This is a genomic window from Solwaraspora sp. WMMD937, from assembly GCF_029581175.1.
Taxonomy (GTDB): Bacteria; Actinomycetota; Actinomycetes; order Mycobacteriales; family Micromonosporaceae; genus Micromonospora_E.
In genome coordinates this window covers 5,870,323-5,927,993 of record NZ_CP120738.1, presented here as the reverse complement: position 1 = coordinate 5,927,993, position 57,671 = coordinate 5,870,323, and the positions used below count along the sequence as shown (strand labels likewise).

The 57,671-nt window shown below is 71.3% G+C and carries 53 protein-coding genes and 1 tRNA gene (2 of these 54 only partly in view); 40 read left to right on the top strand and 14 right to left on the bottom strand.

Annotated features, from left to right (window positions below; genetic code table 11):
* The 3 genes from O7621_RS26130 to O7621_RS26120 all read right to left on the bottom strand — a co-directional run.
* On the bottom strand, window positions 1–663 hold the 5' portion of the coding sequence (locus O7621_RS26130) for a beta-ketoacyl-ACP synthase III (protein ID WP_282231671.1). The gene continues 282 nt to the left of window position 1, outside the view; 663 of the gene's 945 nt are visible here — the first part of the coding sequence; the start codon lies at window positions 661–663; the stop codon falls past the left edge of the window.
* A gap of 38 nt (window positions 664–701) precedes the next feature.
* The gene (locus O7621_RS26125) at window positions 702–1,907 is read right to left on the bottom strand and encodes an acyltransferase domain-containing protein (RefSeq protein WP_282231670.1); all 1,206 of its coding nucleotides are present in this window, start codon (window positions 1,905–1,907) and stop codon (window positions 702–704) included.
* A gap of 137 nt (window positions 1,908–2,044) precedes the next feature.
* Window positions 2,045–3,247: a helix-turn-helix domain-containing protein gene (locus tag O7621_RS26120; RefSeq protein WP_282231669.1), complete on the bottom strand. Its 1,203-nt coding sequence runs from the start codon at window positions 3,245–3,247 to the stop codon at window positions 2,045–2,047.
* A gap of 58 nt (window positions 3,248–3,305) precedes the next feature.
* Between O7621_RS26120 and O7621_RS26115 the strand changes: the two genes are divergently transcribed.
* Together O7621_RS26115 and O7621_RS26110 are read left to right on the top strand one after the other, a co-directional pair.
* Entirely contained in the window at window positions 3,306–3,998 is a 693-nt protein-coding gene (locus O7621_RS26115; protein WP_282231668.1) for a phosphatase PAP2 family protein, read from the top strand.
* Window positions 3,998–4,261 carry a hypothetical protein gene (locus O7621_RS26110; protein WP_282231667.1) on the top strand — a complete coding sequence of 88 codons (264 nt, stop codon included), beginning with the start codon at window positions 3,998–4,000 and terminating at the stop codon, window positions 4,259–4,261. The genes O7621_RS26115 and O7621_RS26110 overlap by 1 nt, the downstream gene beginning before the upstream one ends.
* 35 nt (window positions 4,262–4,296) lie before the next feature.
* Here O7621_RS26110 and O7621_RS26105 read toward each other — a convergent pair whose 3' ends face one another.
* Window positions 4,297–4,944, bottom strand: a complete 648-nt coding sequence (locus O7621_RS26105) for a hypothetical protein (protein ID WP_282231666.1) — start codon at window positions 4,942–4,944, stop codon at window positions 4,297–4,299.
* Between the two features lie 267 nt (window positions 4,945–5,211).
* Here O7621_RS26105 and O7621_RS26100 point away from each other — a divergent pair, with 267 nt between their 5' ends.
* Window positions 5,212–5,784, top strand: a complete 573-nt coding sequence (locus O7621_RS26100) for a copper resistance CopC family protein (protein ID WP_282231665.1) — start codon at window positions 5,212–5,214, stop codon at window positions 5,782–5,784.
* 69 nt (window positions 5,785–5,853) lie between these two features.
* Here the strand turns inward: O7621_RS26100 and gltX are convergent, their stop codons facing one another.
* Window positions 5,854–7,287: a glutamate--tRNA ligase gene (gltX, locus tag O7621_RS26095; protein WP_282231664.1), complete on the bottom strand. Its 1,434-nt coding sequence runs from the start codon at window positions 7,285–7,287 to the stop codon at window positions 5,854–5,856.
* A gap of 197 nt (window positions 7,288–7,484) precedes the next feature.
* On the opposite strand from gltX, the gene O7621_RS26090 reads away from it, so the two are divergent.
* On the top strand, window positions 7,485–7,955 hold the full coding sequence (locus O7621_RS26090) for an SRPBCC domain-containing protein (protein ID WP_282231663.1): 471 nt from the start codon (window positions 7,485–7,487) through the stop codon (window positions 7,953–7,955).
* A 166-nt stretch (window positions 7,956–8,121) separates the two neighbouring features.
* Here O7621_RS26090 and aceE read toward each other — a convergent pair whose 3' ends face one another.
* The 4 genes from aceE to O7621_RS26070 form a co-directional block, all read right to left on the bottom strand.
* Window positions 8,122–10,884, bottom strand: coding sequence for a pyruvate dehydrogenase (acetyl-transferring), homodimeric type (aceE, locus tag O7621_RS26085; RefSeq protein WP_348775265.1), 2,763 nt, complete (start codon window positions 10,882–10,884; stop codon window positions 8,122–8,124).
* A gap of 187 nt (window positions 10,885–11,071) precedes the next feature.
* On the bottom strand, window positions 11,072–11,476 hold the full coding sequence (locus tag O7621_RS26080; RefSeq protein WP_199757666.1) for a YjbQ family protein: 405 nt from the start codon (window positions 11,474–11,476) through the stop codon (window positions 11,072–11,074).
* A 35-nt stretch (window positions 11,477–11,511) separates the two neighbouring features.
* Window positions 11,512–12,309: an ABC transporter permease subunit gene (locus O7621_RS26075; protein WP_282231662.1), complete on the bottom strand. Its 798-nt coding sequence runs from the start codon at window positions 12,307–12,309 to the stop codon at window positions 11,512–11,514.
* The gene (locus tag O7621_RS26070) at window positions 12,296–13,207 is read right to left on the bottom strand and encodes an ABC transporter ATP-binding protein (RefSeq protein ID WP_282231661.1); all 912 of its coding nucleotides are present in this window, start codon (window positions 13,205–13,207) and stop codon (window positions 12,296–12,298) included. Before O7621_RS26070 ends, O7621_RS26075 begins: the two co-directional genes overlap by 14 nt.
* Before the next feature lie 383 nt (window positions 13,208–13,590).
* On the opposite strand from O7621_RS26070, the gene O7621_RS26065 reads away from it, so the two are divergent.
* The 27 genes from O7621_RS26065 to O7621_RS25935 all read left to right on the top strand — a co-directional run bounded on the left by O7621_RS26065 (window position 13,591) and on the right by O7621_RS25935 (window position 41,938).
* Entirely contained in the window at window positions 13,591–16,029 is a 2,439-nt protein-coding gene (locus tag O7621_RS26065) for a transketolase C-terminal domain-containing protein (protein WP_282231660.1), read from the top strand.
* Between the two features lie 109 nt (window positions 16,030–16,138).
* Window positions 16,139–16,576: a DUF3052 domain-containing protein gene (locus O7621_RS26060; protein WP_123602854.1), complete on the top strand. Its 438-nt coding sequence runs from the start codon at window positions 16,139–16,141 to the stop codon at window positions 16,574–16,576.
* Between the two features lie 14 nt (window positions 16,577–16,590).
* On the top strand, window positions 16,591–17,055 hold the full coding sequence (locus tag O7621_RS26055; protein WP_282231659.1) for a peroxiredoxin: 465 nt from the start codon (window positions 16,591–16,593) through the stop codon (window positions 17,053–17,055).
* Between the two features lie 206 nt (window positions 17,056–17,261).
* Window positions 17,262–17,333: transfer RNA gene (locus tag O7621_RS26050), tRNA-Val, on the top strand.
* Window positions 17,334–17,573: 240 nt separating this feature from the next.
* On the top strand, window positions 17,574–18,356 hold the full coding sequence (locus O7621_RS26045) for a GntR family transcriptional regulator (RefSeq protein ID WP_282231658.1): 783 nt from the start codon (window positions 17,574–17,576) through the stop codon (window positions 18,354–18,356).
* Window positions 18,357–18,368: 12 nt separating this feature from the next.
* A complete protein-coding gene (locus O7621_RS26040) occupies window positions 18,369–19,295 on the top strand; it encodes a DMT family transporter (protein ID WP_282231657.1) in 927 nt (308 codons plus the stop codon).
* Window positions 19,282–19,950: a helix-turn-helix transcriptional regulator gene (locus tag O7621_RS26035; RefSeq protein WP_282231656.1), complete on the top strand. Its 669-nt coding sequence runs from the start codon at window positions 19,282–19,284 to the stop codon at window positions 19,948–19,950. The genes O7621_RS26040 and O7621_RS26035 overlap by 14 nt, the downstream gene beginning before the upstream one ends.
* Before the next feature lie 358 nt (window positions 19,951–20,308).
* Window positions 20,309–23,371 (top strand): AAA family ATPase, encoded by a 3,063-nt coding sequence (locus O7621_RS26030; protein ID WP_282231655.1) that lies wholly within the window; start codon window positions 20,309–20,311, stop codon window positions 23,369–23,371.
* 161 nt (window positions 23,372–23,532) lie between these two features.
* Window positions 23,533–25,248 carry a DUF4157 domain-containing protein gene (locus O7621_RS26025; RefSeq protein WP_282231654.1) on the top strand — a complete coding sequence of 572 codons (1,716 nt, stop codon included), beginning with the start codon at window positions 23,533–23,535 and terminating at the stop codon, window positions 25,246–25,248.
* 200 nt (window positions 25,249–25,448) lie between these two features.
* The gene (locus O7621_RS26020) at window positions 25,449–26,042 is read left to right on the top strand and encodes a DUF4255 domain-containing protein (protein WP_282231653.1); all 594 of its coding nucleotides are present in this window, start codon (window positions 25,449–25,451) and stop codon (window positions 26,040–26,042) included.
* A gap of 19 nt (window positions 26,043–26,061) precedes the next feature.
* Window positions 26,062–27,270 carry a phage tail sheath subtilisin-like domain-containing protein gene (locus tag O7621_RS26015; RefSeq protein ID WP_282231652.1) on the top strand — a complete coding sequence of 403 codons (1,209 nt, stop codon included), beginning with the start codon at window positions 26,062–26,064 and terminating at the stop codon, window positions 27,268–27,270.
* Window positions 27,271–27,289: 19 nt separating this feature from the next.
* The gene (locus O7621_RS26010) at window positions 27,290–28,450 is read left to right on the top strand and encodes a phage tail sheath subtilisin-like domain-containing protein (protein ID WP_282231651.1); all 1,161 of its coding nucleotides are present in this window, start codon (window positions 27,290–27,292) and stop codon (window positions 28,448–28,450) included.
* Window positions 28,451–28,495: 45 nt separating this feature from the next.
* Complete coding sequence (locus O7621_RS26005) at window positions 28,496–28,933, top strand: phage tail protein (RefSeq protein ID WP_281550863.1); 438 nt, start codon at window positions 28,496–28,498, stop codon at window positions 28,931–28,933.
* Complete coding sequence (locus tag O7621_RS26000; RefSeq protein ID WP_281550862.1) at window positions 28,924–29,310, top strand: hypothetical protein; 387 nt, start codon at window positions 28,924–28,926, stop codon at window positions 29,308–29,310. The genes O7621_RS26005 and O7621_RS26000 overlap by 10 nt, the downstream gene beginning before the upstream one ends.
* Window positions 29,307–29,480, top strand: coding sequence for a DUF6760 family protein (locus O7621_RS25995; protein ID WP_199757663.1), 174 nt, complete (start codon window positions 29,307–29,309; stop codon window positions 29,478–29,480). The genes O7621_RS26000 and O7621_RS25995 overlap by 4 nt, the downstream gene beginning before the upstream one ends.
* Complete coding sequence (locus tag O7621_RS25990; RefSeq protein WP_282231650.1) at window positions 29,477–30,019, top strand: phage tail protein; 543 nt, start codon at window positions 29,477–29,479, stop codon at window positions 30,017–30,019. The genes O7621_RS25995 and O7621_RS25990 overlap by 4 nt, the downstream gene beginning before the upstream one ends.
* A gap of 13 nt (window positions 30,020–30,032) precedes the next feature.
* On the top strand, window positions 30,033–31,334 hold the full coding sequence (locus O7621_RS25985) for a hypothetical protein (protein WP_282231649.1): 1,302 nt from the start codon (window positions 30,033–30,035) through the stop codon (window positions 31,332–31,334).
* The gene (locus O7621_RS25980; RefSeq protein WP_281550859.1) at window positions 31,331–32,113 is read left to right on the top strand and encodes a LysM peptidoglycan-binding domain-containing protein; all 783 of its coding nucleotides are present in this window, start codon (window positions 31,331–31,333) and stop codon (window positions 32,111–32,113) included. The genes O7621_RS25985 and O7621_RS25980 overlap by 4 nt, the downstream gene beginning before the upstream one ends.
* A 15-nt stretch (window positions 32,114–32,128) precedes the next feature.
* Window positions 32,129–33,184, top strand: coding sequence for a contractile injection system protein, VgrG/Pvc8 family (locus tag O7621_RS25975; RefSeq protein WP_282234735.1), 1,056 nt, complete (start codon window positions 32,129–32,131; stop codon window positions 33,182–33,184).
* Window positions 33,181–33,825: a phage baseplate assembly protein V gene (locus O7621_RS25970; protein WP_281550858.1), complete on the top strand. Its 645-nt coding sequence runs from the start codon at window positions 33,181–33,183 to the stop codon at window positions 33,823–33,825. Before O7621_RS25975 ends, O7621_RS25970 begins: the two co-directional genes overlap by 4 nt.
* A gap of 17 nt (window positions 33,826–33,842) precedes the next feature.
* Window positions 33,843–34,241, top strand: a complete 399-nt coding sequence (locus tag O7621_RS25965; RefSeq protein ID WP_282231648.1) for a PAAR domain-containing protein — start codon at window positions 33,843–33,845, stop codon at window positions 34,239–34,241.
* Complete coding sequence (locus O7621_RS25960) at window positions 34,238–34,639, top strand: GPW/gp25 family protein (protein ID WP_281550856.1); 402 nt, start codon at window positions 34,238–34,240, stop codon at window positions 34,637–34,639. The genes O7621_RS25965 and O7621_RS25960 overlap by 4 nt, the downstream gene beginning before the upstream one ends.
* A complete protein-coding gene (locus O7621_RS25955; protein WP_282231647.1) occupies window positions 34,636–38,181 on the top strand; it encodes a putative baseplate assembly protein in 3,546 nt (1,181 codons plus the stop codon). The genes O7621_RS25960 and O7621_RS25955 overlap by 4 nt, the downstream gene beginning before the upstream one ends.
* Window positions 38,178–39,164, top strand: a complete 987-nt coding sequence (locus tag O7621_RS25950; RefSeq protein ID WP_281550854.1) for a hypothetical protein — start codon at window positions 38,178–38,180, stop codon at window positions 39,162–39,164. Before O7621_RS25955 ends, O7621_RS25950 begins: the two co-directional genes overlap by 4 nt.
* Window positions 39,161–39,787: a phage tail protein gene (locus tag O7621_RS25945; protein ID WP_281550853.1), complete on the top strand. Its 627-nt coding sequence runs from the start codon at window positions 39,161–39,163 to the stop codon at window positions 39,785–39,787. The genes O7621_RS25950 and O7621_RS25945 overlap by 4 nt, the downstream gene beginning before the upstream one ends.
* 16 nt (window positions 39,788–39,803) lie before the next feature.
* Entirely contained in the window at window positions 39,804–41,624 is a 1,821-nt protein-coding gene (locus O7621_RS25940) for a hypothetical protein (RefSeq protein WP_282231646.1), read from the top strand.
* A gap of 29 nt (window positions 41,625–41,653) precedes the next feature.
* Window positions 41,654–41,938, top strand: a complete 285-nt coding sequence (locus O7621_RS25935; RefSeq protein ID WP_282231645.1) for a hypothetical protein — start codon at window positions 41,654–41,656, stop codon at window positions 41,936–41,938.
* Here O7621_RS25935 and O7621_RS25930 read toward each other — a convergent pair whose 3' ends face one another.
* The 3 genes from O7621_RS25930 to O7621_RS25920 form a co-directional block, all read right to left on the bottom strand.
* On the bottom strand, window positions 41,939–43,036 hold the full coding sequence (locus tag O7621_RS25930; RefSeq protein ID WP_282231644.1) for a prenyltransferase: 1,098 nt from the start codon (window positions 43,034–43,036) through the stop codon (window positions 41,939–41,941).
* 176 nt (window positions 43,037–43,212) lie between these two features.
* Window positions 43,213–43,863: an acVLRF1 family peptidyl-tRNA hydrolase gene (locus O7621_RS25925; protein WP_281550849.1), complete on the bottom strand. Its 651-nt coding sequence runs from the start codon at window positions 43,861–43,863 to the stop codon at window positions 43,213–43,215.
* A 4-nt stretch (window positions 43,864–43,867) separates the two neighbouring features.
* Window positions 43,868–44,323 (bottom strand): DUF6403 family protein, encoded by a 456-nt coding sequence (locus O7621_RS25920; RefSeq protein ID WP_282231643.1) that lies wholly within the window; start codon window positions 44,321–44,323, stop codon window positions 43,868–43,870.
* A 153-nt stretch (window positions 44,324–44,476) separates the two neighbouring features.
* On the opposite strand from O7621_RS25920, the gene O7621_RS25915 reads away from it, so the two are divergent.
* The 4 genes from O7621_RS25915 to O7621_RS25900 all read left to right on the top strand — a co-directional run bounded on the left by O7621_RS25915 (window position 44,477) and on the right by O7621_RS25900 (window position 52,088).
* Window positions 44,477–46,177 carry an ABC transporter ATP-binding protein gene (locus tag O7621_RS25915; RefSeq protein WP_282234734.1) on the top strand — a complete coding sequence of 567 codons (1,701 nt, stop codon included), beginning with the start codon at window positions 44,477–44,479 and terminating at the stop codon, window positions 46,175–46,177.
* The gene (locus O7621_RS25910) at window positions 46,174–47,913 is read left to right on the top strand and encodes an ABC transporter ATP-binding protein (protein ID WP_282231642.1); all 1,740 of its coding nucleotides are present in this window, start codon (window positions 46,174–46,176) and stop codon (window positions 47,911–47,913) included. Before O7621_RS25915 ends, O7621_RS25910 begins: the two co-directional genes overlap by 4 nt.
* Before the next feature lie 78 nt (window positions 47,914–47,991).
* Window positions 47,992–51,177, top strand: coding sequence for a DEAD/DEAH box helicase (locus O7621_RS25905; RefSeq protein ID WP_282231641.1), 3,186 nt, complete (start codon window positions 47,992–47,994; stop codon window positions 51,175–51,177).
* Complete coding sequence (locus O7621_RS25900; RefSeq protein WP_282231640.1) at window positions 51,174–52,088, top strand: SWIM zinc finger family protein; 915 nt, start codon at window positions 51,174–51,176, stop codon at window positions 52,086–52,088. The genes O7621_RS25905 and O7621_RS25900 overlap by 4 nt, the downstream gene beginning before the upstream one ends.
* 25 nt (window positions 52,089–52,113) lie before the next feature.
* Here the strand turns inward: O7621_RS25900 and O7621_RS25895 are convergent, their stop codons facing one another.
* Complete coding sequence (locus O7621_RS25895) at window positions 52,114–52,365, bottom strand: DUF3040 domain-containing protein (protein WP_278170454.1); 252 nt, start codon at window positions 52,363–52,365, stop codon at window positions 52,114–52,116.
* Between the two features lie 292 nt (window positions 52,366–52,657).
* Complete coding sequence (locus O7621_RS25890) at window positions 52,658–53,404, bottom strand: bifunctional DNA primase/polymerase (RefSeq protein WP_282231639.1); 747 nt, start codon at window positions 53,402–53,404, stop codon at window positions 52,658–52,660.
* 300 nt (window positions 53,405–53,704) lie between these two features.
* On the opposite strand from O7621_RS25890, the gene O7621_RS25885 reads away from it, so the two are divergent.
* From O7621_RS25885 to O7621_RS25865, 5 genes are all read left to right on the top strand, one after another.
* Window positions 53,705–54,940: a helix-turn-helix domain-containing protein gene (locus O7621_RS25885; protein ID WP_282231638.1), complete on the top strand. Its 1,236-nt coding sequence runs from the start codon at window positions 53,705–53,707 to the stop codon at window positions 54,938–54,940.
* Between the two features lie 48 nt (window positions 54,941–54,988).
* Window positions 54,989–55,555, top strand: coding sequence for a flavoprotein (locus O7621_RS25880; protein WP_282231637.1), 567 nt, complete (start codon window positions 54,989–54,991; stop codon window positions 55,553–55,555).
* Window positions 55,556–55,675: 120 nt separating this feature from the next.
* Window positions 55,676–56,638 (top strand): Nif3-like dinuclear metal center hexameric protein, encoded by a 963-nt coding sequence (locus O7621_RS25875; RefSeq protein WP_282231636.1) that lies wholly within the window; start codon window positions 55,676–55,678, stop codon window positions 56,636–56,638.
* Window positions 56,635–57,375, top strand: a complete 741-nt coding sequence (locus O7621_RS25870) for a C4-type zinc ribbon domain-containing protein (RefSeq protein ID WP_282231635.1) — start codon at window positions 56,635–56,637, stop codon at window positions 57,373–57,375. The genes O7621_RS25875 and O7621_RS25870 overlap by 4 nt, the downstream gene beginning before the upstream one ends.
* Before the next feature lie 8 nt (window positions 57,376–57,383).
* A protein-coding gene (locus tag O7621_RS25865) for a bifunctional RNase H/acid phosphatase (protein ID WP_282234733.1) crosses the window boundary here: on the top strand, window positions 57,384–57,671 show its 5' portion. The gene runs 942 nt beyond the window's last position; only the first 288 of its 1,230 coding nucleotides appear in the window; the start codon lies at window positions 57,384–57,386; its stop codon lies beyond the right edge, outside the window.

The following is a 57,671-nucleotide window of genomic DNA, read 5'->3' as shown; positions in this document are numbered from 1 at the left end:
CAGGGCCAACGGGGCGAGCGCGGTGGTCGCCCACCGGAACACCGACTGGCCCTCCTGCTCGACGTACGGCCGCCAGCCCTCGATGCGTACCGCGTCGCTCTTGTCCGGAACCGAGCCCCAGACCACCGGTCCGATCCCGGCCGGCTCGTTGCCGCCGGTGGCGGTGACCACGGCGGCACCGGCGCCGTCACCGAAGATGATGCAGGTGGAGCGGTCGGTCCAGTTGGTGAAGTCGGAGAGCTTCTCCGCGCCGATGACGAGGGCGTTGCGTGCGGCACCGGCCCGTACGGCGTGGTCGACGGTGCCGAGCGCGTAGCTGAAGCCCGAGCAGGCGGTGTTGATGTCGTACGCACCCGGGGCGGTGATGCCGAGCCGGGCCGCGACCCGGCAGGCGACGTTCGGGCTGCGGTCGATGGCGGTGCAGGTCGCTACCACCACCAGGTCGATGTCGGCCGCAGTGAGGCCGGCGTTGGCCAGCGCCTTCTCGGCCGCCGCCGAGGCCATGTCGGCGACGGTCTCCGAGTCGGCGATCCGGCGGGTGACGATACCGACACGGTCCCGGATCCAGGCGTCGTTGGTTTCCACCAGTTGGGCGAGTTCGTCGTTGGTGACCACCCGGGAGGGTTGGTAGTGCCCGAGTGCCACGATCTGCGATCCGGTCATGGTTGCTGCCTTTCCCGGCGCGCTGTCGGGGTGCGCGCTCACAGTGCGGAACCGCTGATCCGGGCCAGCGGCTGGCCCGGTGCGACCGGGTCGTCGTGATGGGCGAGCCATTCGGTGAGCAGGCCGGCGTCGTGCGCGGCGACCTCGACCGGGCCCTGCCGGGTGGTGACGTGTCCGATGACCTGACCGGCGGTCAGCGGGTCGCCCTCGGCGAGTCCGGCAGCTGGTTCGAAGGTGCCGGCGCTGGCCGACACGACGACCCGGAACTGCCTGGTCGGCTCGTGGCTGGGAGCCATTCCGTGCCGGGCGATCAGGGCCCGCGCCGCAGGCAGGTCGTCCGGGGTCTTCAGGGTGACGATCTCCGGCACGCCGCGGTCCTTGAACTCCCGCTTGACCAGACCGGCGAGGGTGCCGGCCGGTGGCAGCTCCAGTATTCCGGTGACACCGAGGTCCGCCAGGGCGTGCATGCACAGATCCCAGCGCACCGGTGCGGTCACCTGCCGGACGAGGCGTTGCAGCAGCTCCCGGCCGTGGTCCACGGCGGCGCCATCCATGTTGGACAGCAGGATTCGGGTGGGGTCGGCCGGAATGATCCCGGCGGCGACGCTCGCGAGCGCCTGCTCGGCCGGGGCCATGTACGGGGTGTGGAACGCCCCGGCTACCTGCAGCACCGCCACCCGGGCCCGGGCCGGCGGCTCGGCGACGAGCTTCTCCAGTTGGCCGGTGGCTCCGGCCACCACGATCTGGCCGGCTCCGTTGTGGTTCGCCGGGTGCAGTCCGTGACGGTCGATCGCGGCCAGCACCTCGTCCCGGTCGCCGCCGAGCACGGCGGCCATCCCGGAGGGTTCCAGCGCACAGGCGGCGGCCATCTCCCGGCCCCGGACCGCGGCCAGCGTGATGGCCGACTCGGCGGGCAGAACCCCGGCCAGCGACGCGGCGGCGAGTTCGCCGACGCTGTGACCGGCGACGACAGCGACGTCGTAGAGCCCGCCCCGGCGGTGCCCGGCCGGTGATCCGCCAGGCAGGTGCTCGGCGGCGAGCAGGGCCGCGGCGACCAGCAGCGGCTGGGTGCGAGCGGTGTCCTTGATCTCGTCGGCGTCGGCGGTGGTGCCGAGGTGCACCAGGTCGACCCCGGCGAGCGCGGACCACCACCGCAGGCGGCCCTCGGCGCCGGGCAGGTCGAGCCACGGGGTGAGGAAGCCGGGCTTTTGGGACCCCTGGCCGGGGGAGAGTACGGCGAGCACGGCTATGACTCTTCCTGATACCCACGGGTCACTTGGGTGCGCTGAGATACCAATCCGCACTACCGTCGTTGGAGGATTCCTACAAAGATCGTCGGATGTGCACGTCTTTTGCCCGCAAATGTTGCTCGGAAGTGCGTTCAGTCAGGGGAGGTGCGCAGCAGCGGCGGGGGATCCAGCCGGCCGATCGCCAGGGCCATCTGCAGCGCGTACGCATCGCGGGCGGCGAACGGCGACAGCCCGGTCACCTCACCGATGCGTCGCAGTCGGTAACGCACCGTGTTCGGATGTACGAATAGCACCCGCGCTGTCGCCTCCAGCACGGCCCCGGTGGCGAAGAAGGCGTCCAGGGTCTCCAGCAGTTCCCCGCCGGCCCGGACCAGGGTTCCGTACACGTCGCGGCGCAGCCGACGGCGGGCCTCCGGATCACCGGCGAGGGCCCGCTCCGGCAGCAGATCGGTCGCCGCGACCGGGCGGGGCGCCGCCGGCCAGGCCGGTGCCGCCCGGTATCCGGCCAGCGCCGCCCGAGCCGACTCGGTCGCCTCGTCCAGGCTGGCCACCATCGGTCCGACCACCACCGGGCCGGCGCCGAACGCGTCCAGCAGCTTGCCGGTCGCCGCCGCCGGATCGGCCGCCCCGCCCAGCACCACCACCAGCCGGTCGTTGTGTACCCCGCCGATCGTCTCCACCCCGATCCGCCGGGCGGCCCGGTAGACGATCTGCAGGACGGCGGTGACCTCGCCGCCCGGTGACCGCCCGACCACCACCGACACCGGCGAGGCATCGGTCCAGCCCAGTGCGGCGGCCCGGCTGGCCAGCACGTCCGACGAGTCGCCGCGCAGCAGCGCGTCGACCAGCAGCGCCTGCAGCCGGGCGTCCCACGCGCCGCGCGACTCCGCCGCCCGCGCGTACACCCGGGCGGCGGCGAAGGCGATCTCCCGGGAGAACCGCAGCACCGCCTCGCGCAGCAGCGACTCCTCGCCGGTCGCGGCCAGATGCGGCACCTGCGCCTCGACCACGTCGATGGTGACTTTGATCAGGGCGACAGTGTGCTGCAGGCTGATCGACCGGGCCAGCGCCCGCGGCGCCGCGGCGAAGACCTCGTCGGAGACCTCCTGCGGGCTGCCGTTCGCGCCGCCACCGTCGCGCAGCCACTCCACCAGGGACCGCACCCCGGCCTGGGCGATCACCATCACCCAGGAACGCTGGTCGGCGGGCAGCTCCCGGAACCAGGGCAGGGTCTCGTCCATCCGGGCCACGCTCGCGGTCGCCAGTGCCCCGGCCGACCGTTCGATACGACGCAGGGTCGCGGTGAGCCCGGCGTCGTTGCGTTTGGTCGCCACCCCGTCAGGGTGTCACGGCCAGCGGGCACGACCGCGCCGACCGTGCCAACATGTGCTGATGATCGCCCGTCCGCCGCTGGTCGTACCGCTGCTGGCGCTGCTCACCCTCGCGGCGCTGACCACCGCTCTGGTGGTGGACCCCGCGTTGGTCGCCCGACTGGACGCTCCGGTGACCGACGGGCTGCGGGCCTACGCCGCCGACCGGCCGACGCTGGTGGCGACGCTGCGGACCGCCACCGATCTGGCGGCGACGCTGCCGTTCCTGGCCGTCGGAGCCGCCGCGACCATCCTGTTCGCCCTGCGCCGGGACCGGCCCCGGGCCTGGTTCTGCGCGACGGTGACCGTCGCGGCCCCGGTCAGCTGGCAACTGGGGCAGTGGCTGCTGCACCGGCCCCGCCCGGTGGACGGCTTCGTGGCCATCGCCGCCAACGGCTTCCCCAGCGGGCACACCACCAACGCCGCCGCTGCGGCGTTCGCGGTCGTCCTGCTGGTCTGGCCCGGGGTACGGCGTACCTGGCGGTTGCTGGTGGCGGTGCTCGCCGGAGTCGGCGCAATCTTCATCGCGGCGACCCGGCTGGTGCTGCTCGCCCACTGGCCGGTCGACGTGATCGGCGGCGTCCTGGTGGCGGTGACGGTGGTGGCGCTGGCCGCCCGCCTCTGGTCACCACGGGCGGGGGGGCCGGCGGCGGCCGGCCCGGTACCTGGCAAGGTGTCGTCTCGGGACGGCTCGTGCGAGGTGAGGAGTTCGTGATGGCGTACCTGGGGGCTGGCCACAGCGGCGGCGTCGGGCGGGACCATGGCGTCGGGCGGGACCATCCGGGGGAGCGGGACCAGCTGTCACCCGGCCGGACGTTGACCGGGCAGGGAACCGGCCGGGGCGGCCCGGCCGACCTGCGGCCGCCGTCGACCTGCTGCGCGGGGCAACGGGGATGGGCCGGCGCGCACCGTCACCTCGGGGTCCGGCCGAGTTCCCGGGTGGTACGTCGGGAACGCCCGCCGCACCGCTGGTGCTGACACGGCCCGGCCGGTCACCTGCACGGCCCGGCCGGTCACCTGGTCCGGCGGCGCACCAGCAGGGCGATCACCGCGATACCCAGGGTGATGCCGACCACCACGACGGCGTTGAGCATCATGACCTGTCGCAGGTCGGTGAGCATCTTGTCGATGTCCTCACCCGGGTTGAGCGCGTCCTCCGGGATCACCCGTTCACCGCCGCCGATGCCACCGCTGATGCTGTCCGGGCGGGCCGGCAGCGGTGCGCCGGCCGCGCGCAGCGTCTCGGACATCGTCAGCCGGCCGAAGAACCAGCCGGCCGTGGTCTTGCCGTCACCGGGCTGCTCCGCTGGTCGGAACGCGCGCGGGCCACCCTCGGCCAGTGGATACAGCTCGTAGGTGCGATGTGGCTCGTCCGCCACCATGACGACGACCAGGTACTTCGGGCCGAGGTCGCCCGGCTCCGGGGAACTGGTCTGACCCGGTCCGGTAAGCCAGCTGACCTGGCTCAGCACGGCCGCGAACAACTCGGCGTCGGCATCGGCGTGCACGGCGAGCGGCTCCGGCAGGTCGTCACCTTCGATGGTGACGGTCGTTGGTGCAGGTGGTGCCGCGTACACCCGGTTCGCCGACAAAATGGACGTGCCGAATGCCAGGAGCAGCGCACCGGCCGCTAAGAGACGGCTGGCTGCCCGCTGTCCCATGGTCAACTCCCTCGCCCCGCGGAGGTCAGGTCCCTAGTCGATGTGCTCACTACCCGATGGCTGCCCGACGTAATCAGCGGCGGGCGGGGTCGCGGACCCTCACTGTGAGAGACTCCGCATGACCCTGGACGGTTGCACCCGCTGGACGGATTTTTCGGGAACCATCGACGACCGGTGACCGACCAACCAGGGAGGTCGGCCGATGGCGGCCCGGTACGTTGTCTGGCGACCGATCGTATCCGGCGATCGCAACAGGTGGGGGACAGGGTGGTACGCGTACCAGGGACGTTGCTCGCGGTGTTCGTCGGGATGCTCGCGGTGCTGTTCGGAGCATCACCGGCCCAGGCGCACAACGTGCTGACTGGGAGCGATCCGGCTGACGGCGCGGAGCTTGCGCAGGCACCCGAGACGGTCCGCCTCACCTTTCTGGCCAGTCTCAACCAGGAGCAGACCGAACTGAGTGTGACCGGTCCGGACGGCGCTGCGGCGTCCACCGGGGCGCCCGTAGTGGACGGCAAGGCGGTGAGCGTGCCGTTCCGTCCCGGACCCGCCGGCGAATACACAGTGGACTACAATGTGTTGTCCACTGATGGGCACTGGGTCAAGGGCACACTTGCCTTTACTTTGACGGTCGGTGTCGAGCCGACCGCTGATTCGTCACCGACCGGGGCGCCCAGCCCCACCGCGGCCGAACCGACACCGGAGGTGACCCGGGCGCCGACGCCGCAGGCGACCAGCTCCACCGAGTCGACGCCCTGGTGGCCGTGGCTGGTCGGTGCCGTCGTCCTGCTGGTCGCGGTGGCGGCCGGAGCGTTCTTCGTCCGCCGCCGCAGCACCTGACCTGACCGTCGCGGCGTCCCAGATCTGCCGGACCGTCGCGGTGTCCAGCCGGGCGCGGGCGTCGCGGCGTCAGCCGAGCCGGGCGCGGGCGTCGCGCAGCCGACGCAACGTGCGCTCCGGCCCGAGGACTTCCAGCGACTCGAACAACGGCAGCCCGACGGTCCGGCCGGTCACCGCGACCCGTACCGGTGCCTGGGCCTTGCCGAGCTTGAGGCCACGCTCGGCGCCGACCTGCTCCAGCGCCGCCTTCAACGGCTCGGCGGACCAGTCCGGCAGCGCCGCGAACGCGGCGAGCGTCGCGTCCAGCAAGTCGGCTGAGCCGTCCTTCATCGCCTTGGCCCACGCGGCGTCGTCGATCACCGGGACGTCGAGGAAGAGGAAGTCGACGTTGGCGACGATCTCGCTGAGCACGGCGATCCTGGTCTGGGCGAGCGGGGCGACCGCCGCGAACGTCGTCGGGTCGTAGTCGGCCGCCCGCCACGGCGGCGGCGCGATACCGCTGCCGGTCGGTGCCGGCGTCGACGGCGTCCCGGTCAGCCAGGGCCCGCAGGCGGCGATGAAGTCCTCGACCCGTAGCGCCCGGATGTACTCACCGTTGAAGGCGCGCAGTTTGCGCTCGTCGAAGAAGGCCGGTGACGGGTTCACCGCCTCCAGTCGGAACTCCTCCTCGATCACCGACCAGGGCACGATCTCCCGGTCGTTGCTCGGCGCCCAGCCGAGCAGCATCAGATAGTTGCGCATCGCGTCGGCGAGGTACCCCTCGTCGCGGTACGCCTCCAGCGCCACCTTGTCGCGGCGCTTGGACAGCTTCTGACGTTTCTCGTTGACGACCACCGGTACGTGTGCCCAGACCGGTGGCTTGACCCCGAGCGCTGCCCACAGCAGCTGCTGTTTCGGGGTGTTCGGCAGGTGCTCCTCGGCGCGGATCACGTGGGTGATCCCCTGGGAGATGTCGTCGACCACGTTGGCCAGCAGGAAGACCGGTGAGCCGTCGCCCCGGGCGATGACGAAGTCCTCGATCAACTGGTTCTCGAACGTCGGCTCGCCGCGGATCAGGTCGACGACCGTGGTGCTGCCGGTGTCCGGAGTGCGGAACCGCAGGGCCCGTCCGGCACCGGCGTCGAGACCCCGGTCGCGGCAGAACCCGTCGTACCCGCGGTACTCGCTGCCGGTGCGGGCCTGCACGTCGGCGCGGGCGCAGTCGCAGTAGTAGGCACGCCCGGACTGGTGCAGTCGGTCGGCCGCCGCGCGGTGCTCGCCGGCGTTGGTCGACTGGAAGTACGGCCCCTCGTACGAACCTCGACGGATGCCGATCCAGTCCAGCGCACTGAGGATCCCCTCGATCCACTCGGGGCGGTTGCGGGCCGCGTCGGTGTCCTCCACCCGCAGTACGAACACGCCCCCGTGCTGCTTGGCGTAGATCCAGTTCTGCAGTGCTGACCGGGCACCGCCGACGTGGAACATACCGGTGGGGGATGGGGCGAAGCGTACGCGTACCGTCACGGCCCCAGCCTACGGGCGACCGATCCCCGCCCGACGGCCAGGTCCAGTCACCGTCGTCGGTTCCGGGGCGACCGACCGGACCGGTCGGCGTGCGGCGGTCGCGGTGGCGTAGGGCGAACAGCGAAGTCTGCACCTTTTGTGGAAAATGTGATTTAGGCTGCGCCTGTCAGGACGAGCAGGCAGAGACAGGCGGGCAGATGATTCTCATCGAACGCAGCGGACGGGCGGAGGCCCCGATCGACACCGTCTGGGAGGTGGTCGGGCAGGCCGCGTTGCTGCCCGACTGGCTCGCCGGTGTCCGCCAGGCCGAGGTGATCGGCGGCGACATCCGCCGGATGCGGGTGCACACGGCGGACGGCGCGGCTGCGGACGCCGAGGTCATCGAGTTCCAGCCGCCCAAGCTGATCGCCTGGCGGGAGCGGGCCGCAGGTCCCGGCCTGCGGGCCGAGGCCCGGACCGAGGTGCAGGTCGAACTCACCCCGGAGGGGGACGGCACAGCCGTGCGGTTGACTGTCGTACGGTGGCCGGCCGGCCAGGTCAGCGCGACCCTGCTGCGACTCGGCAAGCACCGGGTCGGTGCCGACCTGGAGACCTCCCTGGGCCGGCTGTCCGACCTGGCCGCCGCCCGGCACGCCGCCAACGCCGGCGACCGGACCAACGTCTGCTGACCGCAGCCGGACCGGACCAACGTCTGGTTGACGGCAGCCGGACCGGACCAACGCCTGCTGACCGGAGCCGACCGCAGCTACGGCGAGGTCCGCAGCCGGTGCGGCCCCGGACGCGGCAGGCCCCGGCGGGTGACCGCCGGGGCCCGTCGACTGCGGTCGCTGCGGATCAGGAGTCGCCGCCGGTCTCCCCGACCGGAGCGGCGTTGACGTCATCGATCGCGTACTTCTTGGCGGCCCCCGCCGGCACCTCGGCCGGCACCTCGCCGCGCAACGCCAACTGCCGCAGCGTTGCGACGGCCACCGACTCGGCGTCGACATGGAAGTGCCGCCGCAACGCGTGCCGGGTGTCCGACAGCCCGAACCCGTCGGTGCCCAGCGAGGTGTAGTCGCCCGGAACCCACCGGGCGATCAGGTCCGGCACCGCCCGCATCCAGTCGCTGACCGCGACCACCGACTGCGGCGCGTCGGCCAGCGCCGTGCGCACGTACGGCACCCGTGCCTCACCGCCCAGGTTGAGCAGGTTGTGCTCCTCGCAGGCCACCGCGTCCCGACGCAGCTCCGTCCAGGAGGTCACCGACCACACGTCGGCGGCCACCCCCCAGTCCTCGGCGAGCAGCTGCTGCGCCTTGAGTGCCCACTGCATACCGGTGCCGGAGGCGAGGATCGTCGCCCGCGGCGCCTCGCCGCCGTCGGCCCGACTCACCTGCGGTGCCGCGGCGTACCGGTAGAGGCCCTTGAGTAGCCCTTCGACGTCGAGCCCGTCCGGCTGCGCCGGCTGCACGATCGGCTCGTTGTACACCGTCAGGTAGTAGAAGATGTTCTCCGGCGAGTCGCCGTACATCCGGTGCAGGCCGTTCTCCACGATGTGCGCGATCTCGAACGCGAACGCCGGGTCGTAGGCGACCACCGCCGGGTTGCTCGCGGCGAGCAGTTGCGAATGCCCGTCCTCGTGCTGCAGACCCTCGCCGTTGAGCGTGGTCCGTCCGGCGGTGGCGCCGAGGACGAAGCCGCGGGCCATCTGGTCGGCCGCCGCCCAGAACGCGTCGCCGGTGCGCTGGAAGCCGAACATCGAGTAGAAGATGTACAGCGGGATCATCGGCTCGTCGTGGGTGGCGTACGACGTGCCGGCGGCGGTGAACGACGCCACCGACCCGGCCTCGTTGATCCCCTCGTGCAGGATCTGCCCGGCGGTCGACTCCTTGTACGACAGGAACAGCTCCCGGTCCACCGCGGTGTACTTCTGCCCGTGCGGTGAGTAGATCTTCTGCGTCGGGAACAGCGAGTCCATGCCGAAGGTCCGCGCCTCGTCGGGGATGATCGGCACCCACCGCTTGCCGAACTCGCGGTCCTTCATGATGTCCTTGAGCAGTCGGACGAAGGCCATCGTGGTGGCGACCTTCTGCTTGCCGGAGCCGCGTTTGACGTCACCGAACCGCTCGCTGCCCGGCACCGCCAGCGGGCGGGCGGCGGTCCGCCGGGTCGGCACGTACCCGCCGAGGGCCTTGCGGCGCTCCTGCAGGTAGGTCATCTCCGGGGAGTCGTCGGCCGGGCGCAGGTACGGCGGGAGGTACGGGTTGGCCTCCAGCTGCTCGTCCGGCACGTCCAGGTAGAGCCGGTCCCGGAAGGTCTTCAGGTCGTCCAGGGTCAGCTTCTTCATCTGGTGGGTGGCGTTGCGGCCCTCGAAGTGCTCCCCGAGCGTCCAGCCCTTGATCGTCTTGGCCAGGATCACCGTCGGCTGGCCGGTGTGCTCGGTGGCCGCCTTGTACGCCGCGTACAGCTTGCGGTAGTCGTGCCCGCCGCGCTTGAGGTTCCAGATCTCGTCGTCGGACAGCCCTTCGACCATCTTGCGGGTACGCGGATCGCGACCGAAGAAGTGCTCCCGCACGTACGCGCCGGACTCGGCCTTGTAGGTCTGGTAGTCGCCGTCCGGCGTGGTGTTCATCAGGTTGACCAGCGCGCCGTCGGTGTCCGCGGCGAGCAGCGGATCCCACTCCCGGCCCCAGACGACCTTGATCACGTTCCAGCCGGCACCCCGGAAGAACGCCTCCAGCTCCTGCATGACCTTGCCGTTGCCGCGCACCGGGCCGTCCAGCCGCTGCAGGTTGCAGTTGATCACGAAGGTGAGGTTGTCCAGCTCCTCGCGGGCAGCCACCCCGATCGCGCCGAGCGACTCCGGCTCGTCCATCTCACCGTCGCCGAGGAACGCCCACACGTGCTGGTCGGAGGTGTCCTTGATGCCCCGGTGCTGCAGGTACCGGTTGAACCGGGCCTGGTAGATCGCGTTGATCGCGCCGAGGCCCATCGAGACGGTGGGGAACTCCCAGAAGTCCGGCATCAGCCGCGGGTGCGGGTACGACGGCAGGCCGCCGCCGAGCCCGGCGTGCGACAGCTCCTGCCGGAAGCCGTCGAGGCGCTGCTCCGACAGCCGGCCCTCGACGAAGGCGCGGGCGTACATGCCGGGGGAGGCGTGCCCCTGGAAGAAGATGTGGTCACCGCCGCCGGGGTGCTGCTTGCCACGGAAGAAGTGATTCATCCCCACTTCGTAGAGGGACGCGGCGCTGGCGTAGGTGGAGATGTGGCCACCGACGCCGATCTCCGGCCGCTGCGCGCGGTGCACCAGCACCGCGGCGTTCCACCGGATGTACGCGCGGATCCGCCGCTCGATCATCTCGTCGCCCGGGAACCAGGGTTCGCGTTCCGGCGGAATCGTGTTGATGTAGTCGGTGGTGGTCAGTGGCGGCACCCCGACCTGACGCTCCCGAGCCCGTTCGAGCAGGCGCAGCATGACGTAGCGGGCGCGTTTGGCGCCGCGTTCGTCGATCACTCCGTCGAGTGACTCGACCCATTCGCTGGTTTCTTCAGGGTCGATGTCCGGAAGCTGGCTCGGCAGGCCGTCGCTGATCACCGGGCGCTTGCGTTCCGTGGCCACAGGCGTTCCCTCAGTTGTGTGTGGGATAGGTCTCTACTGACCATCCTGCCCCCTGGAGGCCGGTTGCGTCACGCGCGGTCGCCATAGAGGCGATCTGGGACACAGGTACCAGACGGTAACTTGCTGCCGGCTCCAGCCCCGGCTCCGACCGCCCGGCCGGCCGACTCGACCAGCGAGTCGGCCGCCGTCAACCGGCGAGGAAGGAGAACCGGACCTTGCGGTCGGCGTTGTCCCCGTTCGGATCGACCAGGCAGACCGACTGCCAGGTGCCGAGGGCGAGCCGGCCGTCGAGCACGGGCAGGGTGGCGTACGGGGCGACGAACGCCGGCAGCACATGGTCCCGGCCGTGCCCGGGGGAGCCGTGCCGGTGCTGCCAGCGGTCGTCGGTGGGCAGCAGTTGGTCCAGGGCGGTGAGCAGATCGTCGTCGGAGCCGGCACCGGTCTCGATGATCGCGATACCGGCGGTGGCGTGCGGTACGAACACGTGCAGCAGCCCGTCGCCACGTCCGGCCACGAACCGCCCCGCCTCGGCGGTGATGTCGCGCACCACGGGCCGGGAGCCGGTCCGGATGGAGATCACGTCGGAGTCCATGCCTGCCAGTGTGGCAGCCGGGCCCGCCGGATTCCTCACACGGCGATGTCGCGACGGGTGAAGCGCCAGGTGCCGGCGGCGACGCAGACCGCGGCGAAGCCGGCAAGCAGCAGTACGCCGCCGACCTGCACCCCGTTCACCAACGGATCGCCGTCGAGGTACCAGTGGAACGGGGAGACGTCGCGGGCCCACGCCAACGCGTCGACCTGGGGCAGGACGGCATTGGCGAGGTAGCCGAGCACGGCGACCGCCGCGCCGACGCCGAGCGCCGTCGCGCGGCTGCCGGTGGCGGCCCCCACCCCGTACGCCAGGGCGGCGAACGCGGTGCCGAACAGCACCAGATGCAGGGTCATCGCGGCCAGCGCACCGACCCCGACTGCGGTGAACTCGGCCGGACCACGGATCGCCACCAGGGCCAGCCAGAGCAGCGCCCCGGTGACCACCAGCCCGACCACCAGCGCGGCGAACCGCTGCAGCGCGGCCCGGGCCCGGCCGACCGGGTGGGCGAGCAGCAGGTCCAGCGAACCGGCCTCCTCGTCACCGGCGATCGTCCGGGCCCCGGCGCCGATCCCGAACACCGCCACGAGCAGGGGGATGAGCAGTCCGTAGACGGCGCTGCCGAGATAGCCGGCGGGACTGGTGACGTCTTCGAAGTTGAGCGCCTCCAACATCCCTTCCGGATACGCCGCCAGCGCGTCCGCCATCTCCGGTGTCTGCATGGTCGGCCAGAACGCCGCGTACATGGTGCCGACGGCTGCGATCGACACCGCCCAGCCCAGCATGGACCGGCGGTTGTCGCGCAGCGCCTTGGTGAACGGGTTACGCAGTAACACCGTCGGTCTCCGTCCGCTCGTAGTAGGTGAAGAAGAGGTCCTCCAGGTCGGGCTCCTCGGCGAGGAAGCTGACGACGGTGTACCGGCTCGCCGCCTTGATCAGCGGATCGGCCCGCCCGTCGAGCCGGCAACTGAGCCGGTTGTCGCGCACCACGACGTCGCTGAGCCCGGGAACCGTCGCGAACTCGTCGGCCGGCACCGGGGCGTCGAAGACGATCTCGATCCGGCGTACCGCCCGTTCCCGCAGGTCCTCGACCCGTTCGACGGTGACCAGCCGGCCGTCGCGGATGATGCCGACCCGGTCGGCGGTCTGCTGCACCTCGCTCATCACGTGCGAGGACATGAAGACGGTCTGCCCGGCGGCCTTCGCCTCGCGGACCATCGCGACGAACTCCTGCTGCAGGAAGGGGTCCAGGCCGCTGGTCGGTTCGTCGAGGATGAGCAGCTCGGGGGAGTGCATGAAGGCCTGCACTACGCCGACCTTCTGCCGGTTGCCCTTGGACAGCCCTTTGATCCGCCGACCGAGGTCGAGGTCGAGCCGGTCGGCCAGCTCGGCGATCCGCGCCTTCGGCACGCCGCCGCGCAGGTTACCCAGGTAGGTGAGGAGTTCGTGGCCGGTCTGCCGGCCGTCCACGATGAAGTCGCCGGCCAGGTAACCGATCCGTCGGCGGAGCGGGATGCCGTCGGCGCGCGGGTCGAGCCCCAGCACCCGGACGGTGCCGCTGGTCGGGCGGATCAGGTCCAGCAGCAGCCGGATGGTGGTGGACTTGCCGGCCCCGTTGGGGCCGAGGAACCCGTACACCTCGGCGGTCTCGACCTGAAGGTCGAGGCCGGTGAGGCCGCGGTTGCGGCCGTACGTCTTAATCAACTGCTCGGTACGGATGGCCGGGTCAGCCATCGGACCTCGCCTCCTTGGTTCGAGTTTTGACGACGCTCCACCTCGAAGCGTTCGACGATCAACGTGTGTTGCGATCAACGTGTGTGGCGATCAACGTGTGTTGCGAACGTTCAGAACGTACTGAACCTTATGCTATCGGCCGCCCGCAAGTGACCCCGCTGGCGGCGCGGCTGCGCTGCCGTGTCCAAGCCGCGCCTGGCGGCGCGGCTGCGCTGCCGTGTCCAAGCCGCGCCTGGCGGCGCGGCTGCGCTGCCGTTTGCCGGGCTGCCGCGTAGCATCGCGACCATGACCTCCCCGGCCACCAGCGGCGCTGCAGTCTGCCCCGACCCGGCCCAGCGGCGGCCCGCTCGCCGCCCGGTGGCCGCGCCTGGCGGGCGTCGGTAATGCTGTCCGACGTGACCACCCCGCAGGACCTCGACGAACGGTTCCGCACCGCGGTCGCCGCGATGGACACCGCACCGGACCGACGGGCCCCCGAACAACCGGTACGCGACGGAACCCTGCTCACCGGGCAGTCCGCGCTGGCGCTGTTCGACGCCCAACTCACCAGCCGCCATCTCGACCTGGCCAAACGCTGGCTGCGCAGCTTCGGAGAAGGTTTCTACACGCTCGGCTCGTCCGGCCACGAGGGCAACGCGGCGCTGGCCGCCGCCGTCCGGGTGACCGACCCGGCGCTACTGCACTACCGGTCCGGTGGCTTCTACTGCGCCCGGCTCGCTCAGGCCGGCCTCGCCGCCGGCCACGAGCCCGGCGTCGAACCGGGCCTCCGCCCCGGCGCGGCCGCCCCCGCGGCCGCCCCCGCGGCCGGCACCGACGCTGGCGAAGCCGGCACCGACCCGGTCACCGACGCCGCCTGGGATGTGTTGCGCGGCGCCGTCGCCTCCGCGTCCGACCCGACCACCGGCGGCCGGGGCAAGGTGTTCGGCAACACCGCGATCAACATCGTGCCCACCTCCGGCGTCGTCGGCGGGCACCTGCCCCGAGCGGTCGGGACCGCGCTCGGCATCGACCGGATGCGCCGGCTGGCGCCGACCGTCCGGCAACGTCAACCAGGGCTGGCCCGGTCCGCCGCAGTCGGCCGGCCGTACCTGGAACCCCGGCTGCCCTGGCCGGACGACGCCATCGTGGTCTGCAGCTTCGGCGACGCGGCAGTCAACCACGCCGCTGCCACGTCGGCGTTCAACGCCGCCGGCTGGGCCGACCACGCGGGGCTGTCCACGCCGGTGCTGTTCGTCTGCGAGGACAACGGCCTGGGTGGCAGCGTACGATCGCCGGACGGCTGGGTCGCCGAGACGCTGCGCTCCCGACCAGGGCTGCGGTACTTCGCCGCCGACGGGTGCGACCTGGCGGCCACCTATGACGTCGCCGCCGAGGCTGCCGCCTGGGTCCGCGAGCACCGCCGGCCGGCGGTGCTGCACCTGTCCACCGTCCGGCTGATGGGGCACAGTGGCGCCGACGTCGAATCGGCGTACCGGTCGGCGGAGGAGATCGCCCGCGACGTCGCCCGCGATCCACTGGTCGGCACCGCGCGGCTGCTGGTCGCCGCCGGCCTGGCCAGCCCCGACGAGATCATTTCCCGGTACGACGAAGTCGGCTGGCAGGTGCGCAAGGTCGCCGAGGAGGTCATCGGGGAGGCCAAGCTCGACACCGCCGGACAGGTCGTGGCCACTCTCGCCCCGCGCCGGCCGATCCGGGTCGCCCGGGTGGTCGCCGACACCGGCGCCCGCGCGGCCGGAGCGGCGGCCACCACCCGCGCCACCACCCTCGGCACCCGGCTGCCGGAGGAACGTGGGCCGATGACCCTGGCCCAGACGATCACCGCGGCGCTCGCCGACGGTCTGCTGACGTACCCGGCGATGACCGTGTTCGGTGCCGATGTCGCCGCCAAAGGCGGGGTACACGGCGTCACCGCCGGGCTGCAGGACCGGTTCGGCGTCCACCGCGTCTTCGACACCACCGGCGACGGCACCACGGTCCTCGGCATCGGACTCGGTGCCGGACTGGCCGGTCAGCTGCCGGTACCGGAGATCCAGTACCTGAGCCACCTGCACAGCGCCGAGGACCAGCTGCGTGGTGAGGCCGCCGCGCTGCAGTTCCTCTCCCGGGGCGGCTACCGCAACCCGATGGTGCTGCGGGTGCCCGGTCTGGCCTACCAGGAGAGCCTCGGCGGACATCTCTACAACGACAACTCGCTGGCGGTGCTGCGGGACGTACCCGGCCTGGTGCTGGCCGTGCCGGCCCGGGCCGACGACGCCGCCGGGCTACTGCGGTCCTGTCTGGCCAGCGCGGCGGTCGACGGCAGTGTGTGCGTCTTCCTGGAGCCCGTCGCCCTCTACGACACCCGTGACCTGCACAGTCCGGATGACGGACTGTGGCTGGCGCCGTACACCCCGCCAGGGGAGTGGGGTGCCCGGCACATCCCGGTCGGCCGGGCCCGCAGCTACTCCGTCGGCAGCGGCGAGGACCTGACGGTGATCACCTTCGGCAACGGCGTACGGATGTCGTTGCGGGTCGCAGCCCGGCTGGCCGCCGAAGGGGCCGGCTGCCGGGTCGTCGACCTGCGCTGGCTCGCACCGCTGCCGGTGGCCGACATCATCCGCGAGGCGACGGCGACCGGTCGGGTGCTGGTGGTCGACGAGACCCGCCGCTCCGGCGGGGTCGGTGAGGGGGTGCTGGCAGCGCTGGTCGAAGCCGGGTACGTCGGAGCCGCTGCCCGGATCGCGGCATTGGACACCTACGTCCCCCTCGGCCCGGTCGCCAACCAGGTGCTGGTCGGCGAAGATGCCATCACCCAGGGTGCCCGAGCGCTGCTGGCACGGTAAATTCCGGTGAACTCGGTGCGCCACTTGCGCCGGGCGGCACAACTGTGTGAACTACCCGCTATCGGTGTCCGACGGATACCGGCAGCTCAAGACGAGGAGGCAAGTAACAGTGAGCGCGACCGCTGGTCAGGCCGCCGACGGCGTACGGAGCCTGGCGGACCGGTTCGGCATCGAGCCGGGCATGGTGGTCATGGAGATGGGTTACGACGACGACGTCGACCAGGATCTCCGCGACGCCCTGACCGACCGCTGCGGCGAGTTGGTCGACGAGGACACCGACGAGGTCGTCGACGCGGTGCTGCTGTGGTACCGCGACGGTGACGGAGATCTGTTCGAGTTGCTCGTCGACTCGCTCGGCCCGCTGGCCGACAACGGGGTGGTGTGGCTGCTGACGCCCAAGGCCGGGCGTGACGGCCACGTCGAGCCGAGTGACATCAGCGAGTCCGCGCCCAGCGCCGGACTGCAACAGACTTCCATGGTCAACGCCGGCAAGGACTGGAGTGCCGCCCGGCTGGTACTGCGCCGTGGGGCCAAGGCCAAGAAGTGAGTGAAGGAGCGCACATGCCCGTTGAGGTCGGCACGCCGGCACCGGAGTTCACCCTCAAGAACCAGAACAACCAGGAGGTGCGGCTGGCCGACTTCCGGGGTCGGCAGGCGGTCCTGCTGATCTTCTACCCGCTCGCGTTCACTGGCACCTGCCAGGGCGAGCTGCAGGAGGTCCGGGACAACATCGACGCCTACGTCAACGACGACGTGCAGACGCTCACCGTCAGCGTGGACTCCGTCTACACCCACAAGATCTGGGCGGAGCAGGAAGGTTTCCAGTTCCCGCTGCTCGCCGACTTCTGGCCGCACGGCGCGGTCGCCCAGGCGTACGGGGTGTTCAACGACTCCGCCGGGATCGCCAACCGGGGCACGTTCGTGATCGACAAGACCGGTGTGGTCCGCTTCGCCGAAATGAACGGGCCCGGCCAGGCCCGCGACCAGGCCGTGTGGCGCAAGGCGCTGGCCGACCTGGCCGACTGATCCGCGTCACGGACAACTGACCAGCCTCCGGGCCGTTTGACCAGCGTCCGACCCTGCGGGGCCCGCTACCGTCCAGCGGGCCCTGCGGGCCGGGGTGATCCGCTTGCCGGCCGTACGGGTCGCCGGCCGCCGGGAACTCGGTCGCGCCGCGCTGGAGAAGGCAGGGTAAACTGGCCGCCGCCGGGCCGGCGATTCTTGTGATGCCCGGGCGCGTAGCTCAGTGGGAGAGCACTCGCCTTACAAGCGAGGGGTCGCAGGTTCGAAACCTGCCGCGCCCACACTCTGACCAGCACGCGAACAAGGCACCGGATGACCGGTGCCCTGTGGCGTCTCAGTTCCTGGCCCGCGACGACGGTCGCCGGTGGGCGCCAGTACTCCTAAGCGGCCGAAGGAGATCGGCCGACTGCTCCTGGCCTGAGCCAGTTCCAAGCACATAGCGAACAGTCGCCAGCTGCTGGCTTGAGCCAGTCGAGGGTAACGTGGAGCGTGCAGTTGACCCCCAGAACAGGCGGGCAGACATGGACGAGCCGACCAGCGCAGACAAGCGACCACCAAGCCGACGGATAGCCGATGACCTGCGTCTGAGTATCCAGGCGGGGGAGTTGGCACCCGGAGGCAAGCTGCCATCCGAGCGGGACCTTGCCGCCCGGTACGGCACGGCACGCAACACCGCCAGGGAAGCGATCAGCATCCTGCAAGGGGAGGGCCTGGTCGTCGCGCAGCACGGGCGCGGCGTCTACGTTCGCCCCAGCCGGCCCCTGATGCGCCTCGGGGCCAACCGCTACTCACGCCAGCTGCGCAACGAAACGGGACTGTCGCCGTTCCGCATCGAGGTCACGAAACAGGGCCGCGATCCCCGGACCGAATGCCGGTCGGTCACCCGCGACACCCCGCCGCCGGACGTCGCCGAACGCCTCGGCCTCGACGCGAACATCGCAACCGTCATCCGGCGGGAGAACTGGTACTTCGCCGATGACGAGCCGGTACAGGTCGGCGTGACGTACATCCCCGTCGACGTCGCCGACGGATCGCCGCTGGCGACCGAGCGGACCCTCGGCAAGGGCAGCATCTACGCCAGGTTCGAAGAACTCGGTTACCAGGTCACTCGCATCCGCGAAGAGATTTCGGCCCGGATGCCGTACCACGACGAGTCGACCGGGTTGGGGATGCCGCCCGGCGTACCGGTCATCGAGGTGCTGCACACCAGCTTCGACGAGCAGCACACCCCGTTCGAGGTCACCAGGTTCGTGATGCGCGGTGACCTGAACGGCCTGGACTACGACATGCCCGTAGAGGACTGACAGGACCGTCTGATGAGTCGAGGCAGTCTCGTCCGGCTGGTGATGCTCGCGTTGCTGTGGGGGTCAGGGTTCCTCTGGATCAAGCTGGCGCTACGGGGCTTCACTCCGGTGCAGATCGTTCTTGTCCGTCTGGCTCTTGGTGCGCTGGTGCTCATCCCCGTGGCCCTGCACCGGGGGCTGCGGTTCCCGGCCGACCGGACAACGTGGGGGCATCTGTTCGTCGCGGCGCTGGTCGCCAACGCCATCCCGTACACCCTGTTCGGTATCGGTGAGCAGACCGTTGACTCCGGTGTCGCCGGGGTCCTGAACGCCACTACGCCCCTGTGGACGGCGCTGATCGCTCTCGTCGTCGGGACTGACCGCACGGCGACGTGGTCGCGAGGAGCGGGGTTGACCCTCGGCTTCGTCGGCGCGGTGGTCATCTTCACGCCGTGGGAGTCGGCGAGCGAGGTCGCCAGCTGGGGAGGGCTGGCGATCCTGGGGGCGTCCGCCAGCTACGGAGTCTCCTACGTGTACATGGGCAAGTTCCTCACCAACCGGGGAATCCCGCCGATCATGCTGTCTGCCGCGCAGCTCGCTGCCGGAACGATCCTGATGATCCTGGCCCTGCCCCTCGGCGGACTGACCGCTCCTGACTTCCGCTTGGACGCGGTGGTCAGCCTGCTGGTCCTGGGCGTCCTCGGCACCGGGGCCGCCTACGTGCTCAACTACCGGCTCATCACCGATGACGGACCTACCCTGGCGTCCACGGTCACGTATCTGTTGCCGGTCGTCGCGGTCGTGCTCGGCTTCCTGGTCGTCGATGAGCAGGTGACAGCGTTCATGGTCCTCGGCATGCTCCTGGTCCTGGCGGGCGTCGCACTTGTACAGCGCCGACCTCAACGGGGCAAGGTCTCTGATCCCCTGCCACTCGGAAGGAACCGGAATGGTCGTCGTTGACCCGGACTTCGTCCGACTGATGCGCAGACTTCGACAGGAACACGGGATGTCGTTCCGGGATCTGGCAAAGAAGGCGTACTTTTCGCGTTCGTACCTGTGTGAGGTGGAGAACGGCAAGAAACCGCCCAGCCTGCACCTCGCCAAAGCGCTGGACGCCTGCCTCAACGCCGAAGGTCAGCTCACGCGACTCGTGACCGCCCATCCCGATGGCCAGGAACGCGGATTCCCATTCCGATCCGCAGCGTCCGGGAACGGCCCGGACCGCGACGTCGAAGCGTGGCGAACGCGCTCGACGTGGCCAGCGCAGCTGGGCGGACCGGCGCCCGTCAGCGCGTCCCAATGGGCGCAGGTCGCGACGATGCTCTACGACGTCTTCGTCCGTAACCGGCCACCGCTCATGCGGCTCGGACCAGACCGGTATGCCAACCCCCTCCTGCGGGAACAGAACCTGACACCGTTCGCTGCCGAGGCAACCATGCAGGGACGCGCACCACTGGTCGAATGCCGGGCCGTATCCCGACAGCAAGCGCCGCGCGACGTAGCCGCAATGCTCTCCCTGGACCTGGGCGACGTCGTCGTTCTCCGAGAGAACAGCTGGGCTGGGTCTGTCGCGCGGTCAACGGACATGTGCCCCGCGACGACAAGCAGACCCTGACCCGGTTGCGGATGCTCCACGACGGCCGGCCATAATCCGGCCCTGTGGTCGCCGATCACAGAAGGTGACGGTTGTTCCAGGTCGCCGGTCTCGACGTCGATTTCCTTCCAGGACGGTCCGCAGACCGTGGCCGGGGCAGGACCTGCCGGCCCGGTTGTCGCCGTAGCCGAAGTGGCCGGTCGACGACAGTCGCGGTGACCGGTCGAAGCACCGTGGAGTAGCGTGGCCCCCGTATGTCCTGATTGGCACTGGAGCCGGGGACGACGTGCGGCGACGCGGCGGCGAGCGGCGCCCACGTCCGCGCCGCCGGTGGCCGGCCGGACGGGCCGTTGCGGTACGAAGGAGACACGTCGTGCAGGTGAGACTCTTCGATGAGGTCTCGATCCTCCGACGTGGCCAACCGCTCAGTGCGCCGCCGGGCAAGGCTCTCGAGCTGTTCGGCTACCTGCTCATTCATCGGAACCGGACGCACGCTCGCGAATCCATCTCGGAACTGCTGTGGCCGGACGCCGAGCCCGGCGTTGCCCGCAAGTACCTGCGCCAGGCACTCTGGCGGCTCAACACGAGCATGCAGGACCAGCCGAACGACCAGCGCCCGGCGAGCGAACTCGTCGTCATCGACCCAGGCTGGGTGCGGATCAACCCGGAGGCACCCTGCTGGCTTGACGTTGACGCGTTCGAGCAGAGCTACGCGGCGGTTCGCGACGTGCCCGGCGAAGCGCTCTCCGACAACCAGGCCCATGCGATCGAGCACGCGCTCGATCTCTACCGTGGAGACCTCCTCGCCACCTGGTACCACGACTGGTGCGGTGCCAAACGGGACCGGCTACGCGACACCTACCTGTCCATGCAGGAACAGCTCATGGGCTACTGCGAGGCCCGTGGTCTCTACGCCAAGGGCGTGGGCCTCGGTCAGACCGTGCTGCGCCACGACGCGGCGCGCGAGCGGACCCACCGCCAGCTGATGCGGCTGCACTACGCCGCCGGCGACCGGATCGCCGCGCTTCGCCAGTACGAACTGTGCACCTCGGTGGTGGACCAGGAGTTCGGGGTGCGCCCGTCGGTGGACACCACGGTCCTCTACGAGCAGATCCGGGCGGACCGGGCGGCGGACATCCGACCGGGCCGCGGCCGATCGGTGCTGACTGTCGGCGTATCCACGATCGCGCCGTCCGCTTCCGGCGGCAATGATGTACCGGTCGGGGACAACCGGGACGAGGTGCTGGGATCCATGGCCGCTTCGGGGTACGCCAACTCGACGGAACACCTGCTGGCCGAACTCGCCCGGCTCGATCTGGTGCTGAGCCGGCAGGTCAGGCGGGTCCGCCGGGCACAGCGTAGACCCGCTGGCGAGCTCTCCGCCTTCTACGTCTCCGATGCCGAGGTCGACGCGCTGCTGGACGGTGCGCCTGACTGGGTTCCGCCGGCCGACGACGACCCGGAGACCGGCACCGGGCTGGACGAGTTGTCCCGCGAGATCGGTGAGCGGGTGGCGCAGGGTATCCAAGACGGTGCGCATCTGCGCCTGGTGGCGCTGGCCGGGATGTTCGACCTCGCCCCGTTCGACGTCGAGGTGATCGTGGCCTGTCTGGCGCCCGAGGTCGACCGACGCTACGAGCGGCTGTACGGCTACCTGCACGACGACCTGACCCGCCGACTGCCGACAGTCGATCTCGTCCTCACGATGTTGTGCGGCGACCGTCGGTCCCGGATGGCCGCGCAAGCACGGTTCGCGCCGTCGGCACCGTTGCTCCGGCATCGGCTCGTCACGTCGACCGGGGACCCGACCGCACCGGCGCACTCACTGCAGGGCAACAACGTCCGGTTGGACCCGCGGGTCGTCGGGTTCCTGCTCGAGGACGACGAGGTCGCCGAGCGGCTGCGACCGTACGCCCGGATTGTCGCGCCGACCGGGACCCTCGACGACCTGCACTTCCCAGCGGAGTTCGGGGCGGCGCTGGCCCGGCTGAGCGAGCATGCCACCGACGACGTGGTGGTCTACTGCCGGGGGCCGTACGGCGTCGGCCGACGCAGCGTCGCGGCGGCGTGTGCGCGTCACTGGTACGCGCCGCTGCTGGTGGTGTCGGCCGATCTGCTGGCCGACCGACCGGCCGAGGAGTTCGCCACCCTGGTCGGCCTGGTCGAGCGGGAAGCCAGGCTGCAGGGCGCGGTCATGTGCTGGGCGAACGTCGACTCCCTGCTCGTCGAGCCGGCCCGATCACGGCTGTCGCTGCTGCTGTCCACCCTGGCGGCGTACCCGGCTCCGTCGTTCCTTTCCGGTGGCACCGCGTGGGAGCCGGTCGACCTGCCGGCGGGCCTGACCTTCGTCCGACTGGAGTTCCCCGCACCCGGCTACGCCGAGCGGCTGCGCATCTGGGACGGCGCGTTCGTCGGTGCGGACCGGGACGTGTTGGACCTGGCCGCCGTCGCCGGCAAGTTCCGGCTGACCGGTGGCCAGATCCGCGATGCTGCGGCGACCGCCCGCAACCTGGCGTACGCCCGCGACCCTGGCGCGCCCCGGGTCACCCCGGCCGACCTGTACGCGGCGTGCCGCCTGCAGTCCAACCACAAGCTGGCCGACCTTGCGCAGCGGATCACGCCGCACTACGACTGGTCGGACCTCGTGCTGCCCGCCGACCGGATGGAGCAGCTGCGGGAGATCGCCGACCAGCTCCGCTACCGGTCGGTGGTCTACGAGTCCTGGGAGTTCGAGCGCAAGTTGGCCAACGGGCGTGGCCTGGCGGTGCTGTTCGCCGGTCCCTCGGGCACCGGCAAGACGATGGCCGCTGACGTGTTGGCCCACGAACTCGGCCTGGATCTGTACAGAATCGATCTGTCGACGGTGGTGAGCAAGTACATCGGCGAGACCGAGAAGAACCTCTCCCAAATCTTCGCCGAGGCTGCCACCAGCAACGCGGTGCTCTTCTTCGATGAGGCCGACGCGATGTTCGGCAAGCGGTCCCAGGTCCGCGACGCGCACGACCGGTACGCCAACCTGGAGGTCAGCTACCTGCTGCAGCGGCTGGAGCAGCACGAAGGTGTGGTCATCCTGGCGACGAACCTGCGGAAGAACCTCGACGACGCGTTCACCCGTCGGCTGCATGCCACCATCGACTTCCCCGTTCCCGACGTGGCGGACCGCCGCCGCATCTGGGCGCAGGTCTGGCCGGAGCAGGCGCCGCTGGATCCGGCGGTCGACTTCGACCTGTTGGCCCGGCAGGTCGACCTGCCTGGCGGGAACATCCGCAACATCGCCCTGGCCGGCGCCTTCCTCGCCGCTGCCGACAGTGGCAAGGTGACGATGGCACATCTGTTCCACGCCACCAGGCGCGAGTATCAGAAGATGGGCAAGATCCTCTCGGCGGGGGAGTTCGGTTCCGATCCGCCGACCGGTAAGGCCACGGTAGACCGGCGCTTCTGACGAGATAGTGGAGGTTCGAGGTGCATTCAGCGCAGCAGGACAGCGGTGTGGCGCACCGGTCCATGGTGGTGGCATCCGGGTCCGCGCCGGCGCCATGTCGAGCCGCCCTGCCTCACGACTCGTTGCAGCGGCGGTACGGCAATCGAGGTGCGCGGGCGATCGTGCAGGCGAAACTGAATGTCGGGCCGGTGGACGACCCGTTCGAGCGGGAGGCGGACCGGATCTCCCAGCTGGCGTTCGGGCCGTCCGTGCAGCGTGCCCCGGAGGCGATCCGTCGGGTGCACGCGCCTACCGGTGGCACGGCGGATCCTGACCTCGCGCGGGCGGTGGACCGGGCGCGCGGCGGCGGTGGGCGTGCGGTGCCGGGCGGTGTGCGGGAGCGGATGGAGCGGGTGTCGGGGGCGGATTTCAGCGGGGTACGGGTGCACGTCGGTGCCGAGTCCGACCGGCTGAACGACACGCTCGGGTCGAGGGCCTTCACCGTCGGCGCCGACGTGTTCGTGCGCCGTAGTGAGTACCGGCCGGGTAGCGCGCGGGGTGATGCGCTGCTGGGGCACGAGCTGACGCACACCGTCCAGCAGGGAGCCGCTGGACCCTGTGCCGCCGGGCCGACGTCCCCGGTGGGACCTGCTGTCGCCCAGCGCAAGTTCGGGTTCGAGTTGGAGCTCCATCACGTGCCGTTGTTCAGCCGGCAGGCCGGGGTGGAGAGCACACCCGTGGTGAACGCCACAGCGGTTGCTCGCGGCAGACGTTTCGAGGCACATGTCGATCATTCTGCCGACCTGGACGTGAGCGTCGTTCCCGCGGCGCTTCGTGGCGCCGGCCAACCGGCCCCGATCCTTGAACTCGTCACCGGACCGATGGATGAGTTCAAGGATTCCGAGAGCACGGTGCGTGGCGTCATGAACAGGCTCGTTCGGGTGGCGACCCACATCGAGGACCAAGCGCTCACGCCGAACACGAACGTGCCGCTGGACGGTCTCCCCGGCATGACCGCGAACCCGGCCGGCATGAACTTCGTCGGATACCCGAACGGGTCCACCGCCCCGGCGGGAACACTGACGGGCGCGCACGGGCATGTGCAGGCGACCTACGGCCTGTCGATCACCCAGGTCGGCGACGAATTCGCCGACCGGAGCGCGCAGCCTACGGCCCCCGGGACGGCGCAGAGCAAGGTGACGCATTCCAAGTTTGCCCTGGGTCTGGCCAACACCCGGGCTGGTGATGTCGTTCAATGGATTCGAGACAACATCGATGAAGACTACAGCGACGCGGCGCTCGCCGAGGCGCGTGGACTGTTCGCCCTCATCATCAACTATTTATTCATCGGTAAAATACCCCATTGGACCAGGTTGCACAAGAACCATGCCGGCATCTTCTTCTACAAGACGAGACTTTCCACTGTCAGAGATCAGATTGTCCATTCGCATCCCGAGCTTGAAGGGCTCTTTGGCAACGACGAGCTCGTCGACGAACTACTGCGGCGTACCGGGCGTGAATATGTGCAACCGGTCTTTCCGAACATGCAGGAGCGGTTGGCCGGTGTCGCCCTGGACGTGATGTGCGGCATGTGGGTCCAGGAGGTCCTCTCGGGAGCGGGCGACAAAGTCTTCGACACCTCCGCCAACGGTGGTGCGAACGCCGCCGAGCTGGTCACTCCTCTCGTCGGCCGGGGTGCCAAGCGGGGGACCGGTGTGGTCGTCGAGAACCGGCGGTTCGCCCAGACCGAGGGGCACGCCTACTCGCACAGGTACCAGCCCAACGAGTGGGCGGACATGGCGGTCCGGGTTCGCAACAGCCTGCGCGCCAGACAGGGGTACACACCGGGGGAGGTCTCCAGGGTGGGAGAGTTCTTCAGGGGACTGTTGATCTCATGATCCTGCTGGCCGGGGTAGCCAGGATCCTGATGTGACGCACATCACATTGGCAGGTGATGTGCCAGTTCAACCACCCTCTGGGTCGTCGCCCAGGATCCGCCGAGGCGGTCCGGTAGACGCCGACGCAGACGCTCGTGGGACGCCAGTCCGGTAGACCTGTCGACCGGCGCGAAGGACGCAGTTGGGGGCGGGACAGGGCAGTGTTTCATGATCTGGACGCGTCGCTCGCCGCTCTCGTGCAGGGCGAGCTGGCGTTGCCCGGGATCACCGTCAGCTTCGCCACACCGGACGACCAGTTCCCGCCGTCGGGCGTCACCCTGCCCGCGATCGCGTTCTTCCTCTACGACGTCCGCGAGAACCACGAGCTGCGGACCAACCAGTGGGAGAACACCCGGCAGGAATCCGGCATGATCACCCGGCGGCGGGTGCCGGCCCGGGTCGACTGCTCCTATCTGGTCACCGCGTGGCCCAACGACAGCGCGCCCAACCCGGCGCAGGACGAGCACCGACTGCTCGGCGACGTACTGCGGGTGCTGCTGCGTCACCGGGAGATTCCCGCCGACTACCTGCGGGGCGACCTTGCCGGCCAGCAGCCACCGCTGCGCGCGATGGTCACCGCCGAGAGCCAGCTGCAGGGCATCGGCGAGTTCTGGCAGGCCATGGGCGGTCGGCCCAAGGCGGTCCTGCACTACAGCGTCACGCTCAGCGTCGACGTGTTCGAATCCGCGCCGGTCGGGCCCGAGGTGACCGGGACGGTCATTCGGGTCGGCCAGAGCGTGAGTCACGAGTCCTGACGAGGGGGAGTACCCACAGATGCCGCAGTATCTAGCGCCGGGCGTGTACGTCGAGGAGGTCCCCTCGGCCATCAAACCGATCGCCGGTGTGGGGACCAGCACCGCCGGCTTCATCGGTGCCGTCGCCGACGACGTCACGATGCCGCTGCTGCCCGGCCGCTCCGGAGTGACCGCGGCCGGTGAGGCCGAGCCAGCCGATTTCCACTCGGTGGCGCCTGCCGGCGAGGCCCAGCTCGTGGACGGCTGGGAGACGTTCAAGAACCTCTTCGGCGACATTCAGCAGGGCAACCACACCCTCGCCCACGCGGTGTACGGCTTCTTCAACAACGGCGGTGGCCGCTGCTGGATCACCCGGGTCGCTCCTGTCGACGCCGACGCCGAACCCTCGGACGAGGATCTGGCCGGCGCGTTGGAGACCTTCGCCGCGATCGACGAGATCGCTCTGGTCGCGATCCCCGGTGCGGTGAGCGACGCGGTGCAGACCGCGCTGCTCGACCACTGCGAGAACCAGTACCTGCAGGACCGGTTCGCGATCCTCGACGGCCGGCAGACCACCACGTTGACCAAGGAAGCGATCCAGGGCGACGTCCGGGACAGCAGCTACGGCGCGATCTACTACCCGTGGATCGACGTGGGTGCCACCGACGCCGACGGGAACAAGGTGTACCAGCCGCCGAGCGGGCACATCGCCGGGGTTTACGCCCGGGTGGACACCGAGCGGGGTGTGCACAAGGCACCGGCCAACGAGGTGATCCGGGGCGCGCTGGGCGTCGAGGCGCTGGTCAGCAAAGCGCAGCAGGCTGGGCTCAACCCGGAAGACATCAACGTGATCCGCAAGTTCGGCGGCAACATCACGATCTGGGGTGCCCGCACCCTCGCCGGCAAGGAACAGGCCGAGTGGCGGTACGTGCCCTCCCGGCGGCTGTTCAACTTCCTGCGCGAGTCGATCGACGAGGGCACCCAGTGGGTCGTCTTCGAGCCGAACGCGCCGGAGCTGTGGTCGAAGATCCGGCGCAACGTAAGTGCCTTCCTGACCACCGTGTGGGCGTCCGGAGCGTTGCTGGGCAACACCCCGGAGCAGGCGTTCTACGTACGCTGCGACGAGACCGTCAACCCGGCTGCGGTCCGCGACGCCGGCCAACTGGTGGTCGAGATCGGGGTGGCGATGGTGCGCCCGGCCGAGTTCGTGGTGTTCCGGATCAGCCAGTGGGCCGGCGGGATCCAGTAGCGGACGACCGGACGAGACCGTGACCCACCAGCTGACACCCGGGGTGCACCGGCAGGACGTGTTCCCGCCGCCGCCTCCGACCCAGCTCACCGGGGTACCCGCCTTCCTCGGCCGGGCCGCCGCCGGACCGTACGCCCCGCAGCGGCTGACCCTGTGGCCGCAGTTCGAGGCGATCTTCGGCAGTGCGTCCCCCGGCGACACCTCGGACGGGTTCCTGGCCGACGCGGTCCGGGGATTCTTCGACAACGGCGGGACGCTGTGTCACATCGTCCGGCTGCCCGGGACGCTGTCGCCCGTCGAGGCGGTGCGGGCCGGGCTGGTGACGTTGGACGACCTGGACGACGTCGACCTCGTCTGCGCCCCCGACATCGTCACCGTCGCACCGTGGCCGGTCGACCAGGACATCACCCCGGTCGTCGAGGCGCAGCAGGCGATGCTGCGACACTGCCGGCAGCGCGGTGACCGGTTCGCGCTGCTCGACGGCGTCCCGGCCATCGATCCGCAGATGATCGTCGAACAGTGTGCGGCGTTGACCGGGCCCGACGGTGCGTTCGGCGCGCTGTACTACCCGTGGCTGGGCGCGTCCGGCGCGGACGGTCGGTTGCGTCACCTGCCACCGTCCGGGCACGTCGCCGGCGTGTACTCCACCGCCGACCAGCGGGTCGGCGTCCACAAGGCGCCGGCCAACACGGTGGTCGAGGGCGTCGTCGACCTGCATGTGCAGCTCACCGATTCCGAGATCGGCACGTTGTACGAGCAGCGGGTCAACTGTCTGCGCGCGTTGCCCGGCCGGGGCGTACGGGTCTGGGGCGCACGTACCCTCGCCACCGACCCGGCCTGGCGGGACGTGACCACCCGCCGTCTGGTGAGCACCATCGGCCGCTGGATCGAGCGGTTCATGACCGGTCTGGTCCATGAGCCCAACGACGTACGGCTGTGGGTGCGGATCATGCGGGAGCTCACCGCGTACCTCGACGGGCTGTTCCAGCGTGGTGCCCTGCAGGGTCGTACGCCCGCCGAGGCGTTTTACGTCAAGTGCGACCACGAGACGAACCCACCTGCGGTCATCGAGGCCGGGGTGGTAGTGACACACATCGGAGTGGCGCCGACCGCGCCAGCCGAGTTCGTCACCGTTCGCGTCATCCACGGCGCGAGCGGGGTGACGGTCGGCGTGGCGTGACCGGTGCGGACAACAGTCGGTGCGGACAGACAGTGAGGTGCGGTTGTGGACAGACTCGATCCCTACTTCGGGTACAACTTCGCGGTGGAGTTGGACGGCATCACCCGGGCCGGCTTCCGGGAGGCTTCCGGGCTGGAGACCAGCCAGAACGCCGCCGAGTACCGGGAGGGTACGGACCGGAACCTGGCGCCGCGCAAGATCCCCGGGCTGAACAGCTACGGTGACATCACCCTCAGCCGTGGCCTGACCAGTGACAGCAAGTTGTGGGAGTGGCGGCAGAAGGTGATGAAGGGCACCGTGGAGCGGCACAACGTTTCGATCACCCTGCTCGACCAGCAGGGCAATCCGAAGGTGACCTGGAATCTGTTCGACTGCTGGCCCAAGTCGTGGAGCGGACCCAGCCTGAGCGCGACCAGCGACGAGATCGCGGTGGAGCAGCTCACCCTCGCCTGCGAGCGTATCGAGGTCGACCAGTGGAGTTGACCGGGGTCGCCGAGGCCCGCCGAACCGAGTTCCCGTTCACCCTGCCGCACGGTCTGGTCGCGCCGGACGGCACGGTGCACCGCGAGGGGACCATGCGGATGGCCACGGCGCTGGACGAGATCGAGCCGATCAAGGATCCCCGGGTACGGTCGAATCCGGGGTATCTGGTGATCATCCTGCTGGCCCGGGTGATCAACCGGCTGGGCGGCCTGGAGTACGTCAACACCAACGTGGTGGAGAACCTCTACTCCGCCGATCTCGCCTACCTGCAGGACTTCTACCAGCGCATCAACCTCAACGGACACGCCCGGCTGCAGGTCGACTGCCCGCACTGCAGCGGATCGTTCGAAGTGGAGCCGCCCAGCCTGGGGGGATGACGCGCTACTCCCCGGACCGGCTGCACGAGGAAGTAGCGTACCTGGCCTATCACTTTCACTGGCCATATCACGAGATCATGCAGCTGGACCACCGGGAACGGCAGCGCTGGGTCGCGGAGGTCGCCCGGATCAACGAGCGGCTCAATGAACAGGGAGGGGCACGGAGATGATGTCGACCGGGATTCCGCTCGGGCTCAGCTGGGCACCTGCCGCCGTGGGTAACTGGACCGGCCTGCGGCTGCCGGACCCGTTTCCGACCTTCAATTTCGCGGTGGAGATCGAAGGCCTGCTGCTGGCCGGGTTCAACGAGGTCAGTGGCCTGGAAAGTCAGATCGAGATGGAAACCTACCGGGAGGGCGGAGTCAACGGCTTCGTCCACCAGTTGCCCGGCGCGGCCACTCCCGCGCACCTGGTGCTGCGGCAGGGGCTGAGCCCGCTCAGCGGTCTGTGGGGCTGGTACGACAACACCGCCCGAGGCGTCATCCAACGCCGCAGCGGCACGATCGTGCTGCTCGACCGGCGGCAGATCCCGGTGATGTGGTGGAACTTCCGCAACGCGTTGCCGGTGCGCTGGACCGGCCCGACCTTCAGCGCGAGCGGCGACGACGTCGGCTTCGAGTCGCTGGAGCTGGTGCACGAGGGTCTGACCAAGCCGCTGCTGGGCCAGGCCGCCGCGCTGGCACACGGCGTGGCCGGCATGGTCGGCTGACCGGGAGCCTCGGATGAACGACGACGACACGACCTTCGACGCGGCGCTGGTCCACCGGCTGTCCCGGCCGGCCCGGCGGCCCGGACTGGTCGACCTGGGCCAGGCCCGGTCCGTGCTCACCCGCCACCACACCATGCCGGCGGGGCTGCCGCTGGCCGAGGTCGCCGGGCGCTACGTCGACGTGGCTGCGCAGCAGCACGCCGGGCCGGCGGCGCCCATCGTGTACGCGCGACCCGCGCCGCCGCCGTCCGTCGGGCCCGCCCCGGTCGGCGCCCGGACGGCCGGCCCGGCTGCTCGGGCCGCCACCCCCGCCGGTACGGCGACGGTGGCGGCCGGACCGGCACCGACGGAGACCGGGCCAACCGCCCCGGTGGACCCTGTACCGGTCGTGGTCGCCCGCCGCCCCTCCGTCGACGACCGCCCCTCCGTCGACGACCGCCCGTCCGGCCCGGCCGGCGGACCGCCCGTCGGCGCGTCCGGCCCGCTGGTACCGGCGCGTCCGGCCGCCGAGCCGAACCCGGTGTGGACCGCGGCCGGTTCCGCAGTCGCCGGCCGGGCCACGCCGCCGGTGACCTCCCTGCCCGCCGCCGGCCGGCCGCTGACGATCCAACGCAAGGCGGTCGCCGCGACCCTGTCCACCGGTGGTCCGGGGGCCGGCCCCGCAGGACGGCCGGCATCGACTGGCCTGGCTGCTGCGACCGGCGCCCCGGGCGTGACGGCCCGGCCGCGCCCGACCGCCGTGCCGGGGCCGGCGGTCACCGACCCGGCCGACTGGAGCGAGTTGACCGGTGCCCCGGGCCGAGCCGCCAGTGGACCTCATCTGACCTTCCGCGTCCCGGCAGCGCCGGACCGCCCCGCCCGGCCGGCAGCCGGAGTGCCGTCCGTCGCCCGACAGCGGCCGCCTGCCAGCGCCCCGGTCCAGGTGGTCACCGCGCGGCCGCCGGCGGCCCGACCGGTGCCACAGCTTCCGCTGTCCGCGGTGGCTGCTGTCGCGCCGGTCCACCCGGTCCCTGGCATCGTCGGCGTACCGTCGGTGGCCGGTAGGCCGTCCCACCCGTCGATGGTCGGCCCCGCGCGAGCGGCGACCGGGCATCGCGCTGTCGGTGCCGGCGGCCGCGGACCCGGTGCGCCTGACGTCGGCGGGCAGCGGCCGGGCGCTCCGGTGGTCGATCCGCCCCGTCCCGACCTTGGCGTGCCGCAGCTGCCTGTTCAGCCGGCCCCGCGGGTCGACGTCGGGCAGGTCACCGAACAGGTGCACGGCCGGATCATGCGCCTGTTGGCCGTCGAGGCGGAGCGTCGGGGGGTGCGGCGGTGAGCCTCAACAAGGCGGGTCTGGCCAACGCGCTGCTCGGGTTCGGCCCTGGTGGCGGAGGACTGCAGAAACTGACCATCGCCCACGACGGCGCGGATTTCGATCGCAACGGCCCGATCGAGGCGCTGTTCAATCCACACGAGATCACCCGGTCGCGGTCGGTCAGCTGGTACGCGCACGAGAGCGCCGGCAAGGGCAGCGCGTGGACGTGGAGCGGGCTGCAGCAGGAGTTCGCGGCCATGCAGCCCGCGACGCTGTCGCTCGAGCTGTTCTTCGACACCTACGAGTCGAGAGCGGAGTCGTCCATGTGGGCCCGGGCCACCTCGATGGTGACACCACCCAATCCGTTCCAGACCGGCGACGCGACCGACGTGACCGTGCTGACCGGCCGGGTGTCCCGGCTGGCCGAGTTCGACAAGGAGCTGCACCGGCCGCCGTTGTGCACCCTGTCCTGGGGTGCCTTCGCCGACATCTTCACCGGCGTGCTCACCCAGATCAGCGAACGGTTCACCATGTTCCTGCCCGACGGCACGCCGGTGCGGGCGACCGTTTCGTGCAGCTTCGTGGAGTCGCTCACCGACGCGCAGCTCAAGGAGCGTGAGCTGCACTCGTCCGACGTGCACAAGACGTGGGTGGTGCGGCGCAACGACACGTTGCACAGCATCGCCGCCGCCGAGTACCGGGATCCGCGCCTGTGGCGGCACATCGCCTCGGCCAACGGCATCGTCAACCCCCGTGACCTGCGTCCCGGCACGGTGCTGACCATCCCGCGGTTGAGCTGAGCGGAGAACCAGGTGATGCAGACTGCCGAGTCGGGGCCGGACTTCGAGATCCGGTGCGGTGGCCGGCGCCTGCCGCCGGAAGCCCACAAGGACGTGGAGTCGGTGACCGTGCTGGAGGACCTGAACGCGCTGAGCATGTTCACCGTGACGTTGAAGAACTGGGACGCGGACCGGCTCGCGGTGACCTGGTCGGACTCGACGCTGTTCGCGGTCGGCACCGAGGTGCGGATCGCACTCGGGTATGTGAAGGACCTGCACCTGGCGATCATCGGGGAGATCACCAGCCTGGAGCCGTCGTTTGTGGAGGGCCGTCCGCCGATGCTGACCGTCCGGGGCTACGACCTGCGTCACCGGTTGGCCCGCCGGCAGCGGACCAGGACCTTCACCCGGACCAGGGACAGCGGCATCGCCCGTCAGTTGGCCGAGGCGGCCGGCCTGCGTGCCGACGTGACCGACACCGGCACCGATCTCGACTACGTGCTGCAGAACAATGAGACCGATCTGGAGTTCCTGCAGCGGCGGGCGGGACTGATCGGGTACGAGATCCACGTACGGGACAAGGTGCTGACCTTCCGGCCGCCGCAGCACGGCCGGGCACCGGCGGCGAAGCTGCACGTCGGTGACGACATCTCCCAGTTCACCCCCCGGCTGCGCACGATGGGCCAGATGGCCGAGCATTCCGTGCGGGGCTGGGACGTGACCGGTAAGAAGGCCGTCGTCGCCGTGGCCGGCTCCGGTCCCGGGCCCACCACGACGGGCGCAGTGACCGGACCCCGGCAGGTTGGCCGGGTCTTCGGCAGGACCAGGTCGACCAGGGTGGACCTGTCGGCACCGAACCAGGCCCGTGCCGACCAGCTCGCCCGGGGGCAGTTCGACGACCTGGCGTTGAGCTACGTCACCGGCGAGGCCGAGTGCGGTGGACAACCTCGGCTGCACGCCGGTGAGGTGGTGCGGATCGAGGGGGCGGGCGCGACGTTCAGCGGCGACTACTACGTCGTCTCCGTCAGCCATTCGGTGACCGCCGCGCACGGCTACCGGTCCAGCCTCGAAGTACGGAGGAACGCGGCGTGACGGACGTCTACCACCAGTTGGTTGGTCGGGAGCCGGCCTACCCGGACGGGCGGTACCACGGGGTGGTGATCGGTATCGTCACCAACAACAGCGACCCGGACGGTCTGGCGCGGGTCAAGGTGGCGCTGCCCTGGCTGGCCGACGACGTCGAGACCGACTGGGCGCGGGTGGCCTCGCCGATGGCCGGCCCCGGCCGCGGCTGCTACTTCCTGCCCGAGGTCGGCGACGAGGTCCTGGTCGCCTTCGAACACGGCAACCCGGAGATCCCCTACGTCGTCGGAGGGTTGTGGAACGGCAGGGACGCCCCACCGGTCGACAACGGCGACGGCAACAACGACGTACGGGTGATGGTCTCCCGCAGCAAGCACGTGATCCGGCTGATCGACACCAAGCAGGACGAGCGGATCGAGATCGTCGACGGCAGCGGCAGGAACAGCATCGTCATCAGCACGAAGGACAACCAGATCACCGTCACCGCCGACGCGGACGTGGTGATCTCCGCCGGCGGCCGGTTGCGGCTGGCCGGCGCGGGCGTCGAGATCACCTCCACGGCCGATGTCAAGGTCGAGGCGAAGTCCGCGCTCGCGGTGAAGTCCAGCGGCCAGCTGGACATCAAGGGCAGCCAGGTCAACATCAACTGAATGGGGGGTGAGATCACATGGGACAGTTCGCGGCGAAGCAGGGTGACCGGGTCAACGCGACCGACATCCACGTCGTCATGGTGCCCGGGGCACCCGCGCCGACTCCTACACCGTTGCCGCATCCCTTCACCGGGATCATCAACGGCGGGCTGAGCGCCGATGTCAAGATCATGGGGAAGCCGGCGGCGGTGGCCGGCTCCACCGCCGAGAACACCCCGGCGCACGTACCCACCGCGCCCGGCACGTCGTTTCAGAAACAGCCGTCGAACACGGCCACCCTCGAAGGCGGCAGCGCGACCGTGAGGATCAACGGAAAGCCGGCGATCAGGTCCGGTGACCTCGCGTCGACCTGCAACGATCCGCAGGACCTGCCCAGCGGCGCGGTCCTTGCTGCGGGTACGGTGACGATCGGGTGACCAGCGCGGTGAACCACGGATTCCTCGGCACCGGCTGGGCGTTCCCACTCGGCTACGAGCCGGGGCAGGGCATCCGGCTCAGCGACGACGGCGCGGCCCTGATCCGCCAGTCGATCGGGCTCATCCTCGGCACCGCGCCCGGTGAGCGGGTGATGCGGCCGGACTTCGGCTGCGGCATCCACGACCTCGTGTTCGACGTCAACGACGTCGGCACCGCCGGGCGGATCAGCCGGTCGGTGCGGGAGGCACTGGCCCGCTGGGAACCACGGATCGACGTGCTGGACGTCTATGCCGCACCCGACCCCGACGACCGGCGCCGCCTGCTCATCGAAATCAACTACCAGGTGCGTTCGACCAACAGCCGGTTCAATCTCGTCTACCCCTTCTACCTGGCATGACCGGACAGCCCCCACCCATCGACCCCCGCGACCGCGAGGCGCTCGCCGCGCAGACCGCCGCGCTGGCGACCCGGTACAGCGGCTGGCGGCCGCCCACCGACGGGCGGCGGGACGCCGGTCAGGCGCTGATCGGCATCTTCGCCCGCTACGCCGAACTGGTGGTGCAGCGGCTGAACCAGGTGCCGGAACGTGACTACCTTGCGTTTCTCAACCTGATCGGGACCCGGCCGGCGCCGCCGCGTCCGGCCCGCGTGCCGCTCACCTTCGCTCTGGCCCAGGGCAGCCAGACCGAAGCGGTGGTCCCGGCCGGCACTCAGGTCGCGGCCACCCCGCGCGACGGCGAGGACGACGAGGTCGTCTTCGAGACCGTGACCGATCTGGTGGTCACCCCGGCCCAGTTGCGGACCGTACTGGTCGACGACGCACCGCAGGACGCCTACGCCGACCGCAGTGCCATGGCCACCGGCCAGCGGGACGAGCCGTTCGACGCCTTCAACGGCGATCAGCCGGTGCCGCACCGGTTCTTCGTGGCCTGCGACCCGGTTCTCGCCGCCGAGGGAACCAAGACGGTCACCCTGGCACTGACCGCCTCGCACGCCGCCCTGCTCGCCGAGTGGCCAATCTCCTGGGCCTACTGGGACGGCGCCCGGTGGCATCCGGTCGAGGCCGGGACGACGCTGTGGGACGGTGCCTGGACGGTGACGTTGGCCGATCTGCCGCCACTGCCTGCGTACGATGTGGACGGCACCACCGCCGGTTGGCTGCGCGCGCAGCTCGACATGCCGATGCCGCAGCCGGTCTCCGGGCTGGCGCTCGACGCCGTCGCGTCCGGCCGTCGGACCCCGCAGGCCGCCGTCGACGGGTTCTACCCGTTCGGCGAGAGCAGTCAGGTCCGGTGGTGCTACCTCAGCGTCGGTGTGGTGGTCCCCGGCACGGTGGCCCGGCTCGCGGTCACCCTGGCCCGGCCCGGCACGCCCGCCGACCCGGCGACCCCGGTGCGGCTGGTGTGGTCGTACAAGGTCGGCGACGAATGGCGGCGGCTGGGCGAGTCCGGCACGGCGACGGCGGAGTCCGACGGCGACGCCGCCGGGGAACTGGTCGACAGCACGCTCGCGTTCACCGCCGACGGCGAGGTCAGTTTCCGGGTGCCGGCCGACTGGCCGGCCGAGCTGTTCCAGGGACGGCCGGGCCACTGGCTGCGGGCCGAGATCGTCGACCACGGGGCGACGTACGCCATCCTGCCCCGGCTGGCGGCGTTGTCCGTCGGCTACGACTGGGAACTGCCCGTCGTCACCGGCATCGACGCGCGGGTGCAGACGCCACCGGATCCGGTGGCGTTGCCGCAGGCCTTCAGCAACACCAGCCCACTGGACGTGACCAGGGACTTCTATCCCTTCGGCGAACAGCCACGGTTCAACGACACCTGCTATCTGGCGTGCCCGGCGAGCCTGGTCTGGCCGGGTGCGGAACTCGTCGTCGACGTGACGCTGACCAACGGGCCGGCCGACCAGGCGGATCCCGTGGTGCCGCCGGTACGCACCGATGGCGACCCACGACTCGTCTGGGAGGCATGGGACGGCGCGGCGTGGCGGGGGGTGATGGTCGACGACCCGCAGTACGCCTTCACCGACAGCGCCACCGTGACGCTCACCCCACCGGACGGGTTCGCGCGCACCGAGGTGAACGGCGTCGAGGCGCACTGGGTGCGGGTCCGGCTGATCGGCGGCGACTACGGGGTCGCGGCCCACTACACCCGCAATGACGACGGAGGCTACGAACTGGTCGACGCCACCTTCGCTCCGCCGGTCGTCACCAGGTTGTCGTGGCGGTCCCGGGCCGGGCTGGCGGCTGCGGTCCCGGCCCAGGCCTGTGTGACCGAGAACGACTTCCGTCTCGTCACTCACCACCGCGACGGTGACGAGCGGTGGCAGATCACCCCCTTCACCCCCAATCCGCACCGGGACCGAGCTCTCTACCTCGGCTTCGACCAGCCGTTCGACAACCGGCCGGTCACGCTCTACCTGCAGGTCGAACCACCGGCACCCGAGGACGTGGTGGCCGACCGGCTGGCCGGCGCCGACCTGACCGACCGGGCCGACCTGGTGTGGGAGTACAGCGGTGCCGACGGTTGGCGGCCGTTGATCGCGGTCGACGAGACCGGGACGCTGGGCGACCGCGGCGTGGTCCGCTTCGTCGGTCCTCCGGACCTGACCGCCCGGGAGTCGTTCGGTCAGCACCGGTGCTGGTTGCGACTGCGACACCGGCGTGGCGGCTTCGCGATCCCACCACGGCTGCGTCGGGTCTCGCCGAACACGACGTGGGCTACGCAGACGACCACCATCACCGGGGAGATCCTCGGATCGGGCCTCGCCGAGGCCGGCCAGCGGCTGGCCACCGCGCAGACACCGGTGCTGGCCGACCAGCGACTCGTCGTCCGCGAGCCGCAGCGGCCGTCACCGGCGGAGGAGGCCGCGCTCGTCGAGGCCGACGGCGCGGGTGCCGTCACGGCCGCCGACGCTGCGGGGCAGGTCTGGGTACGCTGGCACGAGGTGACGGACTTCCACCGCTCCGGGCCAGGGGACCGCCACTACACGATAGACGCCGCCACCGGCGAGATCGGATTCGGTGACGGGCAGGCGGGGCAGGTGGTGCCGATCGGGCAGAACAACGTCCGGATCACCTACCGCACGGGCGGCGGCGAGCGGGGCAACCGACCTGCGGACACCATCGCCACGTTGAAATCCGCGGTTCCCTACCTGGACTCGGTGACCAACCTCGAGCCCGCTTCCGGCGGGTCCGGCTGGGAGCCGATGGAGCGGGTGCGGACACGGGGGCCCAAGGCGCTACGCCACCGTGACCGGGCGGTCACGGTCGACGACTTCGCGGACCTCGCGTTCGAGTCCTCGGCCGAGGTGGCCCGGGCGCAGGCGGTGTCGCCCAGCGGGTTCGATCCGTTCGACCTGTGGCTGGACCCGGACCAACAGCCGGGCGGTGAGCATCAGCAGGCTGACGCAGGTGGGGTCGGGGTCATCGTGGTCCCGTTCTCCACCGCCGCCCGACCGGTGCCCAGCCTGGGTCTGTTGCGTCAGGTGGACCGGCACCTGCGGGCGCGGTGCGCGCCGACCGTCGGCCTGTGGGTGGCCGGCCCGGAGTGGATCGAGGTGACCGTCACCGCCACCGTGGTGGCCGGCGACCCGACGGCCGCCGGGCTGATCCAGGCGCGGGTCGAGCAGGTCCTGGACCGTTTCCTGCATCCGCTGACCGGCGGACCGGACGGCACCGGCTGGGCGTTCGGCCGCAAGCCGCACCGTTCGGACATGTACGCGGCGGTCACAGCAGTCGACGGGGTCGACCATGTCCGCGAACTCGAGGTGGTGCAGGTGGCCCGGTCCGAGTCGCTCGGCGAGCGGTTGGCGGCGGTCCTCGGCCGTTCGCTGGCGCAGGGCGCGGCCGAGCCGGTTGCCGCGGACCTGACCCGGTGGCTGGCACGTGCGCTGGTCTATTCCGGGCGGCACCAGATCACCGTGACCCTTCCAGCGTGAGGACCGCCGTGCCGATTCCGTTGCCGAACCTCGACGACCGCGACTACGACGACCTCGTCGGCGAGGCACGGTCGCTCATCCCGGTCCTGCTGCCGGAGTGGACCGATCACAACCCCAGCGACCCCGGCGTCATCCTGGTCGAGATGCTGGCCTGGTTGACCGAGATGCAGCTGTACCAGGTCAACCAGATTCCGCAGAGCCACACCCGGAACTTCCTGCAGCTGCTCAACGGCCCGGAGTGGACACCTCCGACCACCGGTGGGCTCGACGCCGCCGTCCGGCAGAGCCTGGCCGACCTGCATGAGCGCTACCGGGCCGCGACCGCGGACGACTACGAGTACCTGGTCGGCACGGTATGGCCGGCGCAGCGACAGCCCGCCGGGCCGGACCGGGTGCGGCGGGTCCGGTGCGTGGCGGGTCGTGACCTCGCCGGTACGGATCCGGCCGCTGTCGCCCCGGCACACGTCAGCGTCGTCGTCGTCCCGGCGCCGGGTACGGAGACCGACACCCATCCGGTGCCGACCGAGGAGCTGACCACCGAACTGCACGACTTCCTGGCCCCGCGTCGGCTGCTGACCGTACGTCACCATGTCGTCGGCCCGCAGTACGTCGACATCGGGATCTCGGCCGATCTGGCATTGCGTGAGGATGCTCCGCCGACCGAGGCGCTCGCCGACGCTCGGGCCCGGCTGCACCGGTTCTACGACCCGTTCACCGGCGGTACCGGCGGCACCGGCTGGCCCTTCGGACAGGGAGTCCACCCGTCCGAGGTGTATGCGGTACTCGAGCAGTCACCCCTGCTCGACTACATCGAGAACGTCCAGCTCGCCCTGGTCGGCGCCGGTGGTGGCGTCGGTGCCGGTGACACGGGGGGCAGCGTCGCGCTGGACGTGCACCAACTGCCCCGGCTGGCCCGCCTGGACCTGGTCGGCTACGACGGCTACGGCCGGACCTACCCGCCCGGCGGGGAGGGCGCACGATGAGCCGGTACCTCGATCATCTCCCGGTGATGTTCCGGGAGGACCCGTTCGCCGGCCGGTTCCTGCTGGCCTTCGAGGCGATCCTGACCGGCCGCGACGACGTCGAGGGTCTGGAACAGACCATCGGACGTTCGGCCGACTACATCGATCCGGTGCACACCGGTGAGGACTTCCTGCCGTGGCTGGCCGGCTGGGTGGCGTTGAGCCTTCGCGCGGACTGGGACGTGGACACCAAACGCGGCTTCATCCGGGAGGTCGTGCCGTTGTACCGGCAGCGGGGGACCCTGGCCGGGCTGCGCCGGATGCTGGAGATCTACCTGCGCCCGTTGGCCGACCAGGTGACCCGGGAGGACGTGGTGATCCTGGACGGGTACGACACGCCCGCCCACTACTTCCAGGTACAGCTGACTCTCGGCGCCGCCGACGGTGACGAGTTGCGCAGGGTGCAGGAAACCGCACGGGCGATCATCGACCGGGAGAAGCCGGCCCACACGTTCTACGCGCTCAAGGTCGTGGTGCCCACGATGCGGCTGGTCTCCGAGGAGCTGAAGGAACGCGAAGGCGGCAAGCCGGAGCGGCTCGTCCTCAACCGCAACACGTTGCTCGGCACGCGCGACTCGACCTGAAACCGGAGGAGGTCCGATGGCGGACTACACCCAACCTGACGTCGTCTCGAAGCGTGTCCGCTTCTTCGACGGGCAGTTCCTGGAGGACCAGGACTTCATCGACGAGCAGAGGTTCCACCTGGACCGTGAGCGTCGGCAGAGCCGGCTGCTGCGGCTCACCGGCGTCAGCGAGGGCCTGGGCCTGGCCGCCGCGGACGAGCCGTTCCGGGTCACGGTGTCCGCGGGCATGGCGGTCGACGCCCTGGGCCGGCACCTCGTCCTGGCAGCCGCCGCCGAACTGCCGCTGGGTACGGGATTCGCCAACCAGCAGAACGTCGAGGTACGCCTGGCCTACCAGGAGTCCGCGACGGACGTGGGACAGACCGGGGACGGCGGTGTCGGCGCCCGGCGTTGGGAGGAACGTCCGAAGGTGGTGGTGGCCGCCCCGAACGGGACGACGGCGGTCGCTCCCGCCGAGGCGGAGCCCGATCTGGACGGGCCGACGGTGCTGCTCGGTCGAATCACGGTGGCCGACAACGGCGACGTCGCGGTGCACGGCACCACCGCCGAGCTGTCCAGTCTGTCGATGACGGGCGGCATCGGTGTCGGTGTCGCCGCCGGCACCGGTCTCGACGTGGGCGACTTCGATCACCAGGACCGGCATCTGACGTTCCGGGTCGCCGCCGACGACCAGCACCGCAGCGGGGTCCGGTTCTGGGCCGGCGCGACCAACCAGGGATTCTCCGTGGAGTACGACGGACGGTCAGCGGCCGGACGCGGCCTGCACGTGCGAACCCACGAATCGGACGCGGACGGAACGACCAGGCTCTTCATCGGCACCGACGGACATGTCGGCGTGGGCACCGCCGACCCGCGGGACACCGCCGGTTGGGGGCGGGTGGTCGATGTGGTCGGTACCGAGAGCACCAGGCTGTCGGTACGTACGGCGAACGTGGACGGTCGGGTGGCGGCGCACGACGGGGGGGTGTTCGGTGCGCCGCCGGGGATGGTCGTCGGCACCGCGACCGGCAGCCCGCTGACCCTCGTCACCGGTCAGGCCGCCCGGCTGAGTATCAACGCCGCCGGGCACGTCGGCATCGGTACCGCCGATCTGTCGGGCGCATTCGGTTGGGGGCGGGTGGTCGATGTGGTCGGTACCGGGAGCACCAAGCTGTCGGTACGTACGGCGAAGGTGGACGGTTGGGCGATGGCGCACGACGCGGGGATGTTCGGTGCGCCGGCGGGGATGATCGTGGGGACCGGCACGGCGAGCGCGTTGACGCTGGTCACCAACCAGGCTGCCCGGCTCAACATCGACACGGCCGGCCAGATCGGGGTCGGCACCGTCGCCGTCGCCGGGCATCAGCTGGCGGTCCGGGCCGAGCACCGGCATCTGCTGTTGCGCCGGGAGGCGGGCGAGGTCCAGCCGGGACGGAAGCTCGTCTTCCTGGAGTTGCAGCAGGCCGACACGACCCCGCCGACCGTGTCGCCCACGACGCTCGCCATCCGGTTCCACCACGGCGGCCGGTACGCGTACCAGCTCGAAGTGGACCCGGCCGGTTTTCACTTCCGGGCCGCTGACGGCGAGCCCCGTAGCATCCACGCCGGGCAGGTGACCGCGCAGGCGGTGCGTATCGGTGACGTCGTCGTCGGTGAGCGTGAGCTGAGGATCCTGAAGAAGCTGGCTGACAACGAGCTGGTCTGCAAGCTGCGCAACACCTACTACGACAGCTACATCTGGGACAGTGGCCAGAAGCGTGGCGACGGCCCGTACCGGTACGCCCTCACCTGGATCCCGGGGCAGCCGGTCGCCTCGCACACGAAGACCTTCTGGCAGTTCGAAATCTCCGACCAGTGACAGACGACCCACGACGGGACGGATCAGGTATGCGGGAGCAAGTGGAGCAGCGGGTCGCCGAGCTGGAGGCCGAGTTGCGGGCCGGTCAGCAGATGCTCGCCGAGGTGGAGGCCCGGCGGGCCGACATCCAGCAGACCCTGCTGCGGATCACCGGTGCCATCCAGGTGCTCAACGAGTTGCTGGCTGTCGGGCCGTCGGCCGGGCCGGTCGCCGCCGGCACCGCGAGGGACGCGGTCGGCACCCCGGCGGCCACCGCCGGCACCGGCACGGCCCCGGGGGCGGTGCCGGACCGGCTGGTGCCCCAGCCGCTGTGATCAGCGGCGGTCGGCCGGGGCGCTGGTCGGGCGGGTCCGCCCGGCCAGCCACAGCCGGTGGGCGAACAGGCCCACGTATCCGGCGAGGACCGCGCCGAGCAGGGTGAGCGCGCCGCCGTCGGCGCCGGTGCGGGCCGCGTCGAGCAGGACGCCGAGCATCGCCGCGCCGACGATCAGCGAGACGTGGTTGGAGGCCCAGAAGACCACCGGGGTCATCCGTCGCGGGTCGAGGTCGCGCATGTCGCCCCGGCACAGCCGCAGCACCAGCCAGCCGGAGATCGCCGCGGTCGCCGTCATCGGTGCCCAGACCAGCCAGGGTACCCAGCCGGCGAGGGCGGAGCCGGTCAGCGCGGCGTAGGCGACCGGTTGGGCGGTGACGATGACGCGTACCGCCCGGTCGTAGCCGATGATGACCGGAACAGTGCGCTTGCCGACCTGCTCGTCGGAGCGACGGTCGCCGAGGTTCATCACCATCATCCGGACGGTCTGCAGCAGCGCGGTCGGGGCGAGGACGGCCAGCAGCAGGACCGGCACGGTGCCGGTCTGCAGCAGCACCGCGACCATCGGCCACAGCCCGTTGAGGATCGCCGCGACGGTAACCTCGCCCAGGCCGCGGTAGTTGAACCGGCCGGGTGGCGCGGTGTAGAACCAGGCCAGCACGACGGCGGCGGTGGCGGCCAACCGGGTCGGCCAGTCCGGCATCGCGACGATCATCAACTGTGCCACGGCGGCCAGGACGAACGCGGTACCCAACGCCACCACCGGTGGCACCAGCCCGTCGACGAGTGCCCGGCTGCCGCCGGTCCACGGGGTGAAGTAGACGTTGGCCCGGTCGGCCGCCAGATCGAAGTACTCGTTGCAGTAGTGCGTCATCAGGTGGACCGTCCAGGCGAACAGTTGCGCCAGGACATACCATCCGAGGTGCAGCGGATAGCCCTGGTGCACCGAGACCGCCACCGCGAGCCCCACCGGGAGCAGGTTGTAGAGCAGGAAACGCAGCCGGGCCAGCCGGATGAACCCGCGCCAGTCGGTCCGGCCGGTCTGGTCGGCGCGTTCCCCGACCGGCGGGTCGGTGGTCGGTCGGCTCGTCACAGTCATCGTCGGGCACGCCTTCTGTAGTCGGGTCGTCACCCGATCCTGGTGGAGAAGTGTTACCGGACAGGACCAATGGACGTAGACCCTGGTAAATGTCCCAGGTTGCCGCCCGACGTGGCGGTCGGCGAGGTACGTTCGGCGCAACGGCCATTGTGGGCGACGAGCGGGCGGCGTCCGGCTTACGGCACCAGGTGGATGCGGACTCGGCGGGCGGCGACTGCGGCGTCCTGCAGTACGGCGAGCCGTGGCTCGGGGCAGTCCAGCAGGTGCGGGTGGCGCAGCGGCAGCAACGGTGCCAGCCGCCGGTCGGCGAGGACCGCGTCGACCATCAACCGGTCGCCGCCGCAGACCAGTGCGCCGATCGGCTCCTCGGCGTCGGCGGTGCCGTACGGCAGCAGCACCCGGGCCACGACGTCGGCGGCCCGGTTGGCCGCCGCCGTCGCCTGGTTGTCGCGCCGCCGGGCGTACCGCTGCTGTGACTGCCCGCCGGCGGCGGTGCGTCCCTGCACATAGTGCCGCTCCACCTTGGACACGACGACGGCGGTGCCGTCGACGACACCGGCCGCCACCGCACCCTTGCGGGCCAGCAGCAGGCCGATGCGCGGCGGCCGGATCAGTGCGGTGAGCAGACCGTCGACGTCGTTGATCCCGTCGAAGCCGGGCGGCGGGTGCAGGGTCGCCGTGTCGCCGTTGCTGGCCCCGGTCAGGGTCAGGCTGTCCTCGGCGGCGCCGTCGTGCCGGCCGTAGAAGCCGTCCAGCCAGCCCCGCAGACGCTCCGGGGAGATCTCCACCCACCGGCCGCCGCCGGCCGCCGGCCGCGCTCCGCGCATCCGCTCAGTTCCCCGGTACGGCGAGCGAGTCGGCCAGCTCGCGGCCACGTCCGATCAACTGCTCCAGCCGCTCGGTGAGCCGGTCGACGTCCGGCCGGTCGGCCCGGTCGGCGGCGACGATGTCGGCAAGCAGGTCGGTGTAGTCCATGGTGAGTCGACGGTACCGCCGGACGAAGTCACCTCGCTCCCCGGTGCCACCGACCGCGTCTTGGTTGCCGCCGGCCGCGCCTCGTTGCGCCCGCGCGCACCGGCGGTGCAGGTCGATGATCTGCTGGCCGAGCACGGCGGCGAGGTTCTGCGCCCGGGTGAGCAGCTGCTCCGCCTCGGCGACCGGCCGGGGCGCTGCGTTGCGGCTGACCGTGGCCGCGTCGATCGCGGATCTCGCCGTCGACCAGCAGACGCGCCGGGCGCGCTGGGCGCCCGACGTCGGGGCAGCGTCGCGGTGCCCGGTGACCGACACAGCCGGTGGATGGGAAAATGCGTCGGCGGCGTGAGTTGGGACGTTTAGCCTGGGCAGGTGCCGCCACTGATCCCGCACCCCGATCCGGGCAGTCCCGATGTCCGGGGGCCGGTGCGCTACCTGTGGTGGCTGGTGTGTCGCCAACCGTGGCGGGTGCTGCGCGGCGCGTTGCTCAGTACGGTGTGGATGGTCGGCCTGGCCGGTCGGCCGTACCTGGTGGCCCGGGCGATCGACGACGGACTGCGTCCTGGCCGGTGGGCCGTACTGGCGTGGTGGGTCGGTGCCGTCCTGGTCGCCGGGGTGCTGATCTCCGTGGTCGGTGTGTTTCGGCACCGCACGATGACCTACATCCGCGAGGACGCCACCGCCCGGTCCGCCGGGGTGCTGTCGCGGCAGCTGGCGCGCATCGGCGCGGTCCTGCCGAGCCGGCTCGCCACCGGCGAGGTGGCCACCGTCGGCGGCACCGACATCACCCACACCTCGCACGTGCTCACCCTGACCGGGCCGGGCGTCGGCGCGGTGCTGGCGTACCTGGTGGTCGCGGTCCTGCTCTGGACGGTCTCGCCGGTGCTCGCAGCGGTCATCCTGATCGGCGTGCCGGTGGTCGCGGCGCTGCTCGGCCCGCTGCTGCGCCGGTTGGACCGGGCCGAGCAGACCTATCGGCGGGAACAGGGCCAGCTCACCGCCCGTGCCGGCGACATCGTCGCCGGGCTGCGGGTGCTGGCCGGGGTCGGCGGTCGGTCCCTGTTCGCCGACCGCTACGTCGACCACTCCCAGCGGCTGCGTGGGCACGGCTACCGGGTCGCGGCGGTGAACAGCTGGATCGAGGCGCTCACCGTCACCGTCCCCGGCCTGTTCCTCGCCGCCGTGGTGTGGATCTCCGCCCGGATGGCGGTCGCCGACGAGATCAGCATCGGGGAGCTGGTCGCCGTCTACGGGTACGTGGCCGCGCTGACCGTCCCGGTCTGGTTCCTGCAGGAGGGCAGCTACCAGTTCATCCGGGGCCGGGTCGCGGCCCGCCGGATCGTGGCCCTGCTGCGGCTCACCCCCGACCCGGTGACGGACCTGGCGGCGCGGCCCACCGCGGCCGCCCCAAGGCAGCCGGCCGACCTGCACGACCCCGACAGCGGGTTGACCGTGCCGGCCGGACGGATGATCGGGGTGGCGACCGACGACCCGGGCGACGGGCAGGCCCTGGCCGACCGGCTGGGCCGGTTCCGCCGGTCCGGGGTGACCTGGGGCGCGGTGCCGCTGGGCGCGGTCGCACTCGACGAGGTGCGGGCCCGGATCCTGGTCGCTGACCACGACGCGTACCTGTTCGCCGGCACGCTGCGGCAGATTCTGCAGGGTGCGCGGGCGGACGAGCCGGACGCGGCCGGTGAGCGACGGGTGCGGGCGGTGGTCCGGGTCGCGTCCGCCGACGATGTGGTGACGTCGCTGCCGGACGGCCTGGCTACCCCGATCGGCAGTCGCGCCCGTACCCTCTCCGGTGGCCAGCGCCAGCGGGTCCGGCTGGCCCGGGCGCTGCTGGTGGAGCCGGAGGTGCTGATCCTGATCGAGCCGACCTCGGCGGTTGACGCGCATACCGAGGCCCGGGTCGCCGACCGGCTGCGCGTCGCGCGGGCCGACCGGACCACGGTGCTGGTCACCACGTCCCCGCTGCTGCTCGCGGCCACCGAGACGGTGGCGTACCTGCGCGGTGGTCGGGTCGTCGGGATCGGCGGCCACCCGGAGCTGCTGGCCGGCGACCCGGACTACCGAGCGCTGGTCGCCCGGGGCGGCGAGCTGACCGAGGCGGCCGGACCGACCGTGGGGCCGACTGCGAAGGCGACGCCCGGGACGGGGCGACCGTGACCGCCTCCGGTCGGTTGCCGGTGGCCGATCCGCGTACCGTCCGGCGGGCGACCGGGGAACTGCTCGGCCAGCAACGCTGGGTGGTCGCCGGCATCCTGGTGCTGCACGTCGGCGCGGCCCTGGCCGGCCTGGCCGGGCCGTGGCTGCTCGGCCGGATCGTCGACGTGGTCACCGCCGGCGCGTCGGTGGCCGCGGTCGATCGGCTGGCGGCGGCGCTGATCGGGTTCGTCCTGCTGCAAGGGCTGCTCACCCGCTTCGCCCGGTACGTCGGGCTGCGCTTTGGCGAACGGGCGGTTGCCCGGCTCCGCGAGGACTTCGTGCACCGCGTCCTCGGACTACCGGTGTCGGTGGTCGAACGAGCCGGCACCGGCGACCTCGCCACCCGCAGCTCCAGTGATGTCGCCACGGTCGGCACCATGGTTCGCGATGTGGTGCCGGTGGTGGTGATCGCCACCGCGCAGTTGGTCCTGCTGTTCGGCGTGGTGTTCTGGCTGCATCCGCTGCTGGGGCTGGCCGGCCTGATCGGCCTGCCGTCGATCGTGGCGGTGACCCGGTGGTACCTGCGTCGGGCGCGCCCGGCCTACCTGACCGAGGGCGCGGCGATGGCCGCGTTGACCGACACGTTGACCACCACCGCCGACGGTGCCCGTACGGTGGAGGCGCTGCGGCTGGGCGACGAACGGATCCGCGCAAGCCGGACCCGGATCGCTGACCTGTGGGCCGCCCGGCGGGCCACCCTCGCTCTGCGTTCGGTCTACTTCCCGGTGGCCGAGGCCAGTGTCGCGTTGCCGATCGGTGCCGCGTTGCTGGTCGGCGGGCTGCTGCTGCACCGGGAGACCGTCACCCTCGGCGCGGTGGTCGCCGCCGCGCTCTACCTGCAGCAGGCCGTCGAGCCGTTGGACACCATCCTGCAGTGGATCGAACAGGCCCAGCGTGGGCTGGCGTCGTACGCCCGGGTGCTCGGCGTCGGGCAGGTGCCGCCGGAGCCGCGCGGCCGGAACGCCACGTCGACCGGCCGGGAGGTGCGGGTGACCGGTCTGACCTTCGGCTACGGCGGCGGCGTCGACGTGCTACGCGGCATCGACCTGACGGTGACCGCCGGGCGACGGCTGGCGATCGTCGGCCCGTCCGGGGCGGGCAAGTCCACCCTGGCCCGGCTGATCGCCGGCATCGAGGCGCCCTGCGACGGCGCGGTGCTCCTCGGCGGCTGCCCGGTCACCGACCTCGACCCGGCGCAGCGGCGCCGCCGGATCGCCCTGGTCACCCAGGAACACCACGTTTTCATCGGTACGCTGCGCGACAACCTGCGGTTCGCCGCCCCCGAGGCGTCCGATCAGACGTTGCGGTCCGCGTTGATCACCGTCGGTGCCGACTGGTACGCCGACCTGCCCGCCGGCCTGGACACGTTGCTCGGCGACGGCGCGCTCGACCTGCCGGCCGCGCACGCCCAGCAGGTGGCGCTCGCCCGGCTGGTGCTCGCCGATCCGGACATCCTGATCCTGGACGAGGCGACCGCGGCACTGGACCCGACCACCGCCCGCCGGATCGAGCAGGCGGTGGCGGCGGTACTGGCCGGGCGGACCGTCATCGCCATCGCACACCGGTTGAACTCGGCCCACGACGCCGACCGGGTGGCGGTGCTGGACCAGGGTCGGATCACCGAGCAGGGCAGTCACGACGAGTTGATCGCCGCCGACGGCGCGTACGCCGCCTTGTGGCGCTCCTGGCACGGCTGACCGCCCCGGCGGTGGCGTCGGCCGTACCAGCCGGACCACCCGTACCATCGGCGCAGGTGCGACGGCGAAGGAGTGATTGTGCTGGTGGTGCAGGGGCTACTCGGCCCCGCCGGTCGGCTCGCCGTCTGGGCCGAGGACTCGACGTTGCCGTCGGCGCCGCCCCGGCGGCCGGGGCGGCCGCCGCGCCGCCGACCGCACCCGTTCGCCGCCGGACACGAGACCCTGGTCGCAGCGCTGAGCCCACTGCTCGGGCCGGTGGCGGTGAAGGCAGTCACCGGCAGTACGGCGGTCCGGCTGCCGACCGTCGCCGGTGCTCCGGTCGACTCACCGGAGCTGGTCCGTACCCAGTCCGACGCGCCGACCACCGGGCTGGCCCGCGACGGCGGCGACGCCGACTGGCTGGTGTCCACCCTGGAGTTCGACGCCGACGAGGCGTTGCCGGTGCTCTGCACTCTGCACGACGTCGATCCGTCAGCCGACATCGTGCCTGGCGACGGTCTGCCTGGCGACATCGCGCCGGGCGAAGGTCTGCCGGGCGGGTTGGTGATCGGCGCCGGGGTGCGCCACCTGGCGCTGTTCGCCGGGTTCGCCGCCGAACTGGTCGCCCGGGGCCGGGTGCTACCCGCCGTCCGGCCCGGTACGACACCTGGGTCGGCCACCGCCTGCTGGCTGCCGCTGCTGACCGGAGTCGACCAGCGGTGGGCCCGGTCGCTGGCGTTGGCCACTCCGGCGGCGCTGGCCGCCGGGGCGCCCGGCACCGGACATCGGCGTGTCGCCGAGGCACTGGACGCGCTGACCGACGCCGCAGCCCGCGCCGCGCTGCACGGTGTACGGCTGGCCGAGGGCGGGGCTCGCTCCGGGCCGTTGGCCGCCCGCGACGCCTGGCTGACCGCGTTGACCGGGCCCCGGCGGGATTTCACCGCCCCGGTCGCGGCACTCGACACGCTCGTCGTCGAGCTGGAGCACTGGCAGCGCGACGCGGCTGGCGGCCCGGTGCGGGCCCTGTTCCGGCTGCGCGAACCCGAACGCGACCCTGATCCCGTCACTGACGGTGACGCCCCTGACGGCGGCGGTGCCGTCGGATGGCGGTTGGAGTTCGCGTTGCAGGCCACCGCCGAGCCGAGCCTGCTGGTCGACGCCGCTGCGATCTGGCGCGGCGGCCGGCAGCTCCAACCGCTCACCCGGCACACCGCCGACCCGCAGGAGACGCTGCTGGCCGAGCTCGGCCGGGCCAGCCGGCTGTGGCCGGCGATCGACGACGCGCTGCGCACCGCCACCCCCGACGGGATGGACCTTGACGTCGCCGCCGCCCACCGGTTCCTGCGCGACGGCGCGCCGGCCCTGCACGCCGCCGGGTTCGGCGTCCTGCTGCCGTCGTGGTGGCGGCGGCCCACCGCCCGACTCGGTGCCCGGCTGCGGGCGAGCAGCCGTACCGCCCCGGGCACCGTCGCCGTCGACCGCGACTTCGGCACGTCCGCCCTGGTCGACTACCGCTGGGAGGTCGCCCTCGGCGACCAGCCGCTGACCGAACAGGAGCTGCGGGACCTGGCCCGGGCCAAGAGTCCGCTGGTACGGCTGCGCGGCGAATGGGTCGAGGTCGACCCCACCCGGCTCGCCGCCGGACTGAAACTGCTGCGCTCCGGCGGTGAGCTGACCGTCACCGACCTGCTGCGGGTCGCTCTCGACGGCGACGGCGAGGGTACCGCGCTGCCGCTGCCGGTGCTCGGCATCGACGCCGACGGGGCGCTCGGTGACCTGCTCAGCGGAGAGGTGGAGCGCAAGCTCACCCCGGTGACCGAGCCGGCCGGTTTCCGTGGCCGGCTGCGCCCGTACCAGCAGCGGGGTCTGGCCTGGCTGCGGTTCCTGGACTCGTTGGGACTCGGCGGGGTGCTCGCCGACGACATGGGACTCGGCAAGACCGTACAGCTGCTCGCCTTGCTTGCCGCCGACGAACCCGACGCCGGACCGACGCTGCTGATCTGTCCGATGTCGCTGGTCGGCAACTGGCAGCGGGAGGCCGCCCGGTTCGTGCCGGACCTGACGGTGCACGTGCACCACGGTGCCGACCGACCCCGTGGCCCGCAATTCGTCGCGGCGGTGACCGGCGCCCGGCTGGTGGTCACCACCTACGCGGTGGCCGCCCGGGACGCCGCCGACCTGGCCGGGGTCGGCTGGCACCGGGTCATGGTCGACGAGGCGCAGGCGATCAAGAACGCGGCGACCCGGCAGGCCGTCGCGGTCCGGTCACTGCCCGCCCGGCACCGGGTCGCGATCACCGGTACGCCGGTGGAGAACCGCCTCGCCGACCTGTGGTCGATCATGGAGTTCGCGAATCCGGGCCTGCTCGGCGGCGCGGCAAGTTTCCGCCGCCGCTACGCCGAACCGGTGGAACGCCACGGCGACGCCGAGGCCGCCCAGCGGCTGCGCCGGATCACCAGCCCGTTCGTGCTGCGCCGGCTCAAGACCGACACCTCGATCATCTCCGACCTGCCGGCCAAGTTGGAGATGGAGGTGGTGTGCAACCTCACCGCCGAGCAGGCGTCGCTCTACCAGGCCGTGGTCGACGACATGATGGGGCGGATCGAGTCCAGCGACGGCGTCGAGCGTCGCGGCCTGGTGCTGGCCACCATGACCAAGCTCAAGCAGATCTGCAACCACCCGGCGCAGTTCCTGCGCGACGGCTCGCACCTGGCCGGACGCTCCGGCAAACTGGCCCGGCTCACCGGGATCCTCGACGAAGTGCTGGCGGCGGGGGAGAAGGCGCTGCTGTTCACCCAGTACGCCGAGTTCGGCGCGATGCTGCGCGGGTACCTGTCGTCGTACACCGGTCGGGAGGTGCTGTTCCTGCACGGCGGCCTGGGCAAGGCGGACCGCGACGACCTGGTGGCCCGGTTCCAGGCCGGCGGCGACGCCGACGGCGACGGGCGGGCCGGTCCGCCGCTGTTCGTTCTGTCGTTGAAGGCCGGCGGCACCGGGCTGACCCTGACCGCCGCCAACCACGTGGTGCACGTGGACCGGTGGTGGAACCCGGCGGTGGAGGACCAGGCCACCGACCGGGCGTTCCGGATCGGCCAGCGGCGGGCGGTGCAGGTCCGCAAGTTCGTCTGCGCCGGCACCGTGGAGGAGAAAATCGCGGCGATGGTGACGGACAAGCGTGGCCTCGCCGCGACCGTCGTCGGCAGTGGTGAGCAGTGGCTGACCGAGCTGTCGACCGCGCAGTTGCGGGAGCTGTTCACATTAGAGGCCGGGGCGGTGGTCGAATGAGCTCATTCGCCGATTTCGGCCGGCCCCGGCGGGTCGACGGTGGGCTGCGGACCCGCAGCACCCGGGGCTCGATCGGCCAGTCCTGGTGGTCGCGCCGATTCGTCGACGTGCTGGAGTCGTTCGCGCTCGGCACCCGGCTGACCCGGGGCCGCTCCTACGCCCGAGCCGGGCAGGTGCTCGCCCTGACCGTGGCACCTGGCGTGGTGACCGCCCAGGTACAGGGTTCCCGGCCCCGGCCGTACCAGGCACGGATCGGGCTACGGCGCTACGGCGACGCGGTGTGGCGGCGAATCGAGCACACTCTGGCCGGCCAGGCGCTGTACAGCGCCCGGCTGCTCGCCGGTGACCTGCCGCCGGAGCTGGAGCAGGTGTTCGTCGCCGCCGGGGCGCCCCTGTTCCCGGCCGGGGTCGACGAGCTGACGATGAGCTGCAGCTGCCCGGACGCGGCGGTGCCGTGCAAGCATCTGGCCGCCACCTGCTATCTGCTGGCCGAGGAGTTCGACACCGACCCGTTCCAGATCCTGCACTGGCGGGGGCGGGACCGGGTCACCCTACTGCGTCAGCTGCGGCTCGCCCGTGGTGGCGACGGGCCATCCGCCCATGGTGACGGCGGGGCGCCGTCCGCCGACGCTGCCCCGCGGTCCACCGACTCCGGCGCGCTGCCGGTGAGGTCCCCGGTCGGTGCCGGCCCTGCGCTGGCCGGCCTGTCCGAACCCGGCGCCACGTCGGACGCCGGATTCTGGCGTGCGCCGGTGCCGCTGCCGGACCGTGAGCCGGTCCTGCCGGCCCGCGCCGACCTGCTGCTGCGCCAGCTCGGCGCGCCGTCGCCGGCGATCGGCGGACCGGGCCTGGCCACGGTGCTGGGCCAGGCCTACCGGCGGTTCGCCGAACCCGCGCCGGCCGACGACTGACCCGGCTACCAGCGGCGGGCCCTGGCTACCAGCGGCGGGCCCGCAGCGCGAGCAGACCGGCGGCGGTGAGTGCCACCGTGCAGATCGACGCGGCGATCCAGCCGCCGAACAGGGCGAGCAGCGGCACCACCGCCCAGAGCAGCACACTGGCGATTATCGCCGCCCGGTTCCGCCGGTCGGCGGCCTGATCACCCAGGCGGGCGACGAAGTCCGGATCGGTCGTCCGCAGATGGCGGGCGATCTGGTCGAACCGGCGTTGATCCTCCCTGCTGAGCATGGCGTGCCTTCCCTCCGAACGTCCCAAACGGCCGTGGCGTGGTGGCTTCGGTGGCGTGGTGCGGTAGCGCGCTGTGCCTACCGAACGATGCGTACCGAACGGCCATCGGGGCATTACCCAATCGCCCGCCGCTCACGCAGCCCGGTCCTGCAGCTTGCGCCTCAACCGGCAAACAGGACGGCCGCCGGGCCCGGGACCGTCAGGTCCCGGGCCCGGCGGCCGTCGGGAAGATCCGCCTACCCGGGTGAGCACCCGGGCCGGTGGAGTCACCCGCGGGTGACCGCTGGGCAGGTCACAGCGCCCGGCGCAGGGTGGACGTCTGCCGGGGGACGAAGACCGTGGCCGCCGGAGCGAGCGGGACGGTGAGCGGTACGGCGCCCGGCAGCGGCCCGACCGGCGCGCTGCGGGGCTGTGGCAGCCGTGGTGGCGCGGCGGCGGTTTCCCGGGCGTCGACGATGATCCGCTGTACGGCGTACGAGTCAGGTAGCCGCCAGCCGACCTCGTCCGGATCGACCGCCCAGCGGACCGGCCCCTGCGGCAGCACCGTCGGCGGGGCGGGGATCCAGGAGCCCGGCCCGTGCTGGATGACGTCCAGCGAATCGGCCAGCTCCGGGCGCAGCGCGTCACCCGGGCGTACCAGGAACATCCACCGCCCGGTCGGGGTGACCGCGACCGGGCCGCGCAGCTGGCCCCGGCCGGGTGCCGCCGCTCCGCCACGCAACCGCAGCGTGCACAGCGTCCGCAGGCCGAGCCGGGCCGGCACGTCGAGCACGTCGAACGCGTGTCCGGTGGCCAGCAGGACGGTATGCGGCTGCTGGCGCCACCACGAGCCGACCCGGTCGCGCTGATCACTGGCGTCCCGCTCCCAGTGCTGCAACGCCGGGTGGCAGCCCGTGGTGGGACAGCCGGGGCGGTCACACCGGAAGCGCCCCTGGTGCAGGTACGCCCCTGGCGTCACCGGCCAGCCGTGTCTGGCGTAGCGCAGCGCGCCGCGGCGGAGCCGCAGGCGGACGAAAGGCGGTTGGACCGTCCACCGCATGATCGACATTCCTCCAAGGCATCTGGGTGCCGCCCGGACCACTCGTCGGGTCCGACCGGTCGGGTGTGAGGGCAGCCGGATCCGGCGTGCCCGGGCGGGGGACGCCGCGGCGACACGCCGGAACTTTTCGGCTGCCAACCCTTTGCAACTTGCATCGAAAACTACGACCATCTGTGATGGACCTAACGCACTGCCTGTGCGATGAGCACGGTCAGTGGTCCCGGTGTCCGGGGGGATGCCGCATCGACCAGCACGTTTGCCGGCTGTGAAGTGCCCGGCACCGCGAGGGGGAACATGAGCGTGGAAGAGTTACCCATCGGTCGACGGGTCGCCTACTGGCGTGGCCGACGCAAAATGTCCCAACAGGTGTTCGCCGACCGGCTCGGAAAATCCAAGAGTTGGGTGGACAAGGTCGAACGGGGGGTGCGCCGACTGGACAAGTTCTCGGTGATCCACGAGATCGCCGACGTGCTGCAACTCGACGCGCAACTGCTGCTCGGCAAGGACCCGGAGCGGCGGCCGGAGAGCGTCACCTGCATAGACCAGGTGGAGGTGGAGGAAATTCGGGCCGCACTGGAACGCTATGACTCGATCAGTACGTTCTTCCGACCCACGAACAGCCTGCCGCCGCTCGCCGAGATACACAAGGCGACCAACCACGCCTGGCTGACCTTCCAGCACGCCAAGTACGGGGTGCTGGCCCGGGCACTGCCCCGGCTGCTGCGTGACGCGCAGGCCGCCGACGCCCACTACACCGGTGACGACGACGATGCGCAGCAGGCGGCGAGTCTGCTCGGCCAGCTCTACCAGATTGCCTCGTCCACGTTGCGCAAGCTCGGTGAGCACGATCTCGCCTGGCTGGCCGCCGACCGTTCGATTGCGGTGTCGCACCGGGCCGGCGATCGGCTGCTGACCGGGGTGGCGACCTGCCGGGTCGGCAACGCGCTCCTGGCCCTCGGCCGGTCCCGTGCGGCCCTTGAGGTAAACGTGAACATCGCCAACCGACTCGCCCCGGCGGACAGCCGCAGCAGCACCCCGGAGCAGCTGTCTGTCTACGGCCTGCTGCTGCTGCAGGGTGCGATGGCCGCTGCCCGGCTCGGCGACAGCGCAACTGTCCGGGACCTGGTCAACGGCGCCGACGAGGCGGCCCGGGCGCTCGGCGAGAACCGCAACCACTACTGGACCTGCTTCGGCCCGACCAACGTGCAACTGCACCGGGCTGCGGCCGCCGTGGAGCTCGGCGAGGGACGGACGGCGGTCGAGACCCACCGGGTGATCATGGAGGATCCGGGCTTCAACGCCCTGCTGCCGGAACGGCGGGCGCACCACCTGCTCGACATCGCCCGCGGCTACGCCCAGTTCGGCGAGCTGGAGAAGGCCACCGAGATGCTGCTGGAGGGCGACCGGCTCGCCCCGGCGGAGATCCGTTGCCGACCGGTGGCCCATGCCGTCATGTCCGATGTGCTGCGCCGAACCCGGGGCACGCCGTCGGCGCCGGTCGCCGAACTCGCCGAACAGATGGGGGTCGGCGTGTGACCCGACACCCTGCGACAGCCACATACCCATCGACGGAGAGGTGACGGTGTGACCCCGGCCGGTGCCCGGATTCTCTACGTGATCGCTTGCGGCAGTCCAGCCTCCCGTCATGTCGGGAGGCTGGTCACGCTGGCCCGACAACGCGGCTGGTCGGTCTGCGTGGTGGTCACCCCGGATGGACGCAAGTTCGTCGACCTGCCGGCGCTGGCCGCACAGACCGGCCACCCGGTGCGGGTCGACTACAAGAACCCCGGCGACCCGGATGTGCTACCCCCCGCCGACGCGATGATCATCGCTCCGGCCACCGCCAACACGATCAACAAGTGGGCCGCCGGCATCACCGACACCCTCGCCCTCGGACTGGTCGTCGAAGCACAGGGCAAGGGCCTGCCGATCGTCACACTGCCGTTCACCAACACCGCGCTCGCCCGGCATCCGGCGTTCCAGGCAAGCGTTGCACGGCTGCGCGACTGGGGAGTTCGGGTGCTGCTCGGTGACGACGTGCTGCCGTTGCGGCCGCCCGGTGAGGGGGACCAGATCATCGAACGGATTCCCTGGCACCTCACACTCGAGGCCCTCGACGAGCAATTGCCCGCCGGCACCACCCACGGCTGACCGGGACGCCGCGGTGCCCGACGGGCGCGACACCCCACGACGCCGACGCCCCACGACGCCCTGGAGCCGCCGCGCCTGAACGTCCGGAGCGCGGCGGGCGGATGGGTAAGCTGGGCCGCCGTGGACACAACTGCAGCATCACCGGTACGGGTCGCCGACGTGACCGCCGCCGTCGAGCGGCGCTACCCGACGGCCTGGGCTGAGCAGTGGGACCGCGTCGGCCTGGTCCTCGGCGAGCCGGATGCCCCGGTACGGCACGTGCGGTGCGTCGTCGACTGCGTACCGGAAACCGTCGCCGAGGCGGTCGACGCCGGTGCCAACATGATCATTGCCCACCACCCGTTGCTGCTGCGTGGCGTCTCCTCGGTCGCCCCCACCACGTACAAGGGGCGGATCATCCACGACCTGATCCGGGCCGGCGTCGCGCTGTACGTCGCACACACCAACGCCGACGTGGCCCGACCCGGGGTCTCCGACGCACTCGCCGACCGGCTCGGCCTGACCGACCTGCGGCCCCTGGCACCGGCGGCACCCGGCAGCCCGGCCGCCGCCGTCGCCGGCCAGGGCGCCGGCCGGATCGGCACGCTGCGCCAGCCGCTCACCCTCGCCGCACTCACCCGGCACGCCGCGGAGGTGCTGCCGGCCACCGCCTGGGGGGTGCGGGCCGCCGGCGACCCGGGACGCCTCCTCACCACGGTGGCGGTCTGCGGCGGTGCCGGCGACGCCTACCTGGCCGCCGCAACCGCCGCAGGAGTCGACGCCTTCCTGACCGCCGACCTGCGCCACCACCCGGTCAGCGAACAGATCGCCAGCGGCGGCCCGGCGCTGCTCGACGCCGCCCACTGGGCCACCGAACGTCCCTGGCTGGACGATCTCGCCGCGTACCTCACCGGCGAACTCGGGGTCGACGCCACCGTCTCCGACCTCGACACCGACCCGTGGACGCTGCACACACCGTCCGCCGGCCGCCCGCGCGTGGCAACCAGCGCCACCCCCGCCCGCGCGGCACCCGCTGGCCCTACGCCTACGGCACCCACCCGTTCCACGCCCGTCGAATCCACCTATGAGGAGCCCCATCCGTGAAGGCAGACCCGCAAGCCCAGCGCCGCCTGCTCGACCTGCAGGCGATCGACACCGCGCTCGCCCAACTCGCCCACCGGCGACGGACCCTGCCCGAGCACGCTGAGCTGGACGCCCTGGCGCGGGAACTGTCGGCGTTGGAGGACGAGCGGGTCCGCGCCCAGGTCGCCGTCGACGACCTGGACCGCGACATCGCCCGACTGGAACGCGACGTCGACCAGGTCCGCGCCCGCAAGGACAAGGACCAGGCCCGGCTCACCGCCGGCTCCGGCCCGGCCCGGGAGTTGGAGGCACTGCAGCACGAACTCGCGTCACTGACCCGCCGGCAGACCGAGCTGGAGGACGCCGAACTGGAGCTGATGGAACAGCGGGAGACCGCCCAGGCCGCGCTCGACCAGGTCACCGGACGCATCGACAGCACCCGGCAACGGCGTGCGGAGGTCGAGCAGACCCGGGAACGGAACCTCGCCGAGATCGCCAGCGAGGAACAGTTCAAGACCTCCGCCCGCGCCCCGCTGGCCGGCGACCTCCCAGCCGACCTGGTCGCCCTCTACGACAAGATTCGGGAAAACTCGGGAGGGCTGGCCGCCGCGCTGATGCGCGCCGGCCGCTGCGGCGGCTGCCGACTCGAACTGTCCGCCACCGAACGGGGCCGGATCAAAGCGGCCGACCCGGCCGAGGTCCTCCGCTGCGAGGACTGCCGTCGAATCATGGTACGGACCGCCGAGTCGGGCCTGTGAGCGCCGCGATGAAGGTCGTCGTCGAAGCCGACGGGGGCGCCCGGGGCAACCCCGGACCCGCCGGGTACGGGGCGGTGGTGCTCGACGCCGACACCGGCACGGTGCTCGCCGAACGGGGCGAGGCGCTCGGCGTCGCCACCAACAATGTCGCCGAGTACCAGGGGCTGATCGCCGGGCTGCGGGCCGCCGCTGAGATCGGCGCCACCTCGGTCGACGTACGGATGGACTCGAAGCTGGTCGTCGAGCAGATGTGCGGCCGGTGGCAGATCAAGAACCCGGGGCTGCGGCCGCTCGCC

Bases quoted from the DNA above. Each gene is read 5' to 3' on its own strand.
- O7621_RS26115 (WP_282231668.1), top strand. From the start codon at position 3,306: ATGATCGCCCGTCCGCCGCTGGTCGTACCGCTGCTGGCGCTGCTCACC.
- O7621_RS26110 (WP_282231667.1), top strand. From the start codon at position 3,998: ATGGCGTACCTGGGGGCTGGCCACAGCGGCGGCGTCGGGCGGGACCAT.
- O7621_RS26105 (WP_282231666.1), bottom strand. From the start codon at position 4,944: ATGGGACAGCGGGCAGCCAGCCGTCTCTTAGCGGCCGGTGCGCTGCTC.
- O7621_RS26090 (WP_282231663.1), top strand. From the start codon at position 7,485: ATGATTCTCATCGAACGCAGCGGACGGGCGGAGGCCCCGATCGACACC.
- O7621_RS26080 (WP_199757666.1), bottom strand. From the start codon at position 11,476: ATGGACTCCGACGTGATCTCCATCCGGACCGGCTCCCGGCCCGTGGTG.
- O7621_RS26070 (WP_282231661.1), bottom strand. From the start codon at position 13,207: ATGGCTGACCCGGCCATCCGTACCGAGCAGTTGATTAAGACGTACGGC.
- O7621_RS26065 (WP_282231660.1), top strand. From the start codon at position 13,591: ATGCTGTCCGACGTGACCACCCCGCAGGACCTCGACGAACGGTTCCGC.
- O7621_RS26055 (WP_282231659.1), top strand. From the start codon at position 16,591: ATGCCCGTTGAGGTCGGCACGCCGGCACCGGAGTTCACCCTCAAGAAC.
- O7621_RS26045 (WP_282231658.1), top strand. From the start codon at position 17,574: ATGGACGAGCCGACCAGCGCAGACAAGCGACCACCAAGCCGACGGATA.
- O7621_RS26040 (WP_282231657.1), top strand. From the start codon at position 18,369: ATGAGTCGAGGCAGTCTCGTCCGGCTGGTGATGCTCGCGTTGCTGTGG.
- O7621_RS26035 (WP_282231656.1), top strand. From the start codon at position 19,282: ATGGTCGTCGTTGACCCGGACTTCGTCCGACTGATGCGCAGACTTCGA.
- O7621_RS26015 (WP_282231652.1), top strand. From the start codon at position 26,062: ATGCCGCAGTATCTAGCGCCGGGCGTGTACGTCGAGGAGGTCCCCTCG.
- O7621_RS25995 (WP_199757663.1), top strand. From the start codon at position 29,307: ATGACGCGCTACTCCCCGGACCGGCTGCACGAGGAAGTAGCGTACCTG.
- O7621_RS25990 (WP_282231650.1), top strand. From the start codon at position 29,477: ATGATGTCGACCGGGATTCCGCTCGGGCTCAGCTGGGCACCTGCCGCC.
- O7621_RS25985 (WP_282231649.1), top strand. From the start codon at position 30,033: ATGAACGACGACGACACGACCTTCGACGCGGCGCTGGTCCACCGGCTG.
- O7621_RS25975 (WP_282234735.1), top strand. From the start codon at position 32,129: ATGCAGACTGCCGAGTCGGGGCCGGACTTCGAGATCCGGTGCGGTGGC.
- O7621_RS25965 (WP_282231648.1), top strand. From the start codon at position 33,843: ATGGGACAGTTCGCGGCGAAGCAGGGTGACCGGGTCAACGCGACCGAC.
- O7621_RS25955 (WP_282231647.1), top strand. From the start codon at position 34,636: ATGACCGGACAGCCCCCACCCATCGACCCCCGCGACCGCGAGGCGCTC.
- O7621_RS25945 (WP_281550853.1), top strand. From the start codon at position 39,161: ATGAGCCGGTACCTCGATCATCTCCCGGTGATGTTCCGGGAGGACCCG.
- O7621_RS25940 (WP_282231646.1), top strand. From the start codon at position 39,804: ATGGCGGACTACACCCAACCTGACGTCGTCTCGAAGCGTGTCCGCTTC.
- O7621_RS25935 (WP_282231645.1), top strand. From the start codon at position 41,654: ATGCGGGAGCAAGTGGAGCAGCGGGTCGCCGAGCTGGAGGCCGAGTTG.
- O7621_RS25930 (WP_282231644.1), bottom strand. From the start codon at position 43,036: ATGACTGTGACGAGCCGACCGACCACCGACCCGCCGGTCGGGGAACGC.
- O7621_RS25925 (WP_281550849.1), bottom strand. From the start codon at position 43,863: ATGCGCGGAGCGCGGCCGGCGGCCGGCGGCGGCCGGTGGGTGGAGATC.
- O7621_RS25900 (WP_282231640.1), top strand. From the start codon at position 51,174: ATGAGCTCATTCGCCGATTTCGGCCGGCCCCGGCGGGTCGACGGTGGG.
- O7621_RS25895 (WP_278170454.1), bottom strand. From the start codon at position 52,365: ATGCTCAGCAGGGAGGATCAACGCCGGTTCGACCAGATCGCCCGCCAT.
- O7621_RS25890 (WP_282231639.1), bottom strand. From the start codon at position 53,404: ATGCGGTGGACGGTCCAACCGCCTTTCGTCCGCCTGCGGCTCCGCCGC.